The sequence below is a fragment of the Duganella sp. HH101 genome (assembly GCF_001758795.1).
Classification (GTDB): domain Bacteria; phylum Pseudomonadota; class Gammaproteobacteria; order Burkholderiales; family Burkholderiaceae_D; genus Rugamonas; species Rugamonas rivuli.
The window spans coordinates 629,632-687,302 of the sequence record NZ_LRON01000001.1 but is presented as its reverse complement, the minus strand read 5'-3'; the positions used below and the strand labels follow the sequence as shown (position 1 = coordinate 687,302).

Genomic DNA, 57,671 nt, shown 5'->3' with positions numbered 1-57,671 from the left:
AACCGCCCCGACGCAAAGTAGTAGCTGCCGCTGGACGCATATTCTTCCATGCGGTTGTCGGTGTACGGCTGCTTTTCCTGGATGGCCTGCACCCATCCGTTATGCTCGCGCATGTAGGCATAGTTGGTGCTGCCCAGCGTGTGCGGGTGGAAGCCGCGATAGGCCGGAATCGCGCCGTCGCACTCGTTGATCGCGACGAACTGCTTGAAGTGCCGCCAGTCCCAGTAGCAGCTGAAGTCGCAGTAGTTCACCAGCACCGGACGCTCCGGATCGATCAGGTGTCCGACCTGGAGCACCGCGTGCACCGGGCCGAGTTTATGCGGCGCGATAGCGGCGATGCGGCCCTGCGGGCACCAGCGGCGCAGCACTTCCTCCATGCGGTAAGCCGGCTCGCGCAGATGCTCCTCGTTGCAGATGAAGAGGAAGTCCGCGTCCGCATCGAACATCTCGATGACATGGGCGATGATCGGCTTGCCGTCGATCTCGATCAATGGCTTGGGCAATTCGTAGCCGGCGCGGCGAAAGCGCTCGCCGAAGCCGGACATCGGTACGATGATTTGCATGGATCGCATGGTTCAGAGCTGGAACAGGTAATTGAGTTTGATGAAAGCCTTGCGGCCGGTATGCAGCTCCAGCCCGCGCGTGCGTTCCAGCAGTGCCGGATTGCCCACCAGTTGCAGGTTTTCCTGGCGGTCCGTATAGCCGGCGAACAGCGACGTGCCGGGGCTCAGCAGATAGCTGAACAGCAGGTCGGCGGTCAGCTGTTTGCCGCCGGGGAGCGCGGTCAGCTGGCTGTTGGTGCGCAGGTTGGTGTAGTCCAGGATCAGGTGGGCCGACAGGAAGCGGCTGTACTGGTAGTTGAACTTGGTGCGCGACAGCAGCTCGCGGTACACGCCGGTGCCGGCGCCCACGCCCACCATGCCGCTCTTGGTGCGCAGGTCGTTCCAGAACAGCGTCTGCTCCACGCGGAACTGCGGATGCGGCGTGAACTTGATGTTGGCCGAGACGCTGCGGGCGTCGCCGAGGGCGGCCTGCGTGCCGGCCGCCGGCACATAGTTGATCACGTCGTTCTGGCCGACCTTCACCCAGCCGTTCAGCCAGTCGAACCATTCGGTGCTGGCGGCCAGCTGGTAGCCGTTCTTGTGGAAACGCTGGCCGGCGTACAGTTCATGCGCGTCGAGCCTGTGGGCTTCGAAGGTGGTGGCGCGCAGGCCCTTGACGGTGTACCAGGCGTCGCTCGACCAGTCTTGCAGCTGGCCGTCGTGGTCCTTGGTGTAGAGCGCCTTGATGCTCGGCCCCGTGCTGACCAGCCAGGGGGCGTCGGTGAAGTTCCACATATAGCTCGCTTCCTGGCCCAGCTGGCGGATATCGGTGCGCGGGATGAAGGCCAGCTCGCTCTCGAAACGGCGCGACACGTCGAGATAGGTGGCCGCGTAGTTGAAGCTGCGGTCGGTGCGCCGCAGTTCGGCATAGGCCAGGCTGCCGGTGCTGTCCGGCGCGCCGCTGTCGCTGGTGCGGCTGCTGGCCGCCTGGCCGCTGGCCACCCAGTTTTCGTCCAGTTTCCAGCGCAGGTCGGCCCCGGCGACGGTGTTGGCATGGCCGGCGATGCGGCGGTCTGTCACCATCGCGCCCAGGTTCGAATCGGTATCAAAGTCGCGCTGGCCGCGCGCCACGGTGATGCGGGCCTTCTTGCCGTATGCCGGATCGCCCGGCGCCGCCAGCTTGCCTGGCGCCTCGTCGTTCATCAGCAGGCCGCCCAGCGACCAGTTGCCGGTGCGGCCGGTGATGCGCGCGCCCAGTTGCGGGTCGATGATGCGGCGCGAGAAGAACAGCTGCTGCGGCGTGGCGAAGAAGCCGGAATTCTCCAGGAAGAACGGGCGCTTTTCCGGGAACTGCACTTCGTAGCGCTGATCGATGATGACCTGCGGTTCGTCCGATTCGACTTCGCTGAAGTCGGGATTGAAGGTCAGGTCGACCGCGAAGGCGTCGGCCAGCACGAACTTGGCGTCCAGGCCGGCCTGGTTTTTGTTGTCGTGCTGCCAGCCGGGGCGCGTCGGATCGCTCTGGTCGAGCGCGCGGCTGCGGCCCAGGTATGCGTAGGGATTGAGCTGGATGTTGCGGCCGGCCGAGACCGGGGCGGCGATTTCCGCCGCCGCCATCTGCGGCACGAAGGCTTCCTGGCGCTGGGTGATGTAGGGCCAGTATGAGAACTCGTTCAGGCGCGGCACGATGCGGCCCACCGACACGCCCCAGTCCTGCACGTCGGCGCTGCGGAAGCGCAGGCTCTTGAACGGAATCGCCATCATGACGACGTAGCCGTCGGCGGTCAGCTTGCCGTCGGAGGTCCACTGGGTGTCGAAGTTGAAATCGTCGCCCACGCCTTCGGTGTGCTTGGCGTCCATCTGCACGCCGTAGGGATTTGCGTAGAAGCGGAATGAGCGCTGCTTGTCGTGGAAGGTGTCCAGGTCCAGCTGCACGGCGTCGTCGCCGGGCAGGTCTTCGCGGCGGGCGATGCGGGCGCGCACGAGTTTCGGATCGTCCTTGCAGACGAAGACGGCGTAGAAGTTCTGGTCGTCATAGGACAGGTAGGCGCGCGTCTCCAGCGACGCAGGCTGGCCGTCGCCTGGCTGGAACTGGCGGAAGCCCTTGACTTCGACGCCTGCATCGGCCGGGATGCCGGCGACATAATCGGACAGCGCAGGCGCATGCGCGGCGCGCGGGATGCGCAGTTTATCCTCGGCGGCGGCCGAAGCGGTGACGAAGATCAGGGCCGACAACAGGTTGCGGCGCAGGCTGGAAGGAGTAGTCAGTTGCATCATATTGCTTTCATTGGTAGGAATCGGAACGCACCTGGGCCATGGCCGGTGCGGTAGCGGTGGTGGATGCTGTACTGCGGTGATGGGAGGCTCCGGCCCGGTCATGCGCCGCGCCATCGCGTGGGCGCAGCGTGGCCCACAGCCACAGGCCCAGCGCCAGCAGCTGGCTCGCGGTCGACACAGTCAGCAGCAGAGGGAGTTGTGCCGGCGTGGCGAGGCTGAATGGCATGACCAGTGCGAACCCCAGCCAGAGCACGGCCAGTCCGGCGGCGCGCATGGCGTTGAAGGTGATGGAGCCGGCCAGCAGGCACCAGAGCCACAGCGCCGGGAACAGGCCGTAGTCGTCGGGCACGAAGGGGCTGCGCAGCGCCGCCAGTCCTAGCAGGGAAATCCAGACCGTGGCCTGGCGCAGTTGCGATGCGCCTTGCGTGCGCCAGGCTGCGACCGCCGCGATCGCCACCAGCAGCAGCGACCAGACCCACGCGGCGCCGGCCACCATGTGATGATCCATGCCGGACAGGCCAAGCAGGCGCAGTTTGAATACCAGCCCTGGTACCGAGTCGTTGATGGCGGCGACGCCTTCCAGGCCGTCGAGCGCCAGCCAGCTCCACAACTCGCCGCTGGCGATGCGCGGCAGTTCGAAGCCGATGAAATCCTTGAACGGCGCGGTGCCCAGCAGCGCCAGGCCCAGGCCCGCGTAGGCCAGCGACCACGCCACGCTCCAGCCCAGTGCGCGCCAGCGGCGGCCGAACAGCAGGTAGGCGCACAGGATGCCGGGGAAGATCTTGACCATGGCGACACCGAGCAGCGCGCCGCCCGCGAGGTTGCGGCCGCGCTGGAACAGCAGCATGGCCAGCACCGACAAGGCCAGCGCCGGCAGCTGGAAGTTCCCGGTCTGTAGCGTGATCAAGGTCGGCAGCGCGAGCCACGCGGCGGGCAGCAGCAGGGCGGCGCGGCGTCCGGCCTGGCCGCCGATCCAGCCGCACAAGGCCAGCATGGCGCCGGCCAGCAGCGCGGCATCGAGCGCGAACCATACTGCCCGTAGTTGCAGGAAGCCACCGCCAACGGCGCCGACGGCGCGCGGCAGCAGAAGGAACTGCGGCGGATACAGGTAGGCGTCCAGCTTGAAGCGGCCTTCGCTGCCTTCGTACGGGGTCGCTTCGTAGATATTCACGCCACCCGGCTTGGCCAGTTCCGAGGCTTTCCAGTAACCGGACAGGCAGCTGTGGTTGACGTAGAAGGGATCGAACCAGATCGCCGAGGCTTGCGGGCGCTGCGGATCGGCCATGTAGACCCCGAGGCCGGCGGTGCGCGCCAACGCGGTCAGCGCCAGCAGCAGCCACAGGACGGACAGCAGGCGGCGGCCGTTGGAGATGCCGTCGAACTGCGCCGGCAGCCGCCGCGCCAGCCGTGGGCTGAGCAGCAGGGCCGCGGCCAGCGGCAGCAGCGCCAGCAAGGCTTGCGGCGACGACGGCGCGAACAGCACGCTGCAGCCGACGGCGGCGAACATGCCGAACAACGCCGCCAACAGCAGCGCGATCACGCGCCGCTCGATGGAGATGGAAACAGGTCGATTCATGGTTTGACTCCGATGGCGTAGGCAAGTCCGGCGCAGCACAGCGCGGCGATGCCGGCCAGCGCGGTGCGCAGCAGGCGTTCCTGGCGGTGCGAGCGTTCCAGCGCTTCGCCGTAAGGCATGGTGGAATGGGCGATCATGGTGTACAGCGGCAGCCAGCTGCGCGGCCACAAACGGTTCAGCGCCAGGTCTAGCCGTTTGCGGGCGATGAACCACGGCGACTGCACTTTCTGCCGCAGCTCGACGAAGTTGGCCTTCGACAGCTCGGCCAGCACGTCGGTGTGGGGACGGCGCTGCTGTTCGTAGCGGCTGAAGGCTGCAGCCAGGTCCTGCGGGTGGTCCGCCAGCGCCGCCATCAGCACGCAGCAGTCTTCAAAGGCGGAGTTCATGCCCTGGCCGTAGAACGGATAGACGGCGTGGCAGGCGTCGCCCAGCAGCACGGCCCAGTCGCCGAAGCGCCACGGTGCGGTGCGGGTGGTGATCAGGGAGCCGGTCGGATGGCGCTCCCACTGATCCAGCAGCCCTGGCAGCAGCGGCAGCAGGTCGGGGAAGTACTTGGCGAACAGCGCGCTGACCTGTTCCGGCGTGCGCACGGTGGCGAAGCTTTCTTCGCCCTCGAACGGCAGGAACAAGGTCAGCGTGTGCGAACCGTCCAGGTTGGGATGCGAGACGAACAGGCAGTGGCTGCGCGGCCAGACATGGAGCGCGGTCAGCTCGATCACCGAACTGCCGTCCGGACGGGCCGCCAGTGTGAGTTCCTTGTAGCCCCATTCCAGGTACTCCTGATGGTAGTCGGCGCGTTCGCCGTGCTGCAGCTCGCGGCGCATGGCGGAGAAGGCGCCGTCTGCGCCAGCTACCCACTTAGGCTGCACTGTCACACTTCCATCCGGGGTGTCGAATTCCAGCGTGCGGTTGGCCTTGTCCGCGCGTACCAGACGATGCTCGAAGTGCAGCCTGACCTGCGGATGCTGCTGCGCACGGTCCAGCAGCAGGTGATTGAGTTCGTTGCGGTCGATGGAATGGAGTACCTCGCCGGCGTCCTTGCCGTAGGCCTGGTAGCGGGTGCTGCCGTCGGGCGCGTGGATCACGCGGCCGCTCATCACCACCGAGCGGGCCAGCACGTCGTCCAGCAGGCCCACCATGCGCAGGCCCTGCATGCCGCGCTTGGACAGGCCCAGATTGATGGAGCGGCCGGCGCCGGCCGACTGGCGGCGCGGGTCGGGGCGCCGTTCGTACAGGTCAACGCCATGGCCTTGCCGCGCCAGCGCCAGTGCCAGCAGCGAACCGGCCAGTCCACCGCCGACGATGGCGATGCGGGCGCCGTCGGCGTCCTGCGCGGGTTTCATCGCCGTGGTCATGGACGGCCCCCCAGCAAGGTGCCGGCAGCATCGGCCGTTGCGGCGTTGGCGCCGGCGCCTGCAACCGCAGCGCCATCGACGGCGGCAACGGCAGGCAGCAGCGCCAGCCGGATGTCGATGCGTTGTTCGACTTCGGCCTCGATTACGCCGTCCAACGCCTGTTCGAGCTTGGTGCTCGGCAGTGTGCCGGCCATGCGGTACAGGTAGGAGCGCAGGAAGGCGGCGCGCACGCTGGCCGGATAGCCGGCCCTCAGCAGGAAGGGCAGGTCGGAATCGACCATGTGCCGGATGGCGAGCATCGGGATCGGGCTGCGCAGCGGCCGGAACTCGGGGTTGCGCAGGCCTTCGCTCTCGTTCGCCGAGTGGAACTCGCCCAGCATCAGGCCCATGTCGACGAAGTCGCGCTTGAGCCGGTACTGCACTTCGTCGACCACGGCTGCGCCTTCCGTACCCAGGTTGGGAAAGACCACCATGAACGCCTTGTTGATCGCATCGGGTCCGCGGGTCGGCTCGGTGGCCAGGAACAGGTCGCGGTATTGGCTGATGATCGCGCTGATCTTGTCGAGGCTCAGGTCGCGGTCGGTGATTTCCGCCAGCCAGATGCTGTCCTGTAGCAGCGAGACAGGCACGAACGGGCATACCGCGCCCTTGCGGCCCAGGTCCGGATGGGGGCGGGCCAGGAAGGCGCGCACCCAATCCATCACCTGGGCCAGTGGCGTGCCGCCGGGGTATTCGCGGTCGACTTCGGAAACGCGCATCAGGCGTGGAGATGCAGCAGGATGGGCTGCGGTCTCCGCGTGGGCCGCCGCCATCGGGCAGGTCGCCTGCGGCTGCGTGGATTGAGGATCTTTTTGAGTCATCATGTCACCATCGTGAGAAGTTGTTATGCACGGTCGCCGGAGTTAAGCTCATGCCGGCTCGCGATACGTCGTGGTTGGCGGCGTCCGCGCCGTTTCTGTTTGCGCCGGGCCGCTGATCGCGTCCGGCAGTTGTTCGACCTGGCGTATCGCCTTGATGCAGTAGGCCGCCATGGCGACCGTCGCCATCAGCAGACCGAGGACGATGAACATCAGGCCTATTCCGCGACCGGGCCCGGTGCCGATCACCATTCCGACCGAGCCGGCCAGCGCGCCGCCGTGCGCCAGCATCGGTTCGAACAGCTGCTCGGCCAGGGGGCCGGCGAGGCAGTAGCCGAGCGGCATGGCGGCCTCCGACAGCAACCGCTGGATCGCGAAACAGCGGCCCTGCAGTTCGGCCGGCACCTTGCTCTGCCAGATGCTGTCGTTGGAGGCGCTAATGGCAGGCAGCACCGCGAACATCGCGAAGCCGGCCGCTGTCACCAGCACGAACGATGGCGCCAGGCCATGCACGGCGATCGCCAATCCGGCCAGCAGCGAGCAGCCCAGCACTCCATGGATGCGGCGGCGCGGGCCGCCGGTTGCGGTCATCGCCAGCCCGCCCAGCAGCAGGCCGGCGCCGCCTATGCCCATCTGCAGCCCCAGTCGCGCCGGATCGGCGAACGACAGCACCAGCGGCGTGATGGCGATGCTGGCGATCCCGAACAGGAAGTTATTGACGCCGAAGACCGACAGCAGGCCAAGCAGGCCGCCGCGCTGGCGTACGTAGCGGAAGCCGTCGCCGGCCTCGCGCCACAGGCTTTCGCCGCCCTCGCTGCGCTCCGGCCGCGGCACCCTGGCCAGCGCCAACGCGGCGGCTCCGGCCAGGAAGCTGGCGGCGTCGATCATCAGCACGCCGTGCAGGCTGAATGCGGTGACAAGCACGCCGGCCAGCAGCGGTCCGGCCACCTGCGCGACGGCGGCGCCGGTCTGCACCAGGCCATTGACGCGGGTCAGCTGGTCGCGGCTGGCCAGCAGCGGAATGCTGGCCGAGTAGGCCGGGGCCAGGAAGGCATTGGCCACGGCCGTGACGGCGACAGCGGCGTAGATGTGCCATAGCTCCAGGCGGCCGGCGGCCAGCAGCCCCGCCAGCGACAGCATGGTGGCGGCCGACAGCAGCTCGCAACACAGCATGACGCGCCGCCTGTCCCAACGGTCCACCAGCGCGCCGGCCAGCGGCGACACCAGCAGCGCTGGCACCGACATGGCGACGAAGATCAGCGCGAAGCGCGTCGTCGATCCGGTCTCCTGCAAGACCCAGATGCCCAGCGCGAAAGCCGACAGACGCGAGCCGACGCCGGAGATCAGCTGGCCGAACCAGATCAGCAGGAAGTTGCGCAGTCCACGGTCGTGGCTCACAACGCGGCTCATGCTGCGGCCTCGTTCCGGCGCGGCGCAGGCAGGAACCCACGCTGCTGCATGAAGCCGATGTAGGTCTCCAGCAGCGTGCGGTCGGCCGGCGGGCAGACGGTGCCCAGCGGCGCCACCGCGCCCATCGTAGCGCTGCAATCGAAGGCTGGTTCGCGCGGATCGACCTGCTCCGGGAACAGCGGTGCGAAAGTGGCCAGCGCATTGTCGCGTGACTTGGCGGCGGCGTCCTGCAGCGCGGTCCTCCAGGTCCCGTAGTCCGCCTGGTCCAGCGCATAGCCGGCGGCGCGCAGCGTCGCTACCAGTTCTCCGAGCGACATGCGGTGCGGATTGAGGAAGTGGAAATTGCCATTCTGGTCGCCTGCGCCGAGTGCCAACTGGACGATGGCGCGGCTGACGTAGTCCACCGGCGCCATGTCGAAGCCGTCGCCGTCGAGGCGTGGCGCCAGGCCCAGTTGCACGCAACCCTTGATCCAGGAGCTGAAGTAGTCTCCCAGGTTGCAGCCGCCGGTGCGGCTGTCGCCGGTGATGCGGGCAGGCCGGTAGACGGCGACAGGCAGGCCGCGCGCACGCGCCGCCAGCGCCAGCTGTTCGGCCACCCACTTGCTTTGGTTGTAGCCGCCTTGCTGGCCTTCCGCCTTCGGTGGAGCGGAGCGCTCGCGGACGGTAGCTTCTAGCTGGTCTTCGGTGACGTAGACGCCCAGCGTGGAGACCAGGTGCACCGGTTTGATCCGGACGCTGGAAGCCAGCCGCAGTACTGCCAGCGTGCCGCCGGCGTTGGCTGCCGCCAGGCTTTCGTAGGGGGCAAGGAAGTTGACCTGGCCGCCGTTGTGGAAGATCGCATCGACGCGCGCCGCCATCGCGGCAAAGGTGTCGGTGTCCAGCCCCAGGTCCGGGGCGGCGAGATCGCCTTGCAGCGGGACGATGCGCCGTTCGTCGCCGTCCCGCCACAAACCGTAGCTTTGCAGGTTGGCGCGGATGCGTTGCAGGCATTCCGGCAGCGTCGCGGCGCGCACCAGGCAGACGATTTCGGCGTCGGTCGCGTCGAGCAGGTCGCGCAGCAGATAGGCGCCGAGGAAGCCGGTGGCGCCGGTGATCAATACCGACCGTGGCGCGGCGCGCGGCGCGGCCGGCGGCGCGGCGCGGGCGGGCTCGATATCGGCGGGCAAGACGGCTTGCGCCGCCAGGTCCAGCACCGGGGCCGCTACGCCGGCGCGCAGGTCGTCGACCAGTTTGGCCATGGCTTCGATGGTGGGGGCGGAGAACACCGCGCTGAGCGGAACAGTCACGCCGAACGCCTGGCCGATCCGGAATACCAGCGGCAATGTGAGCAGCGAGTCGCCGCCGACGGTGAAGAATTCATCGTCCACGCTCAGTTCCTCGCGCCCCAGCAGCTCGCGCCAGAGCTGCATGATGGCGGCTTCGGTGTCGGTCGCCGCAGGCTTGAGTATGCGCGTCGGCGTTTGCTGCGCCGACGGCGGCGGCAGGGCGCGGCGGTCGATCTTGCCGTTGACGGTCAAGGGCAGTGCGTCGAGGCGATGGTACAGCGACGGCTGCATGGCGTCCGGCAGGCGGGTAGCCAGGTAGCCGCGCAGGTCGGCGACACTCAACTCGGGGCCGGCGACAAAGTAGGCCAGCAGCCTGCGGTCGCCCGGCGCCAGTTCGTGCACGGTCGCCACCGCCGCGCTGACGCCCGGGCATTCGCAGATGGCGCTTTCCACTTCGCCCAGTTCGATGCGGAATCCCCGCAGCTTGACCTGATGATCGCGGCGGCCGATGAAATGCAGCGTGCCGTCGGCGTTCCAGCGCGCCAGGTCGCCGCTGCGGTACAGGCGCGGCGCATCCTGACCGCCGGCATGGGCAGCTACGGCGAACGAGTCGGCGACGAAGCGCGTCTGGTTCATGTCCGGTGCGTTCAGGTAGCCCAGCGCTACGCCGGCGCCGCCGATGCAAAGCTCGCCGATGACGCCGCGCGGCGCCAGCTGGCCATGGCTGTCCAGGATATGCACCTGCACGCCGGGCAGCGGGCGGCCGATCGGCAGTTCTGCGCCGTCGAAGCCGGCGCCGTCACGGGTGCTGAGCATGGCCGCGCAGACGGTCGCCTCGGTCGGGCCATAGTGGTTGGACAAGGTGACGCGTCCGCCGGTCAGGCGCGCGAAGCGGCGCACCTGCGACAACGGCACGGCTTCGCCGCCGAACATCATCATGCGCAGTCCGGGCAGCAGGCCGTCGTCATGCCGCACCTGGGCGTAGCCGTCGGTCCAGCGCCGCCACAGGGCTGCCGGGGCGTCGATGGCGGTGACGGCGTGCTGCTCGCAGTAGTTTTCCAGCTCGTGCGGACCCAGTTCGTTCGGCGACGGATGCAGCACCAGCGCGGCGCCGGACGCCAGCGCCGGGAAGATGTCGCCGACGGAGGCATCGAACTGCAGCGACGGCAGCATCAGCAGGCGCTGGCCGGAAAAATCGTGGCGCTGCAGGAAGGCCTGCGTCAGATTGATGACGTTGGCGTGGCTGACCGCGACGCCTTTCGGCGTGCCTGTGGAGCCGGATGTGTAGATGACGTAGGCCGCATCCTCCGGCGCGACCGCGACAGCCGCGAACTGCTGTCCGGCTGCTTGCGTGGCGGATGCCAAGGGCAGGCCGGCTGACGCGGCCAGCGTACTGGCACGCTGGTGCTGCGCATCGGGCGTCAGCAAGGCCAGCGCCTGCGAATCTTCCAGCATGAAGCGCAGCCGCTCGTCGGGATGCGACGGGTCCAGCGGCACGTAGGCGGCGCCGGTGGCGACGATGGCCAGCAGGCCGACCATCGCGTCGGCGGAGCGGTCTGCCATCAGCGCGATACGCGTGCCGGGCGCCGCGCCCAGCGTCAGCAATCGCTGCGCCACCGCGCCGGCGCGCTGGGTCAATGTGGCGTAGGACAGGCTGCGGCCGTCGGCGACGATGGCCGTAGCTTGCGGGTTACGCGCGGCCTGCGCCGTGATCCAGCCATACAGGTTGCCGCCATCCGGCGGCGCCAGGACCGTCGCGGCGGGGCCGCCGTCGGCCAGTGCCAGCAATTCATCGCGCTGCGCCTGGTCCAGCAGCGGCAGCTGCGACATCGGGCAATCCGGGTTGGCCAGCGCCTGCTCCAGCAGCGCGGCATACTGGTCGCCCAGCCGTGCGATGGTGGCGTCGTCGAACAGCTGGGTGTTGTAGTCGAAAGTCGCCAGCATGCCGTCGTCCTGCGCCGACAGCGATAGCGTCAGCTCGAAGCGCGCCGTGTCGATGCCGGTGCGCAGCGAGGTGGAAGCGAGTCCATGCAGATGCAGCGGCGGCTCCTTGCCCGGCTGCAGAACGAACATGGTCTGGAACAGCGCGCTGCGTCCCGGCACCCGCTCCAGCGCGAGCGCGTCGACGATGCGTTCAAGCGGGGCATCGGCGTTGCTGAAGGCGTCGAGACAGTGGCTGCGCGTACGCGCCAGCAGCTGGCGGAAGGACGGATCGCCTGACAAGTCGCCGCGCAGCGGCAGCGTGTTGGCGAAAAGCCCGATCAATGGTTCGAATTCCTTGACGCCGCGGTTGGCGAACGGCGTGCCGAGCACCACGTCATCCTGCCCGGCATGGCGGCCGAGCAGCGACTGGAATACGGCCAGCAGTGCCATGAACAACGTTGCGTGCTCGGCGCGCGCCATCTGTTCGAGGCGCTCGACCAGGGTTTGCGGCAGCAGCGAAACCCGGGATGCGCCTTGCGTGCCCAGTGTGTCCGGGCGCGGTTTGTCGGTCGGCAGTGCCAGCAGTCCGCTGACGCCTGCCATCGCGTCGCGCCAGAAGTCGACATGGCTCGCCAGCTTTTGCTGTTGCAGCTGGCCGGTTTGCCATTGGACGATGTCCGGATAACGGACAGGCAAGGCAGCCAGCAAGCCGTCCAGCGGTTGGCGGCAGACGCCGGCGTTGTAGCAGGCTTGTAGTTCTTCATGGAGCAGGCCGCAGGACCATGCGTCGCCGACGATGTGGTGCATGACGACCATCAGCACATGGTCGTCTTCGCAGACGCGTACCAGGCCGACGCGCAGCAGCGGTGCCCGCGACAGATCGAAGGGACGCGTGTTCTCCAACGCCAGCAGTTGCGTGATGCGCAGCTCCCGGGCGGCCGGTTCCAGCGTCGACAGGTCGTGACGTTCGATTTCCAGCGCGGCCGACGCATGGACGGTCTGCACCGGCTTGCCGTTTTCCTCGCCTAAGCTTGTGCGCAAGGCCGCATGGCGGGCGACGATCGCCTCCAGGGCGGCGGCCAGCGCCGGTTCGTTCAGCGCGCCGCGCAGGCGATAGTGCTGATACAGGTTGTAGGCGCCGCTGCCAGGTTGCAGCCGTTCGAAGAACCAGATGCGCTGCTGTGCCGGGGCCTGCGCGAAAGGAACGCCGTCCGCCACCGGCGCCTGTTGGCTGACCGCTTCGACGATGCCGGCCGCCGTTGCGGCGGCGGGGGACGCGCCGCTCAGCCGCTGCCGCAGCAGCTCGCGCTGCTGCGGAGTCAAACGCGCAAGGCGCGCATCGAGCGGCGCCGCTGCGCCGCCGCTTGCTTGATCTTGAGTCATGGGGTTTCCAGTGCGCCGCTCAGCAGCGCTTCGATATGTTCATCGGAGAGGCCTTCGAGCTGGTCGAGCATGCCGTTCAATGCGCTGTCATCGATGCCGTCCAACCGTTCGCGCATCAGCAGGTCGGCGAAGGCCGCCACGCTGGGCGCCTCGAACAGCGTGCGCAAGGCCAGTTCCGCGCCCAGGCTTTGCTGGATCCGCATCATCAAGCGCGTGGCAAGCAGGGAGTGGCCGCCCAGCTTGAAGAAGTCGTCGTCGATGCCGACCTGCGGCAGGCCTAGCACCTCCGCCCACAGTCCGCACAGGACTTCCTCTTCGGCGTTGCGCGGCGCGCGATAGCCGGCGGCCGCGCTGGCCGAGGCGTCGGGCTGGGGCAGGGCGCGGCGGTCGATCTTGCCGTTTGGTGTCAGCGGCAGCTGCTCAAGATGCACATAGGCCGAGGGCAGCATGTACTCCGGCAGGTGCGCGGCGCAGTGGTTGCGCAGGTCTGCGGCGGACGGACGTGCCGCGCCATCGCCTGTGCCCACCAGGTAGGCGACCAGGCGCTTGTCGCCGGGACGGTCTTCGCGGCAGATCACCACCGCCTGGGCGATGGCGGCATGCTCCTGCAGCACAGACTCGATCTCGCCCAGTTCGATGCGGTAGCCGCGCAGCTTGACCTGGTTGTCGATCCGGCCCAGTACTTCGATGCGGCCGTCGCGGGTGCGGCGGGCCAGGTCGCCGCTGCGGTACAGCGTGCCGCCCGGGACGAAGGGATCGGCGATGAATTTTTCCGCTGTCAGCTCGGGGCGGTGCAGGTAGCCGCTGGCGACGCCGGCGCCGCCGATCAGCATCTCTCCCGGCACGCCGGCCGGCAGCAGCTGCATATTGGCGTCGACGATATAGATCTGCGTATTGGCGATCGGCTGGCCGATGGTGATCGGTTCCGCGCCCGGCTGGACTTTCTCCAGCGTAGACCATATCGTGGTTTCGGTGGGGCCGTACATATTCCACAGCGCGCCGGTGCACGCCAGCAGGCTGTCGGCCAGGTCGCGCGTCAGCGGTTCGCCGCCGCTCAGCGCGGTCAGGCCGGGGCGGCCGGACCAGCCGGCGCCGAGCAGCATGCGCCAGGTCGCCGGCGTGGCCTGCATGATGGAGGCGTTGGAGCTGTCCAGCAGGCGGGCCAGGGCCGCGCCGTCGGCTGCGGTGGCGGGATCGGCGATCTCTATGCTGGCGCCCAGCGTCAGCGGCAGTAGCAGTTCAAGCACCGCGATGTCGAACGACAGCGTGGTGACGGCGCAGATCCGGTCGGCCGCCGTCATGCCGGGGCGCTGCGCCATCGACACCAGGAAGTTGACCACGGCGCCATGCGGCAGACGCACGCCTTTCGGGCGGCCGGTGGAGCCGGAGGTGTAGATGACGTAGGCGATGGCGTCGGCGTCCTGCGCCACGTCGACAGCAGGTGCGCTGGCCGGCACCTCGTCGATCATCAGCACTTGCTGCGCCGTTTGCGGCAGTTCGGCGCTCAGCGCCCGTTCGGATACGATCAGTTTGGCCGCGCTGTCGTCGAGCATGAAGGCGATGCGGTCGGCGGGATACGCCGGGTCCAGCGGCACGTAGGCCGCGCCGGCCTTCAGGATGCCCAGCAGCGCCACCAGCATTTCCGGCGAACGCCGCATGAACAGGCCGACCAGATCGCCCGCGCCCACGCCGCGCGCCAGCAGCTGGGCAGCCAGCGCGTTGGCACGCCGGTCCAGCTCACCGTAGGACATGCTGCGGCCAAGGTGGCGCAGGGCCTCGGCGTCCGGCGTGCGCGCCGCCTGCACTTCGATCATCGCGTGGACGCTGGAAAAGGCCTTGGTGTCGCAGGCGCTGTCGTTCCAGTCGCGCAGCAGCTGGCGGCGTTCCTGCGGCGCCAGGATCTCCAGCGCGGACAGGCGCTGCTGCGGTGCGTCGACGGCGCTGCGCAGCAGCTGCGCCAGGTGGCCGGCGAAAGCGTCGATGGTCGCGGCTTCGAACAAGTCGGTGGCGTATTCGATGTAGAGCGTCAGGCCGCCGTGTTCCTCGCCGGCGAACAGCGTCAGGTCCGAGCGGCTGGTGCCGGCATCGAGCGCGCCATGCTCGGTCGGATGCAAGGTCAGGCCGGGCAACTGTACTTCCTGTGCGGGGAAGTTCTGGAAGAACAGCATCACCTGGAACAGCGGCGAGTGGCTCATCGAGCGTTCAAGCTCCAGCTCTTCCAGCAGGCGCTCGATCGGCAGATCCTGGTGCGAGTAGGCGCCGAGCGTGCCTTCCTTGACGCGCGCCAGCAGTTCGCGGAAGCTTGGATCGCCAGACAGATCGGTGCGTAGCGCCAGCGTGTTGACGAAGAAGCCGACCAGCGGCTCCAGCTCCTGGCGGCGGCGGTTGGCGACGCCGACGCCGACGATCTGGTCCTGCTGACCGGTGTAGCGGGCCAGCAGTGTCTGGAACGCGGCCGCCACCACCATGAAAGGCGTGGCCCCTTCGTCGCGGCCGAAGCGCTTGATGTCATCGTACTGCTGTGCGGTGATGCGGTGGCAGCGCGCCGCGCCACGCTTGCTTTGCACGGCGGGGCGGGCGCGGTCGCCCGGCAGCTCCAGCACCGGTAACTGGCCGGACAGACGCTCCTGCCAGTAGGCCAGCTGCTTGGCCAGCGCCTCGCTGTCTTCGGCCAGCAGCTCGTTCTGCCACAAGGTGTAGTCGGCATACTGGACCGGCAGTTCCGGCAGCGGCAAAGGCTGGCCGGCCTGGAAGGCTTCATACAGCGCGCACAGTTCTCCGTACAGCACGCCGTTGGACCAGCCGTCAAACGCGATGTGGTGGGCGTTGAGCACAAACAGGTGTTCGGCGTCGTCCAGCCGGATCAGCGTGGCGCGCAGCAGTGGGCCGGCGTCCAGCTTGAACGGGGTGCGCGCTTCTTGCCGCGCAAGGTGAAGCGCTGCGTCGCGCCGTTCCGCCGGCGGCAGCGCGCCGACGTCGTGCAAGGCCAGCGCGAACGGAGCGGCCGGCAGCACCTTCTGATACGGCCCCTGCTCGTCGCGCGCCATCACGGTGCGCAGCACTTCGTGGCGGGCGACGATCTCGCTCAGCGCCCGCTCCAGGATGTGGCGTTCGGTGCGGCCGCGCAGCCACATCGCGCTTGGCACGTTGTAGGCGGGCGAGCCGGGTTCCAGCTGGTCGAGGAACCACAGCCGCTGCTGGGCGAACGACAGCGGCAGCCGTTGCGGCCGCGCCCTGCGGCCGATCGCCTTGCTGACGGCGGGTGCGGCCTGCTTGCTCAGCTGTTGCATCAGCAATGCGCGTTTCTCCGGCGAGAGGCCCGCCAGGCGTTGATTCAGATCGTTCATATGGTTATCCGTGGTGGTTGTGAGAGCGCGTCACTGGCTGGCGGTGCGATGGAGCTGTGCGCTGGCCTGTGCGTCGCTCAGGTTGTCGAGCTGTTGCAGCAGTTGATGCAGGACGTCGGGTTGGCAGTTGGCGCGTTCGATGGCGATGCGTGCCGCCATCTGCCGCAACTGCGGCGCCTCGAACACGGCGCCGAGCGGGAACTCGATGCCGTGCTGCTGTTCGATGCGCGCCACCAGCCGGGCGGCCAGCAGCGAGTGACCGCCAAGGTCGAAGAAGCTGTCCTCGGCGTTGATGTGCGACTGGCGCAGCAGTTCGCGCCAGTGCTCGGCCAGCGCCGCCTCCTCGTCGTTGAGCGGCACCGTTGCATCGTTGGGCGATGCGATGGCCTGCGGCGCCGGCAGCGCGCGGCGGTCCACCTTGCCGTTCGGTGTCAGCGGCAGGCGCTCCAGCGTCAGCAGGGTGGCCGGAACCATGTAGGCCGGCAGCACCGCCTTGACCTGGTCGCGGATGGCGGCCGTGTCGAGCGCCGCGCCCTGGATGGCGGTGAGATAAGCCACCAGGCGTTTGTCGCCGGGGCTGTCCTCGCGCAGCAGCACCAGCGCTTCGCGCACGCCGGCGCAGGCGGCCAGCCTGGATTCGATCTCGCCCAGCTCGATGCGGAAGCCGCGCAGCTTGACCTGCGCGTCGTTGCGGCCGATGAATTCGATATTGCCGTCGGCCCGCCAGCGTCCGATATCGCCGCTGCGATACAGGCGCGCTTCCGTATCGGCGCTGAACGGGTCGCGGACGAAGCGTTCCGCGGTTTGCTCCGGGCGGTTCAGGTAGCCTCGTGCCACGCCGTCGCCGCCGATCCAGATCTCGCCGGCCACGCCGGCCGGTACCGGCTGGCCTTCCTGGTCGAGGATGTAAACGGTGGTGTTGGCGATCGGTTTGCCGATCGGGATGGAGCGCGCTTTGGCTGCAGCCATGCCGATCTCGAAGGTGGTGGCGAAGGTGGTGGTCTCGGTCGGCCCGTAGCCGTTGAGCAGGCGCTTGGGCCGCCGCGCCTTGCCCAATACATGGGCGATGCGCCTGGCGTCAAGCACATCGCCGCCGACCAGCAGGCAGCCCAGCGCGGCGAAGGCTGGTTCCAGGTCGTCGGCGTATTGATTGAACAGGCCGACCGTCAGCCACAGCGCCGTGACGGCACCGTCGAGCAAGGCCTGGTTGAAGGCCTGCGGCCGCAGTACCGTGGCGCTGTCGATCACCACCACGCCCGCGCCGTTGAGCAGGGCGCCCCAGATTTCCCAGGTGGCGGCGTCGAAGGCGGGATTGGCGCAGTGCGCCACACGGTCGTGCGCAGCCAATGGGGCGTAGCCGCTGTTGACGACCAGGCGCAGGATGTTGCGGTGCTCGATCATCACGCCTTTCGGCACGCCGGTGGAGCCGGACGTATACATGACGTAGGCGAGGTTGCGGGCGTGCAGTCCCGTCACGCCGGGATTGTGCGTCGGCCGCGCCGACACGCGGGCTGCGGCGTCCGCGCCGGCCAGCGCCAGTTGCGGCCAGCCTGCGTCCAGGTCTTCCATCGGCCGGGCGCACAGCACCAGCTTCGCTGCGGAGTCGCCGAGGATCTGGGCGATGCGCGGGCGCGGGGTGTCCGCCTCCAGCGGCACGTAGGCGCCGCCGGCCTTCAGCACCGCCAGCATGGCGACGATCAGCAGCGGGCTGCGTTCGAACACCAGCGCCACGCGGTCCTCGGGTTGCAGGCCGCGAGCCAGCAGCTCGTGCGCCAGCTGGTTGGCGCGGCGGTCCAGATCGCCGTAGGCGATGCGCTGCCCCGCGTGCTCGATGGCCAGCGCATCCGGGTCGGCTGCGGCAGCCTGTTCGAACAGTTGATGGACCAGCGCATCGCGCGGATAGGCGGTGGGCGCGGGGTTGAAGGCCTTCAGCAGCTTCTCGCGCGCCGGGACAGACAACAGCGGCAGGCGGCTGAGCGTCTGGGTGTCGTCGGCCGCCATCGCTGCCAGTATCGACTTCAGGCCGTCGCCCAGTTGCTGGACGCTGGCGTGGTTGAACAAATCGCTGGCGTATTCCAGGTTGCCGGCGATACCCGCGCCGTTGTCGGCCACCAGCAGCGACAGGTCGAAGTGCGTGGTGCTCTGTGGCAGGGTGGCCGGTTCCAGGATCAGTCCCGCCAGCGCGCCGCCGTGGTCATTCGCCGTATTGTCGAGAGCAACGACGGTCTGGAACAAGGGGCCGTAGGCCATGCTGCGCGGCGGGTTGAGCGCTTCCACCAGATGATCGAAGGGGAGTTCCTGATGTTCATAGGCGGACAGCGTGCCGCTGCGAACCCCGGCCAGCACCTGGGCGACGGTCGGGTTGTCGTCCAGCTGCACGCGCAGCGCCAGCGTGTTGGCGAAGAAGCCGATCATCGACTCCAGCTCGGGACGCGGACGGTTGGCGACCGGCGTGCCGACGACGATGTCGAATTGGCCGCTCATGCGGGACAGCAGGCAGGACCAGCCGGCCAGCAGCACCATGAACAGCGTGGCGTTGTGGCGCAGGGCCAGGCTGCGCAGCGCGGAGGTGGCGTCCGCGTCGAGCGCGAAGAAGATGCGGCTGCCGCGATAGCTTTGGCGCTCGGGACGCGGACGGTCGGTCGGCAGCTCCAGCAGCGCCGGCGCGCCGTCCAGGTGGCCGCGCCAGTACGCCAGCTGGCGTTGCAGCGCGGCGGCCTGCTCGGGTTGGCGCTGCCAGGCGGCGTAGTCGGCATACTGCAGGGGCAGCGGCGGCAGCGGATCGGCCCGGCCTTCGAGATAGGCCCCGTACAAGGCTGCCAGTTCCGCCTTGATCACGCCCATGGACCAGCCGTCGGAGATGATGTGATGCTGGATCAGCAGCAGTTCGTGGGTCTCGGGCGCGAGGCGCAGCAGCAGCGCGCGGAACAGCGGGCCGGCCGCCAGGTCGAAGGGACGGGCGATTTCGGCTGCGTACAGCGCGCCGCGCGCCGCGGCCTGGTCTTCTGGAGGCAGATAGCTCAGGTCCTGCTCCAGCAAAGGCGCCGCCTGCCCGGGTGCGGCGACGCGCTGCACCGGCACGCCGTCGGCCGCCACAAAGCTGGTGCGCAGGCTGTCGTGGCGCGATACGATGCGCGCCAGCGCGGCCTTCAGCGCGTCTTCGTTCAGCGGCCCGCTCAAGCGGTAGCAGACGGGCATGTGATAGGCCAGGCCCGCGGCCGGATCGAGCTGGTTGAGGAACCACAGGCGCTGCTGGGCGTGCGACAGCGGCGCCGCGCCGCCATGCGCGCCGGCGGTCATCGGCGTCCAGCTGGCTTGGGCCGCGCCGGCCACTTGGCCCGCCATGCCGGCCAGGCTGGCCTGCTCGAACAGCGCGCGCGGCGACAGTTCGACGCCGAGATCCTGCCGCAGCCTTGCCACCAGCCGCAGCACCATCAGCGAATGGCCGCCAAGTTCGAAGAAGTTGTCGTGTCGGCCGACCTGCCGCAGCGCCAGCAATTCCATCCAGATGGTAGCCAGTGCGGTTTCGTGTTCGCCCTGCGGCGCCTCGAAGTCGCCTGCGGCGGCGTCCTCGCGTTCCGGCGCGGGCAGGGCCTTGCGATCGACCTTGCCGTTGACCGTCAGCGGAAAACGCTCCAGCACCACCAGGCTGGCCGGCAGCATGTAGGCCGGCAGTTCGGCCTTGAGGCGTGCGCGCACCGCCTGTTTGTCTATGCCGGCGCCGACCAGGTAGCCGGCCAGGCGTTTGTCGCCGGGGCTGTCCTCGCGCAGCAGCACCAGCGCCTCGCGCACGCCATCGCACGCTGCGAGGCGGGCTTCGATTTCACCTAGCTCGATGCGGAAGCCGCGCAGCTTGACCTGAAAGTCGTTGCGGCCGATGAATTCGACCACGCCGTCGGCACGCCAGCGTCCCAGGTCGCCGCTGCGGTACAGCCGTGCCGCCGGATCATCGCTGAACGGATCGGCGATGAAGCGTTCCGCGCTCAGCTCCGGGCGATTGAGGTAGCCGCGTCCCACGCCGTCGCCGCCGATGTGGATCTCGCCGGTGACGCCCAGCGCCACCGGTTTGCCCTGTTCGTCGAGGATGTGGATCTGGGTGTTGCCGATCGGGCGGCCGATGGGAATGCTGCCCGCCTGCGCCGCCGCCGCGTCGATCGCGAAGGTGGTGGCGAAGGTGGTGGTCTCGGTCGGGCCATAGCCGTTGAGCAGATGGCGCGGGCGTCCCGGCTTGGACAGCACCTGCGCCACCCGGCGCGCATCGAGCACGTCGCCGCCGGCCAGCAGCCAGGTCAGGCCGGCGAAGGCCGGTTCCAGCTCGTCGGCGTATTCGTTGAACAGCCCTGCGGTCATCCACAGCGCCGTGGCGCCGCCGTCGATCAGCGCCTGGCAGAACTCGCGCGGCCGCAGCAGCGTATCCGCAGCGATCACCAGCAGGCGCGCGCCGTTGAGCAGCGCGCCCCAGATTTCCCAGGTGGCTGCGTCGAAGGCGGGGTTGGCGCAGTGCGCCACGCAATCGGCCCCGGTCAGCGGCGCAAAGCCGGCGTTGACGGCCAGCCGCAGCACGTTGCGGTGCTCGATCATCACGCCCTTGGGCATGCCGGTGGAGCCGGAGGTGTACATCACGTACGCCAGGTGGCGCGCGTTCAGTCCCAGCGCGGCGGCGTCGGGATTGTGCGTCGGCAGTTGGGCGAGGTGTTCGGCCTCGCTTCGCAGCGACAGCTGGACCACGGCGGAAGGCTGGCCGGCGACGGCGGCGTCGCACAGGATGGCCGCCGGCGCGGCGTCGGCCAGGATGGCGGCCAGGCGTTCGGCCGGCGTGGCAGGATCGAGCGGCAGGTAGGCGGCGCCGGCTTTCAGCACCGCGAGGGTGGCGATCACCATCTCGGCGCTGCGGTCCAGCACCAGTGCGATGCGCTGGTCCGGCTGCACGCCAAGCGCGATCAGGAGATGGGCCAGCTGGTTGGCGCGGCGGTTGACGTCGTCGTAGCTGAAGGTCCGGCCGGCGCAGTCGATCGCGGTGCGATCCGGCGCCGCCGCAGCGACTTGCTCGAAAACCTGGTGGACCAATCCATCCCGGGGATACAGGCGGGCGGTGGCGTTGAAATCGGAGGGAACCGGCTGAAAAGCGGGGATTTCCAAAGCTGAGTTGCTCAAAACCATGTCGGCACGTCGCAAAAAAAGTTGGGGCGAGATGGGTTGTGACCATCTTTCTTCATAGACATATGATTGATAGTCGATGTCTATTTACCAACGAAAATATAGCACCGTTGTTACACTTTTTTACGCAAGTGCCTTTCCGTCACTTTTATCCAACAGATAATCTTTTCTGTCAATTTGTGGTATACCGCGTACGGTTTATAATCCGTATAAGGCGCGCTTTTGCACGATTTGCTTGCCATATGCAAGTTGTTATAAAAATAATCTAGCTATCAAGTTAAAAGTAAGTGCCTTTTTGATATCAAAGATTTAACAAAAATAGTGCCAAAGAGTAACAAAACTCACAAAATTGTCAAAAAAAGCTGGGATGTTGTCAGCGCGAACGATATTTTTTTTATTGAAAATAAAAAAAGGCGGCCATTGGCCGCCTTTGCGTGACAAATTGGATACAAACCGCTAGCGCTGCAGCCAATAATCCGGCCGTGCGTAGATTTCCTTGAGCATGTCGATGAAGAAACGCACCTTGGCTGGCAGGTGCCGTTGTTGCGGATAGACCGCCATGATGTCGTACTGAGGCAATGCGAAATCGTCCAGCACCGTGATCAGTTCGCCGGACGCCAGCTGCGACTCGATCTCCCATGAAGACCGCCACGCCAGGCCGAGTCCCTCTGTGGCCCAGCGGTGCAGCAGCTCGCCGTCATTGCAGTTCAAATTGCCGTCCGCGCGCACCGTCACCTGCTTGCCCTGATGCTGGAAATACCAGCCGCGCTGCTGCCCGCCCTGCAGGTTGAAGGCCAGGCAGTTGTGGTGGGAGAGATCGTCCAGCGTGCGCGGTATGCCGTGGCGTTCGAAGTACTCCGGCGTGCCGCAGACCACGCGGCGGTTGTTGGCCAGCTTGACGGCGACGAAGCTCGGATCGATCACGCCGCCGATGCGGATGCCGACGTCGTAGCCGTCGCGCACCAGGTCGACGACGCGGTCCGTGAGATTAAAGGAGATCTGCACGTCGGGATGCGCGCGCACAAAGCCCGCCGCATGCGGCGCCACGTGCTTGCGGCCGAACGCCGCCGGCGCCGACACGATCAGGTGGCCGGTGGCGCGGTGCCGTCCTTCGGACACCATGCGGTCCGCATGTCCCAGATCCGCGAGCAATTTGCGGCAATGGTCCAGATAGAGCGTGCCTTGTTCGGTCAGCGTCAGGTGCCGCGTCGTGCGGTGCATCAGCTTTACACCCAGGCGCTTTTCCAGCGCGTCGATACGCCTGCCCAGCATGACGGGCGTGATGTGCTGACCCATCGCGGCGCGTACCAGGCTGCCCTTTTCGGCCACGTCGACGAAGGCCTCGATTTGCGTCAGTTTATCCATAACCCGATTATTCCACACTTATTCCATATTTTGAGTATCGAATAAAGCGAGAGTTTGTCTTCTTATCACAGCCGGTCTTTCCCGCTACGATGATCCCATCAAGTTCAGTACTTAACCATCAGGGGACAATCATGGCACGGATGACAGCAGCGCAGGCAGCAGCAATCGTTTTGGAAAAAGAGGGCGTGAATCAGGTGTTCGGAGTTCCGGGCGCCGCGATCAACCCGTTTTACGCGGCACTGAAGAAGCAGGGCAGCGCCAAGCATATATTGGCGCGCCACGTCGAAGGCGCCTCGCACATGGCCGAGGGCTACACCCGCGCCAAGGCCGGCAACATCGGCGTGTGCATCGGCACCTCCGGCCCGGCCGGCACCGACATGATTACCGGCCTGTATTCGGCCCAGGCAGATTCCATACCTATCCTCTGCATTACCGGCCAGGCGCCGCGCGCCCGCCTGTACAAGGAGGACTTCCAGGCGGTCGATATCGAATCCATCGCCAAGCCCGTGACCAAGTGGGCCGTGACCGTGCGCGAACCTGCGCTGGTGCCGATGGTATTCCAGCAGGCCTTCCACATCATGCGCTCCGGCCGTCCCGGCCCGGTGCTGGTCGATCTGCCGTTCGACGTGCAGATGGCCGAAATCGAATTCGACCCGGACACCTATCAGCCGCTGGAAGCCTACAAGCCGAAAGCCACCCGTGCGCAGATTGAAAAAGCGCTGACGATGTTGAACGACTCCGACCATCCTTTGATTACGGCCGGCGGCGGCGTGATCAACGCCGATGCCTCCGACCTGCTGGTGCAGTTCGCCGAGCTGACCGGCGTGCCGGTGATCCCGACGCTGATGGCGTGGGGTGCGATCCCGGATGACCACAAGCTGATGGTCGGCATGGTCGGACTGCAGACCAGCCACCGCTACGGCAATGCCACGCTGCTGGCGTCGGACTTCGTGTTCGGCATCGGCAACCGCTGGGCCAACCGCCACACCGGCACCATCGAGGTGTACACCAAGGACCGCAAGTTCGTCCACATCGATATCGAACCAACCCAGATCGGCCGCGTGTTCGGCCCGGACTTCGGCATCGTCTCCGACGCCGGCGCCGCGCTGAAGCTGATGATCGAAGTGGCGACCGAGTGGAAGGCCGCCGGCAAGCTGAAAGACCGTTCCGCATGGGTAGCGCAGTGCAATGAACGCAAGCGCACCATGCACCGCAAGACCCACTTCGAACAGGTGCCGGTCAAGCCGCAGCGCGTGTACGAAGAGATGAACAAGGCCTTCGGCCGCGACACCTGCTACGTCAGCACCATCGGCCTGTCGCAGATCGCCGCCGCGCAGTTCCTGCACGTGTATAACGCACGCCACTGGATCAACTGCGGCCAGGCCGGCCCGCTGGGCTGGACCATCTCCGCCGCGTTGGGCGTGGTGGCCGCCGACCCGCAGCGCAAGGTCGTGGCGATCTCCGGCGACTACGACTTCCAGTTCATGATCGAAGAGCTGGCGGTGGGCGCGCAATTCAAGCTGCCTTACCTGCATGTGGTGGTCAACAACTCCTACCTCGGCCTGATCCGCCAGTCGCAGCGTGGCTTCGATATGGACTTCTGCGTACAGCTGTCGTTCGAGAACATCAACGCGCCGGAACTGAACGGCTACGGCGTCGATCACATCGCCGTGGTGGAGGGCCTGGGCTGCAAAGCCATCCGCGTCACCAACGCCGACGATCTGCCGGCCGCCTTCGAGCAGGCCAACAAGTGGATGGAAGAGTTCAAGGTGCCGGTGGTGGTGGAAGTGATACTGGAGCGCGTGACCAACATCGCCATGGGCACCGACATCGACAAGATCAACGAGTTCGAAGAGCTGGCGCTGCGCGGCGCCGACGCACCCACCGCTATCTCCCTGCTGGACTGAGAGGACAACGCCATGACCAAACTTGCAGCCAACCTGACCATGCTGTTCACCGAGGTGCCGTTCATCGACCGCTTCGAAGCGGCGGCCCGCGCCGGTTTCCAGGCGGTGGAATTCCTGTTCCCGTATGCGTACAGCGCCCGCGACTTGTCCGAGCGCCTGAAGGCCAACAAGCTGGAACTGGTGCTCCACAACCTGCCGGCAGGCCATTGGGAAGCGGGCGAGCGTGGCATCGCCTGCCATCCTGACCGCGTGGCCGAGTTCCGCGACGGCGTCTGGACCGCCATCGCCTACGCCAAGGAGCTGGGCGTCAAGCAGCTGAACTGCCTGGTCGGCATCGTGCCGCAAGGCGTGACGCGACAGGACGCGCAGGTAACGCTGGTGGACAACCTGCGCTTCGCCGCCGAGGCGTTGAAGGACGAGGGCATCCGTCTGCTGATCGAACCGATTAACAGCTACGACATCCCCGGCTTCTTCCTCACCAATACGGCGCAGGCGGCGTCGCTGATCGCGGCGGTGGGATCGGAGAACCTGTTCATCCAGTACGACATCTACCACATGCAGCGCATGGAGGGCGAGCTGACGAACACGATCAACAAGCACCTTCAATTGATCGGCCACGTGCAGCTGGCGGACAACCCGGGCCGCAATGAACCGGGCACCGGCGAGATCAACTACCGCTATCTGTTCCAGCAACTGGATGCGGCGGGCTACACCGGCTGGATCGGCTGCGAATACAAGCCGCGCACCACAACGGAAGCAGGCCTGGGCTGGCGTGCCGCCCACGGCGTTTGATTAGACGTTCGAACCACATCTTTACAAGGAAAATATCATGTCTCGAGTTGGATTTATTGGTCTGGGTATCATGGGCGCTCCGATGGCGCAGCACCTGCTCAACGGCGGCCACAAGCTGTACCTGCACGACATCAAGAACCCGCCGTTCCCGCTGATCGAAGCCGGCGCCACGGTCTGCACCTCGGCCGCCGAAGTGGCAGCCCGCGCCGACATCATCATCGTCATGGTGCCGGATACCCCGCACGTCGAAACCGCGCTGTTCGGCGAAGAAGGCGTAGCCAAGGGCCTGCGTCCGAACACCATCGTGGTCGACATGAGCTCGATCTCGCCTATCGAAACCAAGAAGTTCGCCAAGAAGATCAATGCCCTCGGTTGCGAATACCTGGATGCGCCGGTCTCCGGCGGCGAAGTCGGCGCCAAGGCCGGTTCGCTGACCATCATGGTCGGCGGTTCGCAGGAAGCGTTCGATATCGTCAAGCCGCTGTTTGAACTGATGGGCAAGAACATCACCCTGGTCGGCGGTAACGGCGACGGCCAGACCACCAAGGTCGCCAACCAGATCATTGTGGCGCTGAACATCCAGGCCGTGGCCGAAGCGCTGCTGTTCGCCTCCAAGGCCGGCGCGGATCCGGCCAAGGTGCGCGAGGCGCTGATGGGCGGTTTCGCCAACTCGCGCATCCTGGAGGTGCACGGCGAACGCATGGTCAAGCGCACCTTCAACCCGGGCTTCCGCATCGAACTGCACCAGAAGGACTTGAACCTGGCCCTGCAAGGCGCCAAGGCGATGGGCGTGTCGCTGCCGAATACCGCGATGGCGCAGGAACTGATGAACGCCTGCGCGGCCAATGGCCTGGGCGCCATGGACCACTCCGCCCTGTGCCGCGCGGTCGAACTGATGTCCAACCACCAGATCGCCGAGGCATAATGAACACGCTGAATCCACGCCAATTCCTGCTCGATCTGTACGGCAGCGCGGTGGACGCTGTCAGCGCGGAGAAATGCCTGCCGGCGTTCCTGCCGGAGCCGCCGAAGAACGGCCGCACGCTGGTGATCGGCGCAGGCAAGGGCGCGGCCGCCATGGCGCGCGCCGTCGAGCGTCACTGGAAGGGCGATATCTCCGGCCTGGTCGTCACGCGCTACGAGCATGGCGTGGACTGCGAGCGTATCGAAGTGATCGAGGCCGCGCATCCGGTGCCGGACGAAGCCGGCCGTGCCGCAGCGGGCCGCATGATGGAGATGGTCAAGGGCCTGAGCGAGAACGATCTGGTGCTCTGCCTGATCTCCGGCGGCGGCTCCTCGCTGCTGGCGTTGCCGGCTCCCGGCATCACGCTGGAGCAGAAGCAGGCACTGAACAAGGCCTTGCTGAAGAGCGGCGCCGCCATCTCCGAGATGAACTGCGTGCGCAAGCACCTGTCGGCCATCAAGGGCGGCCGGCTGGCGCTGGCCTGCGCACCGGCGCGCGTGGTCACGCTGCTGATCTCCGACGTGCCGGGCGACGACCCTGGCATCATCGCCAGCGGTCCGACGCTGCCCGATCCGACCACCTGCGCCGACGCGCTGGCGGTGCTGCGCAAGTACGATATCGCCATCCCGGACAGCATCCGCGAGCATCTGGAATCCGGCGCCGGCGAAACGCCGAAGCCGGGCGACCCGCGCTTCGCCCGCAACAGCCATCACGTCATCGCCATCGCGCAGGACGCGCTGGAGGCTGCGGCCGCGCATGCAAGCGCGGTCGGCATCACGCCTTACATCCTGTCCGACGGCATCGAGGGAGAATCGCGCGATGTCGCCATCGTCCACGCGGCCATGGCGAAGCAGGTCGCGGCACGCGGCCAGCCGTTCCAGCGGCCCTGCGTCATCATCTCCGGCGGCGAGACCACGGTGACGGTGCGCGGTTCGGGACGGGGCGGACGCAATGCCGAATTTCTGCTCAGCCTTGCGGTGGCGCTGGACGGCCATCCCGGCATCCACGCCGTGGCTTGCGATACCGACGGCATCGATGGCTCCGAGGACAACGCCGGTGCGCTGTACAGCCCCGATTCGCTGGAGCGCGGCCTGACGCAGAAGCTGCGCGCCAAGACTCTGCTGGAAAACAACGACGGCTACGGCTACTTCAGCGCATTGAACGATCTGGTGGTCAGCGGCCCGACCCGCACCAACGTCAACGACTTCCGCGCCGTCTTAATTCTGTAAAAAAGGAACACCCAATGCGACGTCAACGTCAGGCCAAAATCGTGGCCACGCTCGGCCCGGCCAGCAGCAGCAAGGAGGCCATTCAGGCACTGTTCGAAGCGGGCGCCGATGTGTTCCGTTTTAACTTCAGCCACGGCACCCATCAGGATCACCAGGCGCGCTGCAACATCGTGCGCGAGATCGAACGCAGCGTCGGACGGCCGATCGCCATCCTGGCCGACCTGCAGGGCCCCAAGCTGCGCGTGGGCCAGTTCGCCGAGGGCAAGGTAACGCTGGTGGCGGGCCAGGAGTTCGCCCTGGACCGCGACCCGGCGCCCGGCACGGCGCAGCGTGTGTGCCTGCCGCATCCGGAGCTGTTCGAAGTGATAGGCGCCGGCCAGTCGCTGTTGCTGGACGACGGCAAGCTGCGGTTGGCGGTGCTGGGCAACGAAGGCCGCGTGATCCGCACCCGCGTCGTCAACGGCGGCGTGCTGTCCGACCGCAAAGGCGTCAATGTGCCGGATGTGGTTCTGCCCATCCCCGCGCTGACGGAAAAGGACTTGCGCGACCTGGATTTCGCCTTGGAGATGGGCGCGGACTGGATCGCGTTGTCGTTTGTGCAGCGGCCGGAGGATCTGGTTCAGGCCCGGGCCATCGTCGGCAACCGCGCGGCCTTGCTGGCCAAGCTGGAAAAGCCGGCGGCGCTGGATGCGCTGGACGCCATCGTCGCCGTATCCGACGCCATCATGGTGGCCCGTGGCGACCTGGGCGTGGAAGTGCCGCCGGAGCGCGTCCCCGGCGTGCAGAAGCGCATCCTGCGCGCCTGCCGCCTGCAAGGCAAGCCGATTGTGATCGCCACGCAGATGCTGGAGTCGATGATATCGGCGCCGGTGCCGACGCGGGCGGAAGCCTCCGACGTCGCCAGCGCCATCTACGACGGCGCCGATGCGGTGATGCTGTCGGCGGAATCGGCCAGTGGCGCATATCCGACGGAAGCGGTATCCATCATGAACCGCATTATCTGCGAGGTGGAGAAGGACCCGCTGTACCGCCAGATGATCGATGCCCAGAACCAGGCGCCGATGCCCAACAGCGGAGATGCAATCTGCTCGGCGCTGCGTGAAGTGACGCAGATCGTCGGCGCGGTGGCGACGGTGACTTACACCAGCTCCGGCCACACCAGCCTGCGGGCGGCGCGCGAACGGCCGATGGCGCCCATCCTGAGCATCACGCCGAATCTGTCGACCGCGCGCCGCCTGGCGCTGGCGTGGGGCGTGCATTCGACGGTCAGCCCGGACGTGCGCAATGTGGACCGCATGGTGGCTGCGGCTTGCCAGGCAGCGCTGCGGGAGGGCTTCGGCCGGCCGGGCGACCAGATCGCGATCACTGCGGGCGTGCCGTTCGGCCAGCCGGGCAGCACCAACTTGCTGCGTATCGCGCAGATCTGGCCGACCGACGAACCGGCAGCGGCATGATCCTGTCGTCGGCTCCTCGCGTTGCAGTGCCCTTGGTGCTGCAACGCCAGTTGACGGCGATCGGGCAGATCTACTTCCAGGACTCGCCGATATTCGGCACCGTGCTGCTGCTTTGCCTGTATCTGAGCGGGCCGGTGCTGGCGTTGGGTTGTGTGCTCGGCGCAGGCAGCGCTACGCTGGCGGCATGGGCGTCGAAGCTTCCCGCAGAGCGCCGCGACAACGGTTTATACAGTTACAACGGCGCGCTGTCCGGCATCGGCTTATGCGCCAGCTATCAGTTCTGCGGAGCGCTGCTGCTATGGATCGCGGCGGCGGGCGCGCTGACGGCCGCGTTGACCTGGGCAGCTGAACGCGCCCGCATTCCGCCGTTGACATTGCCGTTTGTATTGATGATGTGGTTCGCCGCTGCCTGCGCCGGTGCGGTAGGCGTGGATAGCGGGCTGCAAGACGTAGCGCTGCCGGCCGGTGCTTGCGGCGCGAGCGCTGTCAGCTACCTGTTTTGCTCGGTGGGGCAGGCCGCCTTCATCGGCGTCGCTCCGCTGGGCATGCTGTTGTGGGCCGCCATGGCACGCCGTCGCTGGCATATGGCGATGTGGGGACTATCCGGCGCTGCATTGTCCTGGTTGTCGATTGCGCTGGCAGGCCGGCTTTGGCCGGGGAGCGGCATCGAGGCGCATGTCGCCGGCGCCGGCATCAACAGTACGTTGTGCATGCTGGCCTTGAGCACTGGTTCAAGCCGCTGGCCGCTGCGCCTTGCGGCGACATGGCTCAGCATCGCGCTGTCCGTGGCCCTGGGAGACGCCGGTCTTGCATACTATACGCTGCCATTCATCCTGGCGACCTGGCTTGCGCGGTGTCGTTGAATCGGCTATTCTCGCGACACCATTCTCAATTCCCTTCACTTTGAACACTTCACGGACGACGTGGCACAAACTGCGAGGCGGTATCGACCTGTGTCTGCTGGAGTATGCTCTGGAGGACTTCAGCGTCGAAGCATTCCGTCAAGCCGGTTTGCTGTTGCCCCCTTCTATCTCGCATAGCGTGCCTAAACGGCAGGCCGAGTACTTCCACGGGCGGCTGGCCGCGCGTATTGCCCTGCGTGCGGCTGGCTCCATCGATGCCGACGTCTTGACCGGAACGCAGCGCGAGCCGGTGTGGCCGGCCGGTATGACAGGTTCCATCACCCACCAGGGCCCGTACGCAGGCGCGGCGGTCATGCCCGCCAGCGCGGTCAACGGAATCGGTATCGACATCGAAGCCCCAATTCCGGACGACGCAAGAGAAGCAGTGGAGCAGCTGGCCGTGACAGCAAGTGAGCTTGACGCTCTGCGCAGACTAAGTCCGCTGTCCGATCCGGTCCTGCTGGCGCTCGCGTTCTCGGGGAAGGAGTCCTTTTACAAAGCACTCTTCTATCGGGTCGGCCGATTTTTTGGTTTCGAGGCAGTCCAGCTGACTGGCCTGGACATGGCGTGCGGTGAACTGCACTTCGTTTGCCAAGCCGCGTTGACCCCTGAATGGCAACCGGGCAGCAAGGGCGCTATCGCTTTCGAGTTCCTGCCGGATGGCTCGGTATTGACCAGCTTTGTCTGGTGACACGCAGTCTAATTGGCATATTCGGTGAGCCCTTCGGCCAGGGCGGCAAAGGTGGTGGCGCAGGCCGGGTTGCTGCGCAGGTTTTCGTGCATGGCCAGCCAGGTGTCCATCGGGATGGTCAACAGGTCGGGTATGACGCGCACCAGCCGCGCATCGCGCTCGGCCAGCTTGACCTGGCAGATGCCTATTCCCAGCCCTGCGCGGATTGACGCCAGGTGTACCAGGTCGCTGTCGCTGCGCAGCGCGAAGGAGGCGTTTTGCAGGCCGCCCATCATATGCTGAAGCTTGCGCGTGAACGCCGTCTCGCGGTCGATGCCGATCAGGGCATGCTCCGCCATCTGCTCCCAGGTTTGCGGCGTGCCGCGCCGTTTCAGGTAATCCTTCCTTGCGTGGAAACCCAGTTCGATAGTGCCGATGCGGCGCGCCACCAGCACATCCTGCTCCGGGCGCTGCATGCGCACGGCGATGTCGGCATCGCGCCGCAGCAGGTTCTCGATGCGGTTGGACGTCGCCAGCTCGATGGTGATGCCGGGATGCGCGCGCGTCAGCCGCGCCAGGATGGGCGGCAGCACTTCGACGCTGACCACTTCGCTCGCCGTGATCCTGACGGTTCCCTTGATCTCCCCGTGACCCAGGCCTGAAGCCGCCCGCAGCAGGGCCGAAGAGGTGGCGGCCAGCGTCTCGGCATAGGATTGGAGCGCATAAGCGGCGTCGGTCGGGATAAACCCGGACTGCGAGCGCGTGAACAACGATAGCGACAGCGATTGCTCCAGCGCGTCGATATGACGGCCGACCGTCGGCTGGGTCAAACCCAGCGCGCGGGCTGCGCCCGACAGCGAACCCTCCGTCAGTACAGACAGAAAGGATCGGTACAGGTCCCAGTTCGGTTCATTCATAGCCATACGAAATTGTATAGCGACTATGCTGTTTTGGCTAATTTTCTTTTAGCTCCGTTTAGGCGACACTGACTCCATCAACTCACCAAACGGAGAAAAAAATGGGAAAAACAGCACTGGTACTGGGAGCAACGGGCGGCATCGGCGGCGAAGTGGCTCGTCTTCTGGTGGCGCGTGGCTGGAATGTGAAGGCGCTGCACCGCGAGCCGCAACGCGCCGCCAAACCTGGCGACGGCATGCAATGGCTGGCCGGCGACGCCATGAACCGGGCCGACGTGGTCAATGTGGCGCAAGGTACGCAACTGATCGTCCACGCCGTCAATCCTCCCGGCTACCGCAACTGGGGTGAGCTGGTGGTGCCGATGATCGACAACAGCATCGCCGCCGCCCGCGCCAGCGGCGCCCGCATCCTGTTGCCGGGCACCGTCTACAACTACGGCCCGGATGCGTTCCCGATCATCGACGAGGAATCGCCGCAGCGTCCCGTCACCCGCAAAGGCGCGATCCGCGTCGAACTGGAGGCCCGTCTGCAAGCCGCCGCTGCCGATGGCGTGCGCACGTTGATCGTGCGGGCAGGGGACTTCTTCGGCCCCAAGGTCGGCAATAGCTGGTTCGCCCAGGGGCTGGTCAAGCCGGGCAAGCCGCTGACGTCCATCAGCTATCCAGGCAGCGCGGGCGTCGGCCACCAATGGGCCTATCTGCCGGATGTCGCCGAGACCATGGTGCGTTTGATCGAGAACGAGGACAAGCTGGAGACCTTCGCCCGCTTCCAGATGGAAGGGCACTGGGACGCCGACGGTACGCGGATGGTTGCCGCGATCGCCAACGCGGCCGGCAAGCCTGAACTGAAGGCCAGCGCATTTCCATGGTGGCTGCTGGCGTTGGCCTCGCCATTCGTGGCCGTATTCCGCGAACTGCGCGAGATGCGCTACCTGTGGCAGCAGCCGGTGCTGATGTCGAACAAGCGCCTGGTGCAGGTGCTCGGCGCCGAGCCGCGCACGCCGCTCGACGTGGCCGTGAAGCGCACCTTGGCGGGCCTGGGTAATCTCTAAGCGAGCTTGTACCTGGCCAGGATGCGCCGCGATGTGCCGTCAGCATCCATGGCGGCCTTCGCTCGCTGGAACTGCTGGACGGTGGCGTCGTCGAAATCCAGCGAGCCTGCCAGCCAGGCGGTGGTGGAGCGCACCGGCGGACTGAGTCGGAAGTCTTTTTGCGCGGAGCGGCTGCTCAAGGAGCTTAGGATGATATTGCGCTCCCCGAATGCGGCATCGGCCATCCCGCCTGTCAGGTAGCGGTGGACTTCCTCGATGGAGTTGGCTTCGATGATATTGCGGTAGCCCAGTTCCTGCAGAATCGCGGCCTGGGCGGCGCCGCGCATCAGCGCGATGCGGCGGCCCTTCATGTCTCCGGGATGTTCGATGTCGAACTTGCTGTTATGCGCCGCCAGGAACAGGTAGTGCTCTTCATAGAGGGGCGCCAGCCAGCGGAACGTGGCTTCGCGCTCCGGCAGGCGGGTGACGGGGAAGATCGCGGTGGCCGGCATGGACGTGGCGAGGAACAGCGCGCGTTTCCAGGGAACGAACTCCAGCTTCAAGGCCATCTGCACCCGGTTGCATAGTTCGTCCACCAGTTCGCGCAGCGCGCCTGGACGATTGCCGCCGTTCTCGATGACCAGCGGCGGCAGGTGCGCGGTGACGACGCGCAGTTGTGCGACGGGAGCAGCGCGCGTCAGACCCGCGCTGCATCCAAGCGCCATCGCCGCGCCCAATAGAGTTCTTCGTTCCATATTACGTTCAACAGATCAGCGCCGACTGCGCCGACCGTATCGTAACCTATTTCCGCCGCCGGCTCAGTTCTGCCGCTGGTGCACTACCTTGCCGGCGGCGTAGGTGGCGGAGATGGAACGGTCGTCGCCCAGCATGGCGATGGCGAACAGCAGCTCTTCTACCGAGTCGGTGCGTTCCGTGCGGCGGGCCAGCAAGGGTGTGGCTTTCGGATCGAGGATGATGAAGTCCGCCTCGGCGCCCGGTACGAAGTTGCCAATGGTGCCTTCCAGCTGCATGGCGCGCGCGCCGCCCAGCGTGGCGAGGTAGAACATGCGCATCGCTTGCAGGTAGGTGCCACCCATGCGCGCCACCTTGTAGGCTTCGTTCATCGTCTGCAGCATCGAGAACGAGGTGCCGCCGCCCACGTCGGTCGCCAGCGACAGCGGGACTTTCTGCGCATCGGCGCGTTCGAAGTCGAACAGGCCGCTGCCGAGGAACAGATTCGAGGTAGGGCAGATCGAGATGGCAGATTGCGTTTCGCCCATGCGTGCGCGGTCGGCGTCGTCCAGCCAGATGCAGTGCGCGTACATCGAACGCGGACGCATCATGCCGAAATGGTCGTACACGTCCATGTAGCTGCGGGCGTTCGGGAACAGCGACTTGACCCAAGCCACTTCGTCGGTATTCTCGGCTACGTGGGTTTGCAGATAGGTGTCCGGATAGGCTTTCGCCAGCGCGCCGGCCAGCTCCAGCTGCGCTTCGGTGGACGTTGGCGCGAAGCGCGGCGTGATCGCGTACAGCTGCCGGCCACGCTTGTGCCACTTCTTGATCAGCGCTTCGCTTTCGCGCGCGCCGCTTTCTGCGGTGTCTTGCAGGAAGTCGGGACAGTTACGGTCCATCAGCACCTTGCCGGCGACCATGCGCAGGTTGCGCTTTTCGCTTTCGGTGAAGAAGGCGTCCACTGATTGCGGATGCACGGTGCAGTAGACCATGGCGGTGGTGGTGCCGCAGCGGGTCAGCTCGTCGAGGAAGAAGCTGGCGACGTTGGCCGCGTGCTCCGGATCGGCGAATTTGCGCTCGGTCGGGAAGGTGTACTTCTCCAGCCACGGCAACAGGCCGGGCGCCGGCGATGCGATCATGTCTGTCTGCGGGTAGTGTACGTGGGTGTCGATAAAGCCGGGCATGATGATCTTGCCGCGATAGTCATGCAGCGGCGTACCTTGCGGCAGGAAGGCGATCAGTTGGCTGAAGTCGCCGGCCAGGTGGACCTTGCCGTCGTTGACGATCAACAGGCCGTCTTCGTGCCACCAGCAGGCGTTGGCGGCGAAGGCCGGGTCGTCGCTGAAGTGCAGCAGGCTGGCGCGGTAAGCCTGGAAGGTGCCGGTCGGAGTGATGATGCTTGCCATGATATTGATTCCTTGTTCCGTGGTGCGGACGCCAGTTGACACGCGCGGCGATGCGGCGCGACTGACATGGTCGTCGGCGATGAAGGCGGGCGCGCGGCGCCACACCGGTTCTATGCGTGTTGGGGTATTGCTAGCGCGTTGGCTAGACTAATGAGAGGCGATGGCGCGCTCCCGCCCCGGCGCTGCCGGAGAGTGAAGGCGCCTGGCGTGCAGGCAGTTGGAAGGACATCAATTGGTGCATATTGTTTGCGTTTCCGATAATACGGCAGGTGCGGATGCGCTCATTTTAGCACCGATTTCCACCGGCGCGGCGAGTGCGGCCGCTTCCCACACCTGCATCAGTTGCGCCGCCACCGATACGGCGATCACCGCCGGCGCCTTGTCGCGGATGCCTGGCATGCCGATCGGGCAGGTCATGTCCGCCATCCGCGCGGCCGGAATGCCGCGTTCCTGCAGGCGGCGTTCGAAGGAGACGCGCTTGGTCGCGGAGCCGATCAGGCCAAACCAGGTGAAGTCGGTGCGGCGCAGGATGTGCTCGGACAGCTGCTGGTCCAGCGCATGGCTGTGCGTCAGCACCAGGAAGGAGGCGCCTGCCGGTGCTTCCTCGACCACCGCTTCCGGCGTGTCGGTCGCTTCGACGCGCACATTGGCCGGCAGGACCGAAGGGAACATGTCGTCGCGCTCGTCCACCCACACCACCTGGCATGGCAGCTCGGCCAGCGCGCGCACGATAGCCGCGCCCACGTGGCCAGCGCCGAACAGGTACAGGCGCGGACGGTAGGGCAGGCAGGAGTCGATCAGCCAGCGCTTGCCATGGTCGTCGATGCGCACCTTGCAGTCGATGCCGGGACCGGGGCGGGCCAGCATCGCCGGACCGGGGCCGCTCAGGTGCAGGCCTGCGGCGTCGTAGATGGCGGCTGGTTCGGCGCAGTCCAGCGGCACCAGGCGCCAGCTGTCCTGGCCCTCGCGCCAGCGGCGTGCCAGCGCACCGAAATGTTCGCCCGCTTCCGGCATGATGCGTTCGAAAGCCAGGTGCACCACGCCGCCGCAGCATTGGCCCAGGCTGGGGCCGAGCGGGAAGCGTTCCAGCCGGCGCTCGGCGCGCAGTTCGCCGGTCGGCATGGCCAGCATTTCGCGGGCGATGTCGGTGGCGACCATTTCAAGATGGCCGCCGCCGATGGTGTCGAAAGCGTGATACTGGGTGATCAGCATCTTGGCGCCGGGTTCACGCGGCGCGGAGCCGGCGACCTGCGCCACCGTCACCAGCACGCGCGGCACGGCTTTGCTGGCGGCCGCCGTCAGGGCGGTGAGATTGAAAGGAGTGGACATGGTCAGTTCGCCGCTTCCGCCGCATCTTGTACCGCAGCGCGTTCCTGTACCGCACCGATGGCGTCGAGGATAGCCTCGCTGGTGGCTGGAGCGCGCAGCGGTGGATTGAAGCGGTGGCCGCCGACGCTGGAGCAGGCGTCGCGGATCGCCAGGAACACCGAGAACGGCAGCAGCAACGGCGGTTCGCCGACCGCCTTGGAGCGGTGGATGCTGTCCATGACGTTGCGGTTCTTGAACAGGCGCACGTTGAAGTTCTCCGGGCAGTCCGACACGCCAGGAATCTTGTAGGTGGACGGCGCGTGCGTCATCAGCTTGCCGGCCGGGTTCCACCACAGTTCCTCGGTGGTCAGCCAGCCCATGCCCTGTATGAAAGCGCCTTCTACCTGGCCGACGTCGATGGCAGGGTTCAGCGAATTGCCGGCATCGTACAGCGCGTCGGCCTGCAGCAGCTTCCATTCGCCGGTCAGCGTATCGACCACCACTTCCGACACCGAAGCGCCGTAGGCATAGTAGGAGAAAGGATTGCCGCTCATGGTTTTCGGATCCCAATGCAGGCCGGGCGTGGCGTAGAAGCCGTCGGACCACAGCTGGATGCGCGCCATGTAGGCCTTCTGCACCAGCTCCGCGAACGGAATCGCATGTTCGCCGACGTGGACGAAGTTGGCCTCGAAGCGTACCGTGGCCGGATCGCCGTCGTGGCGCTTTGCGGCGAATTCGGCCAGGCGCTTGCGGATGGTGTTGGCCGCATCCTGCGCCGCCTTGCCGTTCAAGTCCGCGCCGGTGGATGCCGCGGTGGCCGAGGTGTTGGCGACCTTGCTGGTGTCGGTGGCGGTGGCGCGCACCATGGCCAGGTCGATGCCCAGTTCATGCGCTACAACCTGGCATACCTTGGTGTTGATGCCCTGGCCCATTTCGGTGCCACCGTGGTTGACCAGCACCGAGCCGTCCGTGTAGATGTGCACCAGCGCGCCGGCCTGGTTGAAGTGCGTGACGTTGAAGGCGATGCCGAATTTGACAGGCGTCAGCGCCAGGCCGCGCTTCAGTACTCTGCTCCTTGCGTTGAAAGCGTTGATCTCTTCGCGGCGTTTGCGGTAGCTGCTTTCTTCCTCCAGTTGCGCGACCAGGTCGTGAATGACGTTGTCGACCACCTTCTGGTTGTACTGGGTGACGTTACGGCCTTCCTCGTCGTTGCGGCCGTAGAAGTTGATCTTGCGGACGTCCAGCGCATCCATGCCCAGGTTGCGGGCGATTTCATCGACGATGTATTCGATGGCGATCGCGCCCTGTGGGCCGCCGAAGCCACGGAAGGCGGTGTTCGATTGCGTGTTGGTCTTGCCGGCCATGGCGCGGATATCGACATCGCCCAGGTAGTAGGCATTGTCGAAGTGGCAGACCGCGCGCGTGGCGACCGGCGCCGACAGGTCGGCCGAGAAACCTGCGCGCGACACCATCTCCACCTTGGCGGCGATGATGCGGCCGTCGTCGCCGTAGCCCATTTCGTACTCGTAGTAGAAGCAGTGGCGTTTGCCCGTGACCATCATGTCGTCGTCGCGGTCGGCGCGCAGCTTGACGGGACGGCGCAGGTGCGCGGCCGAGATGGCGGCGCAAGCGGCCCACAGCGCCGATTGCGATTCCTTGCCGCCAAAGCCACCGCCCATGCGGCGGCACTCGACCACGATGTCGTGCGAGTGGCGGTGCAGGGCGTGCGCCACCACGTGCTGCATCTCGGTCGGGTGCTGGGTCGAGCAGTAGATCAGCATGCCTTTGCCTTCCTTGGGGATGGCATACGAGATCTGGCCTTCCAGGTAGAACTGTTCCTGGCCGCCGACATGCAACGAGCCTTTCAGCTTGTGCGGAGAGCGTTCGAATGCCGCCTGCGCATCGCCACGCGCCAGGTGCATCGGCGGGACCACGAAGGATTTGGCGTCGCGCGCGGCCTGCGGCGTAAGGATGGCTGGCAGCTCTTCGTACTCGATGACCGCATTCTTGACGGCGCGGCGGGCGTTGTCGTGCGACGTCGCCACCACGATGAAGATCGGCTGGCCGACATATTCGACCAGGCCTTCCGACAGGATCGGATCGTCGTGGATGATGGGGCCGCAGTCGTTGGTGCCGGGGATGTCCTTGTGGGTGTACACGGCCACCACGCCCGGCATGGCTTTGACGGCGTCGAAATTCATCGACAGGATGTTGGCGTGCGCCTTGGCCGAGATGCCCAGCGCGGCGTGCAGCGTGCCGGCGGCTTCGGGGATGTCGTCTGTGTAGGTGGCCTCGCCAAGGACGTGCAGCACCGCCGATTCGTGCGGGTGCGACTGGCCGACTTCGGCCCACGCCATCGGGACTGCGGGCGTGGCGGGCTGCGTCAGGAATGCTTCGGTTTTGCTGTTCATGCTGCGACGGCTCCCTCTGCGTAGTGATAGGCGTTGATCGATTGCAGCGGCTGGGCGGAGTCCGGGTTGGTCTCCAGCCAATAGCGATGCAGCAGGTTTTGCGCGGTCTTCATGCGGTAGGCGGCGGTGGCGCGCATATCGCTCAGCGGCGTGTAGTCCTTCGCCAGCTCGGCCATCGCCAGCTTCAGCGTGGCTTCGTCCCAGCGCTTGCCATTGACGGCGGCTTCGGCCAGCGGTGCGCGGCGCGAGGTCGCGGCCATGCCGCCGTAGGCGATGTGGGCGTCGCTGACGATGCCGTCCTTCAGCGTGAAGGCGAAGGCGGCGCAGACGGCTGAAATGTCCTGGTCGTAGCGCTTGGCCAGCTTGTAGGTGCGGAAGTGGATGTCCTTGCGTGGCAGCGGAATGCGCACGGCTTCGACGAATTCGCCCGGCTGCCAGTCCTTCTTCATGTAATCGAGGTAGAACTTCTCCAGCAGCATGGAGCGTTGGCCCTTATCGCTGCGGATGACGATCTCCGCGCCCAGCGCGATCATCCATGGCGCCGAGTCGCCGATCGGCGAGCCGTTGGCGACGCTGCCGCCCAAGGTGCCGGTGTTGCGGATCGGTTGCGATGCAAAGCGCTGCCACATCTCATGCAGCTCGTCCTTGTAGTGCTTGCAGACTGCCTCGTAGGCGTCGTTGAGGGAGACTGCGGCGCCGATGTAGAGCATGCCGTCTTCCTCTTCCATGCGGTGCAGCTCCTGGACCAGGCGCACGTAGATCATGTCGCCCAGATTGCGCATCTGCTTAGTGACCCACAGGCCAACGTCGGTGGAACCGGCGACGATGGTGGCGGTGGGTTTTTCCGCCCGCAGCGCGGCCAGTTCGGCCAGCGTGCGCGGTGCGTAGAAGGTCTGGCCGTCGTGGGTATAGCTGTACATTTCGGTTCGCTGGATGGATTGCAGCGAGGCTTTCAGCGCCTCGCGGTCGAAGCCGACGTGCGGCAGCTCGCCCATGCGGCGCGCGGCGTCGATGATGGGACGGTAGCCGGTGCAGCGGCACAGATTGCCGGACAGGGTTTCGTCGACGGTCTTGCGGCATGGCGGCGTGGCCTGGCCTTCCTGTTTCAGGTAAAGGCTCCACAGCGACATGGCGAAGCCCGGCGTGCAGAAGCCGCATTGCGAGCCGTGGCATTCGACCAGCGCTTCCTGCACCGGATGCATTTTGCCGTCGGCCTGCTTGAGGTCTTCGATGGTGAACACGGCCTTGCCGTCCAACGTGGGCACGAACTGGATGCAGGAGTTGACCGATTTCATGGCCACTTCGCCGTCCGGCTGCAATTCCGCTACGACCACGGTGCAGGCGCCGCAATCGCCTTCGGCACAGCCTTCCTTGGTGCCGGTGCAGTGCAGGTCTTCGCGCAGGTGCTGGAGCAGGGTGCGGGTTGGGGCGCCACTTTCAACGGAGCGGACTTCGCCGCGATAGAAGAATCGAATTGGTTCAGACATGATTGCTCCGCTTACTTGGTTTGGAACTGGCGCAGGAAGTCCAGGAAGATCTGTGCCGATATTTCGGCGTCGTCAGCCGTCATGGTTTCCAGCGGGTTGTGGCTGATGCCGGCGTTGCCGCAACGGGTGAACAGCATGGCGACGTCGGTCATGCGCGCCAGCGCCATGGCGTCGTGGCCGGCGCCCGAGGGCAGTTCGAATACTTCGACGCCGGCGCGCTCGGTGGCGGCGGCAAACTGCTTGACCAGCCATGGCGCGCAAGGCGCTGCGGGAGCCTGCATGATCTTGGTGATCTTGAGGCCGATCTGGCGGCGCGCGCACACGGCTTCCGCCTGATTGAGGATGTCGGTGACGGCGGCGTCGCGCGTGGCGTCGTCGGCGGCGCGGATATCCAGCGACAGTTTGCATGCGCCGGGGATCACGTTGACCGAACCATCCGGCACGTGCAGCTGGCCGACGGTGCCGACCAGCGAACGTTCGCGGCCGCAGCGGTCTTCCACGTACAGCACGATTTCGGCTGCGGCAGCGGCGGCGTCCTTACGCATGATCATCGGCGTGGTACCTGCGTGGCTGGCCAGGCCGGTCAGTTCGACCTGGTAGCGGCAGCTGCCGGCGATGGAGGTAACGACGCCGGTCGGCAGGCCTTTGCCCAGCAATACCGGGCCTTGTTCGATATGGACTTCGACGAAGGCCAGCACGTCTTCCGGCTTGCGGGCGACCGAGGCGATCTTGCTGACGTCATGCCCGGCTGCGGTCAATGCGTCGCGCATGGTGATGCCTTGGGCGTCGGCCTTGTCCAGCAGCGCCATATCGAACTGGCCGATGACGGCGTTGGAACCGAGGAAGGTGCTTTGATAGCGCACGCCTTCTTCTTCCGAGAAGCCGATGATTTCCAGGTCGAAGGGCAGGCGCTCGCCGCGTTCGTGCAGATGCTTGACCACGGCGATGGGCAGCAGGATGCCTTCGCGGCCGTCGTACTTGCCGCCGTTGCGGACGGTGTCGTAGTGGGAGCCGGTCAGCAGGGCCTTGGCGCCCGGCTTGTCCGACTTGTAGCGGCCGACGACGTTGCCGACCGGGTCGATGGCCACTTCCATGCCGGCTTCCTTCATCCACGTCGCCAACTGGGCGGCGGTTTTGCGGTGGGCCTCGGTCATGTAGGCGCAGGTGAGGTTGTCGGCGTCGTCGCTCCAGGCGCCGATGGTTTCCGCCCATTGCATGATGGTGGCGCCGAATTGCAGTTCCACTTGCAGCAGCACGTTCAGGCGCATCTCGGCGATGCGGCCGATCTGGCGCAGGCACTCGGCCAGTTCGTCGTCGCGTTGCGAACGCAGGCGGCGGCTGAAGGCTGCGATGATCTCCTGGCGCGATAGGCCGTTGCCGGTCGGGCCTTTGACGGCGAGGATGAAGGGGAAGCCGAACTTGGTGTTGTAGTCGGCGTTGAGCTTGTGCAGCGTCGCCAGTTCGTCGGCGGTGCAGTGGGTCAGGCCGGCCTGCGCCTGCTCTCCGGTCGATTCGGCCGTCAGCTGGCCGGCCAGTGCTGCCTTGCCGGCCAGCTCCGGGTGGGCGCGCACCAGGTCCAGTTGTTCTTCTTCGGTGGCCGCGCGGACTACGCCTTGCAAGGCCTGCTTCAGCGCGGAGATGGTGGCGAATGGGCGCTGCGCGGCGGCGCGCTGCGGTATCCATGGCGAGTGTTCGTAGAGGCCGTGCAGCAGGGCGGTGAATTCTTCGGCGGTGCTGCGGTTCAGGTGATCTAGTGTGATTGTCATTGTTGTGCAGGCGTAGCCAGTCTCCTCTTGATATAAGGGGAATGATATATGGCGGGGGAGGCTGTTATATACGCTCGCGGCCATAACCGCATTCAGCGCGGGCTTATGGAGAGTGTTGTGGGCGTGCCACGGGTTTACCCCGCACACCGGCAGCAGGGGTCTGACCCCGTGGGGTCAGACCCCATCGGTTTGGGGTTACTTCGCGGTGAGGGCCTGGGCGGCTTGCGTGACCTGGTCGCGCAGCCACTTGTGTTCGGGCGCGTGGTGCACGCGTTCGTGCCACAGCTGGTAGAAGCGCATCGTGGGGAAGCGCACCGGCACGGTGAAGGTCTTGATCGGCAGGTTGCGCTCGTAGAAGCGCAGGTACTGCCTCCCCGTGGTGAGCACCATATCGGTCTGCGTCAGCATGTACGGAATCAGGCTGAAATATGCCGATTCGACCACCACGTTGCGCTGGTAGCCCTGCTGCGCGAGGAAGGTGTCGATCACGCCATGGAAGCCGGGCAGCGTGGGCGAAGGCGCCACGTGGGGCAGGCTCAGATAATCGTCCAGCGTCATGTCGTTGGCGCCGGTGCGCTTGGCATAGGGCGCGTCTGCGCGCATGGCGCAGATGATCGGGTCTTCGAATAGCCGCGACAGGTGCAGGTGCTCGGGCGGCTGCTCCCAATTACCGATCAGCAGATCGAGCTCGCCGTCGGACAGCATGCGGATCGCGTCCACTTCCGCCCCCAGGCTGTGGATGATGACGCGGCTTTTGGGCGATTCGCGTCGCAAGCGCGCCACAACGTTGGGCAGGAATTGAATGTCGAGGTAGTCCGGTGCGCCGATGCGGAAGGTGCGGCCTTCCTCCTTGGATGCGAAGGGCGTCTTGTGCAGGAATAGCTGTCCCACCTCGTCGAGGATGCGTTTGGCGGGCTCCTTCAGGCTCTCGCCGTGCTGGGTGGGCACCATGCCGCGGCCGCCGCGCACCAGCAGCGGATCGCCTGTGAGCTCGCGCAGTTTTTGCAGCGAGGCCGAGATGGAGGGCTGCGTTTGATCCAGTTTCATCGCGACGCGCGAAACGTTTTTCTCGCAGAGGAGCATGTACAGAATACGAATGAGATGCAGGTCTAGGTGGTCGGGTAGTTGTGCCATGTTGGTCTATCTATAACGGTGAGCCTATTTTTAATATACGGCTACTGCCATAAGAAAAGCCAGAATTAGTTTTATCGTTCGTTCCACACCATGCGTGATCTGCGCGTGGTTTTCAATCGGTCGCAGCGGAGCTTTCAACAGTTCGCGGCCAAAAGGGAAATCATCCCAATCGTCTGGAGCGCCCGCGGTGGCAGACGAGCTTAAATCCAATCATGGGGACAACATGGAATTGCTCGCTTACGGCGTGGACTGGCTCAATCTATTGGTGCGCTGGCTGCATCTCATCACGGGGATAGCGTGGATCGGCGCATCCTTTTATTTCGTTTGGCTGGACAACAGCATACGCCCGCCCAAGCCCGGCTCCGACCTGGCGAAGAAGGGCGTGTCCGGCGAACTGTGGGCCGTGCACGGCGGCGGCTTCTACAACCCGCAGAAGTACCTGGTGTCGCCGGCCGAGCTGCCGTCGGACCTGCACTGGTTTAAATGGGAAGCCTATGCCACCTGGATCTCGGGCTTCTCGCTGCTGTTCATCGTTTACTACTTCAACGCCCAGGCGATGATGATCGATAAGTCGGTCGCGGACCTGACGCAGTTCCAGGCGATCGGCGTGGGCCTTGGCTCGCTGCTGGTGGGCTGGATCTTCTACGACGCGCTGTGCCGCTCGCCGCTGGGCCAGAAGGATGGCCTGCTGGGTATCATCATGTTCGTGTTCATCGTCGCCATGGCTTATGTGCTGACCAAGTTCCTGAGCGGCCGTGCTGCCTACATCCACGTTGGCGCCATGATCGGCACCATGATGGTCGGGAATGTGCTGATGCTGATTATCCCGGGCCAGCGCAAGCTGGTGGAGGCTATGGAGCAGGGCAAGTCGCCCGATCCTATCCACGGCAAGAAGGCCAAGCAGCGCTCTGTCCACAACAACTACTTCACGCTGCCGGTGCTGCTCATCATGATCAGCAACCACTATGCGATGACTTACAGCCATGCATACAGCTGGGCGCTGTTGGGCGCGATCATCGCGGCCGGTGTGCTGATTCGCCACTTCTTCAACCTGCGCCATCACGGCCGCACCGCATGGCAGTTCCCTGCTGCCGGTGTGGCGATCCTGGCAGCGGTGGCGGTGGTGATTGCGCCGCGCCCTGCGGCGGCCCCTGCGCCTGCCGTGGCGGGCGATGCTGCCGGTGCGGCCCACGCCAGCGTGTCGGCGCCAGACTTCAACCGAGTGCAGGCCATCGTCAACCAGCGTTGCGTCAGCTGTCACGCTGCGCAGCCTACGCAGCCCGGATTTGCGACTGCGCCGGCCGGCATCATGCTGCACACGCCGGAGCTGATCCACCAGAACGCGGCCAAGATCAACCAGCAGGCCGTGGTGCTGAAGGCTATGCCGATCGGGAATATGACCAACATCACGCCTGAAGAACGCTCCGAACTCGGTGCGTGGTTCGCCGCCGGCGCCAACTGACAAGAAGACAGATCATGACTACTACCACCATCAATGGTTTCAACCTGACCGCCGCCCAAGTGGTCGCCGTCGCCCGCGACCACGCTATCGAAGTGAACCTGGCCGCATCCTCGCGCGCCGCGCTGAAGGAAAGCCGCGACTACATCGAATCCACCTGGATGCACGACGAAGCGCCGATGATGTACAGCTTTAACACCGGCGTCGGCATGCTGAAGGACACCCGCGTCAAGGTGCAGGACATCGTCCTGTTCCAGACGCAGCTGATCAAGGCCCACGCCTGCGGCATGGGCGAGCCGTTCTCCGAAGAAGTCAGCCGCGCCACCATGCTGTTGCGCGCCAACGCCTTCGCCAGCAACTACTCCGCGCCGCGGGTGGAGGTGGTCGACCGCCTGCTGGCCTTCGTCAACGCCGGCATCCATCCGATCATGCCGCAGAAGGGTTCCGTCGGCGCGTCCGGCGACCTGGCGCCGCTGGCTTACCTGGCGGCCGCCATCGCCGGCTTCGACGAGGCGGAAGTGATGTACAAGGGCCGCCGCATGTCGGCACCCGACGCGATCCGCGAATCCAAGGTCGGCCCGGTCGTCTTCGAACTGAAGGCCAAGGATGCCTCGGCGCTGATCAACGGCTGCACCGTCTCGCTGGCGGTGGCGCTGCTGGCCGCCGCCGATGCGCGCAATATGCTGTCCGACGCCTGCCTGTCGCTGGGCCTGACGCTGGAAGCGATGCGCGCCGAGATGTCGGCCTTCGATCCGCGCATCCACGAGGCGCGCCCGCACGCGGGCCAGATCAAGACCGCCGCCATCATCCGCGACCTGCTGGACGGTTCCACCCGCACCACCCACGAAGCGCGCGCCGTGCAGTTCCCGGAAGAGCTGCGCCGCACCGACATCCCGTACACCGCCCGCATCCAGGACGTGTACTCGCTGCGCTGCGCGCCGCAGGTCTACGGCCCGGTGTTCGATGCGCTGGACTATATCGACACCATCCTCGACAAGGAAGTGAACTCCGCCACCGACAACCCGCTCATCTTCGGCAAGGACGGCGGCGGCTTCGAGATCATCTCGGGCGGTAACTTCCACGGCCAGTACCTGGCGCAGGCGATGGACCTGCTGGCGATGGCCGTGGCGGACCTGGGCAGCATCGTCGAGCGCCGCGTCGCGCGGCTGATCGACCCGACGCTGTCGTGGGGCCTGCCGCGCAACCTGATGTCCGGCGTGCGCGGCGTGAACACCGGCTACCCGGTGATGCAATGTTCGCTCAGCTCCCTGGTGATGGAGAACCGCACGCTGTGCATGCCGGGCAGCGTGGACTCGATTCCGGCCAAGGGCAACAGCGAAGACCACGTCTCCAACTCCACCTGGTGTGCGCGCAAGGCCGCAACTGTGGTATCGAACACACAGTACATTGTCGGCGTAGAAATGTTATTGGCCTCCCAGGCGCTGACCATGACAGAAAACCTGTTGCCCGGTTTTGTGCTCGGCAAAGGCACGCAGGCGGCCTACGAATCGGTGCGCAGCCAGATCCCGGCCTGCCTGGACGGCGACCGCTGGCTGCACAACGACCTTGAAGTGGCGCGCTCCTTCATTGTGAGCGGATCGGTGCGCAAGGCCGTGGTATCGAAAATCGGCGAATTCGTTTAAACCGGCGGCACACAGCACAGGGGAGGATCTACAAGGGGCTACGCCGTCATGCGAGACGGCGCGTCCCGACTGTTATAGGCCATAACAGATAGCAGGTATGCCACCAGACTAATTTCACGCAGTGGCCCCTGAGATAAGGTCGATGCCGATTGTTCCCATGTTTAATCGGCGGATGACACACATAAGCAGTTAAAAATAGAACACGGAGACGTTATGTTAATTCTAGAGAAGTACTTCAAGCTGAAAGAGAATGGGACCGATGTGCGCACCGAATTGGTCGCAGGTCTGACCACCTTCCTGACGATGGCTTACATCATCTTCGTCAACCCCTCCATCCTCGGCGACGCCGGCATGCCCAAGGGCGCCGTGTTTGTCGCCACCTGTATCGCGGCCGCATTGGGCTGCCTGATTATGGGCCTGTACGCAAACTATCCGATTGCTATGGCGCCGGGCATGGGGTTGAACGCTTACTTCGCGTATGTGGTGGTCAAGGGCATGGGCATGCCTTGGGAGATGGCGCTGGGCGCGGTCTTCATCTCGGGCTGCCTGTTCCTGTTTGTCAGCGTGTTCAAGCTGCGGGAGATGATCGTCAACGGCATCCCGCATTCGATACGCACCTCGATCACCGTCGGCATCGGCCTGTTCCTGGGCTTGATCTCGCTGAAGAGCGCGGGCATCGTCGTCAGCAGCCCGGAGACGCTGGTCAAGGTCGGCGACCTGCATTCGGCGCCGACGCTGCTGGCCATCGTGGGCTTCTTCATCATCGTCGCGCTGGACCGCCTGAAGGTCAAGGGCGCGATCCTGATCGGCATCCTGGCCGTGACGGTGTTGAGCTTCTTCGTCGCCGGTAACAAGTTCAATGGCGTGGTCGACATGCCGCCTTCGCTGGCGCCGACGCTGTTCAAGCTGGATCTGATGGGCGCGATCTCGGTCGGCCTGCTGAACGTGGTGCTGGTGTTCTTCCTGGTGGAGCTGTTCGACGCCACCGGCACGCTGATGGGCGTGGCCAACCGCGCCGGCCTGCTGGTCAACGGCAAGATGGAGCGCCTGAACAAGGCGCTGATGGCTGACAGTACCGCCATCCTCACCGGTTCGCTGCTCGGTACTTCGAGCACCACGGCCTATATCGAAAGCGCCGCCGGCGTGCAAGCGGGCGGCCGCACCGGCCTGACCGCCGTGGCTGTCGGCGTGCTGTTCCTGGCCTGCCTGTTCATCTCGCCGCTGGCCGGCGTGGTGCCGAGCTACGCCACGGCGCCTGCGCTGCTGTACGTCTCCTGCCTGATGCTGCGCGAACTGGTCGACATCGACTGGTCCGACACCACCGAAAGCGTGCCAGCCGCCATCGCGGCGCTGACCATGCCGTTCACGTACTCGATCGCGCTCGGCGTGGCGTTCGGCTTCATCTCCTACGCGGTGCTGAAGCTGTTGACCGGCCGTGTGCGCGAAGTGCGTCCAGTGATCTGGGCGATCGCTTGCGTGTTCACCTTCAAGTTCGTCTACCTCGGCGCAGGCTGAGGCTTTATCCCTAACGGCTGATACCTGCCGGCGCCTTCCACGGCGCCGGTGGGGACAGTCACGTCCGCATACTTTGGAAAAAAACTACAATGAAAACGAGACAAATTCCGCAACTGTTCTGCATCGCCTTCATGAGCCTGGCCGGCTCGGTCCACGCCGCCGACTGGAGCGACACTTCGGTCAGCTGGCGCTACGGCAGCGATTACCGCGAGCCGTTCAACCCGAACGACATCGCCAAGAACATCGTGGCGCTGACCCACGTCAGCGGCTACAAGTACGGCACCAATTACTTCAACGCCGACTTCCTGATGTCCGATAAAAACGATCCGGCCTCGCTGACGCAGAAGTCCGGCGCCAACGAAGCCTACCTCCTGTACCGCAACACGGTGGACCTGAGCAAGGTGACGGGCAGCGAATACAAGTTCGGCCCGGTGCGCGGACTGGGCATCACGGGCGGCTTCGACGTCAACACCAAGAACGACGTGGGCTACAACTCGCGCAAGCGCATGTTCGTGCTGGGGCCGACTTTTATGTGGGACGTGCCGGCCGGTCACTTCAACACCAGCCTGTTCCTGCTCAACGAGAGCAACGCGCCGAGCGGCGCCTTCCCGCCGATCTCCACCGTCACTGGGCGCTATACCTACAAGACGCATGCGATGCTGTCGTCGGAATGGGGCATCCCGGTGGGTTCGCTGTGGGCCTTCGAGGGCTATGCGAACTTTATCGCGGCCAAGGGCAAGGACGAAGTGGGCAACGATACCGGCGCCGAGACCAATATCGACATGCAGCTGATGTTCGACGCGGGCGCGGCGATGGGCAAGGCGAAGAACACCTTCCGCATCGGCGTTGAGTACCAGTACTGGCGCAACAAGTTCGGCAACACCTCGGCCACCACCGGCGGCCAGGGCTATGTCGCCAAGACGCCGATGATACGGGCCGAGTACCACTTTTAAGCGGCCCCCGCTGAAGTCGGCAGGGCAGCGGGGCGCTGGTGCGTCAGGCCGCCAATGTCCTGCTGCTTCTTTGGCCGACATAGGGCAGCAGGCTGGCCAGTGCCAGCACGGCCAATCCCACGCCGGCCCACAGCGGTGCGCGCAGGCCATATCCGGCCGCGATGCCGGCGCCGCCGATCCACGATCCGGCGGCCAGGCCGATGTTGATCACGGACGTGTGGACGGTGTTGACCAGCGGACCAGGATGCACGGTACGCATCACGCGGGCGATGATGGCGGGGTTCATCGACATGCCGACCAGGCCCGTCACGACGAGCAAGCCGATGCTGATCGCTTGCTCTTGCGCAAAGACGGCGAACAGCGCCAGGCTGATACCCAGCACAATCATGCCCCAGACCATGATCGGTATGGTATATCGGTCCGCATAGCGGCCGACCACGCCGTTGCCCACCACGTTCGCGATGCCATAGATCCCCAGCAGCCATGGAATCGAGGATGCGGGGAAACCGCTGACTTGCGTCAGGATCGGCGTGAAGTAGCTGAACCCGCAGAACACCGCGCCGATGATCAGGGCGCTGCTGGCGTACGCCATCCACAGATGGGGATTCCGGAATTCGGACAGCTCCTTGTCGAGGCTGGCGATCGTGGAGGCCTGGGCGCGGGGCGCCAGCGATGCGACCAGGGCCAACGACAGCGCCGCCAGCACCACCACCAGCCAGAAGCTGGCGCGCCAGCCCAGATGCTGGTCGATCAGCGTGGCGATCGGCACCCCGAGCACGGAAGCGAGCATCAGGCCGCCGATGACGACGGCGGCGGCGCGTCCGCGCGCGGCGGCGCTGACCACATCGGCACAGATCGCCAGCGAGATGCCCATGCACCCGGCCGCCGCCACGCCGCCGGCGATCCGCGCCGCCGCCATGAGGTCGTAGCCGGTCGCCGACGCGGCGGCCGCTTGGGCCGCGATGTACAGGGCCAGCAGGCCCAGCAGCCCGTTCTTGTTACTCACGCGCAGCTTGAGCAGGACGATGGTGGCCAGCGGGCCGCCGATCACCATGCCCATGGCGTACAGGGAGATCAGGTAGCCGATGCGGTCGACCGGCACTTGCATGGCCGAGGCCAGCGACGGCATCAGGCCGGCCACCATGAATTCGGAGGTCGTCAATGAGAAGATGGTCAATCCCAGGATGTAGACTATTAACGGCATACAGGCTTTCTTCGAGAATGGGGGAGTCAGGTGACTGATGGAGCTTGCGGGGAGAGCCAACGGCCCCAGCGGGCTGGGGCCGTTGGCTGCCGTCACGCCAGCGCGGCTTCGGCTGCCGCCGCCATGAACACGCTGTCGGAAATGGCGCCGGTCGCGAAGTTCGGAAAGTCGCGTACCGACTGATGCAGCGGGTCGTTGCCCGTGACCATGCGCAGCAGGCGGTTGCTGCCTGCCTGCAGGTAGAACACCGACGCCGCCTTGCCCGGCGGCGCCACCACCCAGGCGTCGGCCGGCTGGCCCAGCACGGTGTGCCGGCCGTCATGACGGGCGCCACCGTCCAGCAAGATCGCCTGCGGCAGGAATAGCTGATGGAACGGCGTCACCTCGTCGGCGAGCGCCGTTGCCTGCAGCTGCGATTCCTGCGTGGCATATGCCACCTTCTGCTTGCGGCTTTGCTCGCGCCGCACGTCGCCGATTTCCGACATCCACAGCCGGTGTCCCTTCTCTTTTTCCGGCCAGGGATTGAACAGGCCGTCGATACGGCAGATGTTGCGCGCATAGTCGAACCAGCAGTAGCCGGAGGTCAGCTGGTCTTCGTCCCGCATCGGCGACCAATAGGAGATGTAGGCGCTATTCCATTGCATCGGCAGCAGCGGCGGCTGGGCGTAGATGGGCATGGCGGCTCCCTAGCGTCCGAGGGCGTAGCCGAGGGTGGCCATCAGCGCGTCTTGCAGAGGCGGCAAGTCCTTGCGGCGGGCGTCGAAACTGGCGGTCAGCTCCTCATTGCTCAAGCCGATGCGCTCGCCGACGCTTTCGAACCAGAGGCGGCTGCTGTCGGCGTGGTCCTTGAACAGCCGCACCAGCGGCACGGCGCGCGCATTGAAGCTGTCCAGGCCGGCGGCGATGCCGGTTTCGGCGCCGAGCGTCTTCGCCAGCAGCAGGGCAGTCACCACCGCCATCGTGGTGCCATGGCCGATCGAGAAGTGGCCGGACTGCAGCGCATCGCCGATCGCCACGAACTTGCCGTCGCGGGCCGCCTCGCGGCTGACGGTCATGAAGTTGCGCCATCCCTGGCCCGGCTGGCTGATCAGCTCATGCCCGTCCAGTTCCGGCTGGAAGACACGGGCCAGATAGGCGGCCGCTTCGCGCTCGGTGCGGCTGGCCAGTTCGGCCCTGGCGTAGGCCTGCTCGCTGCACTCGACGATAAAGGTGCTCATCGTGGACGAGTATTTGTAGGCGTGGCCCATGAAGATGCCGTGGTCGTTGCGGCGGAACACCAGGTTCATCTGATCGAACGGCTGGGTGGTGCCGTACCACATGTATTTGTTGAGGCCGAACTCGGTCTGCGGCGCCAGCGCCTGCGGCAGCTCCAGCGACTTGTGATTGACGCCGTTGGCGAGCACCACCAGATCGTAGTCCGCTTCCAGTTGCGCCTTGCTTTCCGGCGCCACCTGGTAACGCACCGGAATGCCGTCCGCCACGCACCGGGCGCGCAGCGCCTGCACCAGCGCGCGCCGTTCGACGCCGCACAGGGTGATGCCGGTGCTCATCAAGTTGGGCTGGTCGTTGTGCACCAGCTTGAATTCTTCCAGGTATTGCGGGTCGAGCCGTTCGGGCTGCTCCAGGTAGGACAGCGGGTTGGCGGGATGGCGCGGCGGCCGGCCCGGCAGCACCACACCCCAGCCAGCGACTTCTTCCGGCGTGTTTTTTTCAGCGATGCTGATATCCCAGCCGGGCTGAAATTGTTTCAGTTGACTGGCAAAAATGAGGCCTGCCGGCCCGGCGCCGATGACGAGAATTTTCATTAATTTACCCTTCCAAGTTTGTACCAAACGTTTTGTTTTTGCTGGATTTGTTTCAACTCATCGTAAGGAACCGATGTGAAGTACAGTTTCTCCGCCATGTCGGGCGGATAAACACGGGGGAATTTCTTGTGCATGTAGCGGGTGTACCGGGTCTGCAGGAAGAAAATCAGATTCGGGTTGCTCAGCGCTTCGTAGTTGGCGATCGCCATGTCCTGCATGGCGTCGGCCTGCACCTTGCGCTGGCGGGTGAATTCGGCCAGCACCTGGGCCGGCGTCTCGCCATGCCGGTCCAGCAGGGTGACGAAGACGTACACGTCCTCCAGCGCCATGTTCATGCCCTGGCCGAGGAAGGGCGCGGTGGCGTGCGCCGAATCGCCGAGCAGCAGCACATTGCCCTTGTAGTGGAAGGTATTGGAGCGAACGTTGATCAGATCGTTGCTGGGCAGGGCCATGAACTGGTCCACCAGCGACTGCCGGCTGGCCTCGGGCAGGCTGCCGAAGTAGCGCGCGAAGAACTCGCCCATGGCCTCGCGGTTCAGCGTGGCCAGGCTCGGCGTGCCGGTGTAGGGCAGGCAGATGGCAAAGCTGATGCTGCCGTCCGGGATGGTGGCGGCGCGGCCGGCAAACAGCCCCTTGGAATCCATGCCGAAGAAGTACAGCAGATCCTTCCTGAAGCCCAGTTCCGCGGCGTTGGGCAGCACCAGGGTCTTGTAGCCGTGGCGGAAAAAACTCTGGCGGAATTCGAAGCGCCGCATGCCGGCCTGCATGGCGCGCCGCACCGCCGAATGCGCGCCGTCGGCGCCGATGATCAGGTCGCCCTGCAGCTGTTGCACGGCGCCGTCCGGTCCCTGGACCAGCACGGTCTTCCGGTCCAGGTCGACGTCCAGGCATTTGTGCTCGAACGAGTACCTCACCTGATGCAAGGCTGCGTGCTTGTTGAGCAGCCGCTGGAACGCCGTGCGGTCCAGCGACAGGGGGAACAAGCCTTCGAGCGGGGTCAGTTCGCGCACCTTGTAGCTGCCGCGCACGGAAAACGCCATGCCCACGATGGGCTCGCCGCACTGGTCCAGCTCCTGCTTGCTGATGCCGGCTGCCAGCACGGCCTTGATGCCGCGCACCGTCATGCTGACGCCGATGGCGCGCGAGGCCACCGGATCGGCGTTGGCCGCCGGCGGTGCCAGCGGGTCGCCGCGTTTTTCGATCACGTGGACCTGGTGCCCGCGCTGCGCCAGATAGATGGCGGCCAGGCTGCCCGCCAGCCCGCCACCGACGATAATGATTTTATACATTTCAAGCCTCCCTAGACATCTTTCCCCGAGATAAATCGGTCAATTGTTGATTGAAGAATTCCAACATTTCGATCTGCGCCGTGCCGACCACGCCGGCCTCCAGGCCGCGCGCATACTGCGCCCATGTCAGGCATTGCTGCGCGAGCTCGGCACATCCCCGCTGGTAATCGCCGCTGACGGCGGTGGCCGGAGGCGTCGGCACCGGCGGTCCGGCGTTGCGGCCGGGCACGCCGGACGGCATGTTGACCAGGGCGGTCGACAGCGGCCGCAGCAGGCCGGTCATGATGTCGATGGCGGCGTTCATCAGGCGCGAGCGGCGCAGGCTGCCCAGCGGCTGCTGGGCGAAATGGTGCGCCATCATGGCGAAGGTCAACTCGTAGCAGCCCTGGTACAGCTGCATCAGCGAACGCGCCTGCGGATCGGTGACAACGGTGCAGTCGGCGCGCGCGGCCAGCACGGGATTTTTCAGCGCCGGCAACGCCGGTTCGAACGGCTTGCCGCGCGTCGAGAAGCGGCCGGCCAGCGCGCGCAGCCGGTGGAAGTGGGACGAATCGAAATGCGGCGAATCGACCGCCACGCCTTCGCCTTGCTCGGTGACGAAGTCGATCGCGAACAGTGCGCTGTCGCGGTCGCTCACTTCCAGCTGGTAGGCGGGATACTCGCGGTTGGTGAGCTCCTTGAGGAACAGATGGTGTTCGCCGCCGCGCTTGCCGGCGCCGCCTTCGAACAGGTCCGGTAGGGCGCCCAGCGCCTGGCGGATGGCGGTATAGAAGGTCGCGATCGATTTTCCCGGCGTCGGGATATAGTCCGGCCATTCGAAGCGCACGAACCTGGCCAGCACGTGTTCGGAAAACGGTTCATACGCAAACTCCGTGTCCAGCCCGAAGCGTTCGCGGGCCCGCTCGCCCAGCAACGGGGTGCCGCCATAGAACGGCTGGCCGAGCGCCATCAGCACGTTGTTGATCAACAGATAGTGAATCATTTCCTCGTGGGCGATTTCCAGCAGCGCGCCGCGGGCACCGCTGTTGCGGCGCCGGTCCTCGGTGCCGCAAGCCAGTTCCAGCTCGTCCGCCAGCCAGCGGCCGGCGTCGACCAGGCGCGCGCCCTGTTCGAAGTTGGGAATGGAATACGCGGCGTACAGGTATTGCAGCATCAGCGACAGTTCCAGGTCGACCGCTTTTTTCAGCTCTTCGATCAGCGCCGCCTTGCAGCCGATGGCGGGCGCCGCCGCGGCCGGTTGCGGCGGCGCGGTCCTGGCGGCCGCTTCGATATTGCTCAGGTATTTCAGGAACAGCCGCGACTTCGGCAACGACAGTTCGCGCGTGCTGGGCATGTAATAGCTTTTGTCGCGGTTCTGCGGATCGCACATTTGCCACATCAGGCGCGCGTAGGTTTCGCACTTGCACTGGTCCGCCAGGCTGAACACCTTGTCCGACATGAAGGGATACAGCAGTTCGTAGTAGCTCATCACGTGGCGGTAGAGGAAGGCGTAATCGACCTGCGCGGCCGGGACGTCGTCCAGCTGCCAGTCGTCGGGCAGTACGCGGACGCCGATGAACTGGCGCTCGCCGCCTTCGCCCAGCACGATGCGGGTGGCGCCGGCCCGCAGGCCGGTGACGGTCAGGTCGGCGTAGCCGCTGCCCAGCGCGGATTCCTGCAGCCGTACATCCAGCAGCCTGCCGTCCTCCGCGCCGACCGCCGGCGCCGGATGCGCCTGCAGCTGGCCGCGGAAGCGGCTCTGGATGGCGATCGTCTGCGGAAAGTCCTGCTGCCTCTGCAGGTGGGGCGATTCGAGATACAGCTGGTTGTGGTCGGACTGCAGCACCCAGTCGGCCTCGCGCCATTGCGCCAGGGCGCTGCCCAGGCTTAGCGAACCGGCGGCGGCCTCGGCGTGCCGCAGCGGCACATCGAAGATGCCATGGTGGCGCCAGTGGTCCAGGTACAGTTGCTCGGGGATGCGGGCCAGCAGCGCACCGCCTTCGCCATGCAGCAGCAGATCGCCCAGGGCCTGCTTGGCGCCCAGCGCATGGGTCGGATGCTGTTCGGACACGGGGCGGTCGGCGCGCGTGGTGAACGGCACCGCGGTCGGCATGTTGATGGCAATCCGGTCCGCGTGGACCTTGACCAGCACCGGCCCCAGACTGCCCTGGCCCGGCAGGAGCAGGCGGCCGGCGGGGTAGGTGGCCAGCTCGTCGCGGCGCCACAGGCCGATGCTGCCGGCCAGGTCGTAGAACACCGGCATGTCGGGCTGGCGCGGTGTCGACATATTGAACAGGGCATACTGCACCGTCAGTCCCAGCACATCGTCGTCGGCCAGCGCCTGCTGCAGGGCGCGCAGGCTGGCCGGCAGCGGCGTGTCGCCGAGGAAGGCAAAATGCGGGTCGTGCTTCGACACGGAGAACTGGAACAGCCGGGAACGGCCGAACTCGTCGTCGAGGAAATGTCCGCTGCGTTCAGTGATGTGGCCGTTGCCCAGCCAGCGCACCGTATGCGCTTGGGGTATATCCGCAGAGAACAGGTTGGGGGTGTTCGGGCTGGCGTCCTTGCCGCTCAGCGTGAACTGGCCGGCGTAGATCACCGTGGTGTCCGGCTGGCCGGGGTTGTTGTCGACCCATCTGGCGCGGTTGAACGTGGTGCGCAGATAGTCGTTGTAATGTCCCCATAGGCCCAGCCTGGCGCCCACCAGCGCGTCTTCGGTATCGACTTCGTCCTGGCGCAATTGCACGCCGGTGATCCTGGCGTTCTCCCATGAAAAATGATTGTTGCCGCAAAAATTGTAGCCCGCAGCCTGGCTGAAGATGCCTTGCGGATCCTGCTGGCCCTCGGCGTTGAAGCGCGGGGCCAGCGCTCTCAGGTGCTGATGGAATTCGGCTGGCGGCCGGCTCAAATCGAATGGCCGCCCCGCCATCGACACCGTATTGGTGGCGATATCGATGTGACCGTGCGTGTTGCGATTGGCGGTGGGCACATTGGCGCGGGCGTAGCCACGAAAGTGAAAGCGGGGAAAATCGAGCAGGCTCATACGCGCTCGGCGGTCGGGGTGGCGAGCGACTCGTCGTCGTTCGAGGCGTCGGCCAGCTGGTGCAGCCGCTCCAGCAGCAGGTCGCTGGCTTGCCGGGAGCTGATCAGGCTGCCTTCCATCCACCCGCAGTGCGGGGTGTAGGCGTCCGAGCAGGCGATGATGCCGTCCCGGTGCAGCAGCGCGGTGGGGTGTTCGGTTGCCGTCTCCAGGCAAAATTCCACACCGTGCGGCCAATGCTTGTAAAAGTGCTCCTTGATCGGCGGCAGCGGCTGTCCATTGAGCGGCAATACTTCCTGCAAATGACGGCGGACATGTTCCAGGTAGACATCCTCGCCTTGTTCCAGACAGTCCCGCCAATACGTGGCGCTTTGGCTATCGTTGTAGAACAACAGGTATTTGTCGCCCTTGAAGTAGACCTTGCGCAGAGGATTGTCGGCCATCAGCACTTTATCGGTCAGCCCCAGCGCCTGCCACCACGGCTGGTCGAATATCAGGAAGCCCTTGAACAAGGGCAGCGAATCGTATTGATACGGACTCCAGCCGGAGCGCAGGTCCAGGTTCAGCCGCGCCATCGCGGTGGGCGGGATGGCCATGATCAGATGGCGCGCCCGGTGCACCTGCGTGTCGCCCATATGGTTGAAGGCAAGCAGGTAGTCGGCGCCGGACTTGTCGACCGACAGCAGGCGATGCTTGAAGCGGAACTCCACCCCGCCTGCCTGTGCCTTGCCCTGTTGCTGGGCCAGCAATTGGCTGTAGCCTTCGGTGGCATACAGCCAGTCGTTGGCGGCGTTCTCTGTCAGGCTTTGGGTTTCCGGATGCTTTTTGATGATGTCGTAGGCCATGGCCGCCGACACCGCGGGCAGGCGCAAGGCGTCGTAGCCGGTGGCCTGGACGATGCGGGCCGCCTCGGCAGGACCGAGGTAATGGCCGAGAAAGTCCAGGAACGATTCGTCCGGATGTTCGCGCAGCATAGGCAGCAGGCCGTGCAGGGTGGCTTTCAGTTTTTCTTCCATGCGGTCGTTGAATACCGCCTCGGTGAACGGGTAGACCGCATGCGGCAGCCCGCTGCCTTGCATCAGCTGCTGGAAGTTCGGATGGAGTTGCGGCGAGTAGCGCGCGGCGCCCAGTTCGGCGATCTCCTCGCGGTCGATCTCGCGCGACTGGATACGGCCGCCCACCGAGGCATTCAGGTCGAATACCCGGATGCGTAAATGCTTGGCGATGGAGGCGGCGATCAGGCGGGTGGCGCATGTCAGGCCGCCGATACCGGCGCCGACTATGCAAATGTCAGAATAATTTGTCATCCAGATTTCCCTTAAGTGAATCAAGAACCGTCTCCCCACGTGCGCTCCTGGCGGCTTGTAATTCGCGAAGAGCAATGCCCCGATTTTTGGCGTGACTGGTGGGTTGAAGGAATGGTCGATTGGGTAGTTTCTGTCTCGCGTTCCGTTGCCTACATGACGATTGGGTTACGGAAAACTAAGTGCTGTTTGCACATTCACCAGTCAACAAATTGCGTATTGGTAAACGTTGATCAAAGAATATCCCCGAGTAATTGCCCGTGATTTGATAAATATCAAGCTGAGTTCGCTTAATGCGGAGCGGCTTGCGTGACGGAATGGACGGCGGAGGGGGCGGCGGAGGTGTTGCTGCTGGGCGCCGGCCTCCCTGGTTTGCTGGCGCAAACCGGCGTCGCCGTTGAGCCGGGCACGAGCGGTTGGTGCTGCAAGCCGATAGCGCCTGTCCCGGCGATTAACTGGTGTGGCGCGCCAGCACGGCGCTGAATGCCGCAAAGGTGAAGGGCTTGGTCAGGTAGTCGTCGGCGCCGGCTTCCAGGCAGCGCTCGCGGTCGCCGTCGATGGCGCTGGCAGTCAGCGCGATGACCGGCGTGCGCGCCAGGCCCAGCGCCGCCTCGCGCGCGCGCATGCGGCGGCATGCCTCGTAGCCGTCCATCACCGGCATCATGCAGTCCATGAGCACCAGGTCGTACACGGCGCCGTCGAGTGCGTCCAGCGCCTGCTGGCCATTGTGGGCCTCGTCGGCTTCCCAGCCCAGCTTGTGCAGGAGGATGCGCGCCAGCTGACGGTTCATCTCGGTATCCTCGACCAGCAACACGCGCCTGCCTGCGCCCTGCGGCGCGGCCACCGCCACCGGGGCGGCCGCCGCCGGCGCCTCATCAAGCAGGCGCGCGGGCAATTCGAAGGTGAAGGT

Annotated in this window: 37 protein-coding genes (2 of these 37 only partly in view); 12 read left to right on the top strand and 25 right to left on the bottom strand. The window is 65.7% G+C overall.

The features are described 5' to 3' along the window. From DUGA2_RS02585 to DUGA2_RS02540, 10 genes are all read right to left on the bottom strand, one after another. Nucleotides 1–563: the 5' end (the start) of a sugar phosphate nucleotidyltransferase gene (locus DUGA2_RS02585; RefSeq protein ID WP_070267032.1), read on the bottom strand. 1,123 nt of this gene lie to the left of the window's left edge; 563 of the gene's 1,686 nt are visible here — the first part of the coding sequence; its start codon is at nt 561–563; its stop codon lies beyond the left edge, outside the window. Nucleotides 564–575: 12 nt separating this feature from the next. Then, on the bottom strand, nt 576–2,819 hold the full coding sequence (locus DUGA2_RS02580; protein WP_070267031.1) for a carbohydrate binding family 9 domain-containing protein: 2,244 nt from the start codon (nt 2,817–2,819) through the stop codon (nt 576–578). A gap of 7 nt (nt 2,820–2,826) precedes the next feature. Continuing rightward, nucleotides 2,827–4,395, bottom strand: a complete 1,569-nt coding sequence (locus DUGA2_RS02575; protein ID WP_070267030.1) for a glycosyltransferase family 87 protein — start codon at nt 4,393–4,395, stop codon at nt 2,827–2,829. Then, complete coding sequence (locus tag DUGA2_RS02570; RefSeq protein ID WP_141758496.1) at nt 4,392–5,750, bottom strand: NAD(P)/FAD-dependent oxidoreductase; 1,359 nt, start codon at nt 5,748–5,750, stop codon at nt 4,392–4,394. Before DUGA2_RS02570 ends, DUGA2_RS02575 begins: the two co-directional genes overlap by 4 nt. Further along, complete coding sequence (locus tag DUGA2_RS33970) at nt 5,747–6,613, bottom strand: DUF6875 domain-containing protein (protein ID WP_168167749.1); 867 nt, start codon at nt 6,611–6,613, stop codon at nt 5,747–5,749. The genes DUGA2_RS02570 and DUGA2_RS33970 overlap by 4 nt, the downstream gene beginning before the upstream one ends. Nucleotides 6,614–6,658: 45 nt before the next feature. Beyond that, nucleotides 6,659–8,017 (bottom strand): MFS transporter, encoded by a 1,359-nt coding sequence (locus tag DUGA2_RS02560; protein ID WP_070267028.1) that lies wholly within the window; start codon nt 8,015–8,017, stop codon nt 6,659–6,661. Next, a complete protein-coding gene (locus DUGA2_RS02555) occupies nt 8,014–12,588 on the bottom strand; it encodes a non-ribosomal peptide synthetase (protein WP_083296179.1) in 4,575 nt (1,524 codons plus the stop codon). Before DUGA2_RS02555 ends, DUGA2_RS02560 begins: the two co-directional genes overlap by 4 nt. Continuing rightward, entirely contained in the window at nt 12,585–15,935 is a 3,351-nt protein-coding gene (locus DUGA2_RS02550) for a non-ribosomal peptide synthetase (RefSeq protein ID WP_070267027.1), read from the bottom strand. The genes DUGA2_RS02555 and DUGA2_RS02550 overlap by 4 nt, the downstream gene beginning before the upstream one ends. A gap of 30 nt (nt 15,936–15,965) precedes the next feature. Continuing rightward, nucleotides 15,966–21,074, bottom strand: coding sequence for a non-ribosomal peptide synthetase (locus DUGA2_RS02545; protein WP_168167748.1), 5,109 nt, complete (start codon nt 21,072–21,074; stop codon nt 15,966–15,968). Between the two features lie 474 nt (nt 21,075–21,548). Continuing rightward, nucleotides 21,549–22,457 carry a LysR family transcriptional regulator gene (locus DUGA2_RS02540; protein WP_008448839.1) on the bottom strand — a complete coding sequence of 303 codons (909 nt, stop codon included), beginning with the start codon at nt 22,455–22,457 and terminating at the stop codon, nt 21,549–21,551. Nucleotides 22,458–22,588: 131 nt separating this feature from the next. On the opposite strand from DUGA2_RS02540, the gene gcl reads away from it, so the two are divergent. From gcl to DUGA2_RS02505, 7 genes are read left to right on the top strand one after another with little or no spacing between them, the layout of a single operon-like run. Further along, the gene (gene gcl / locus DUGA2_RS02535) at nt 22,589–24,364 is read left to right on the top strand and encodes a glyoxylate carboligase (RefSeq protein WP_070267025.1); all 1,776 of its coding nucleotides are present in this window, start codon (nt 22,589–22,591) and stop codon (nt 24,362–24,364) included. A 12-nt stretch (nt 24,365–24,376) separates the two neighbouring features. After that, entirely contained in the window at nt 24,377–25,156 is a 780-nt protein-coding gene (gene hyi / locus DUGA2_RS02530; protein WP_070267024.1) for a hydroxypyruvate isomerase, read from the top strand. 37 nt (nt 25,157–25,193) lie between these two features. Next, nucleotides 25,194–26,081, top strand: coding sequence for a 2-hydroxy-3-oxopropionate reductase (locus DUGA2_RS02525; protein ID WP_070267023.1), 888 nt, complete (start codon nt 25,194–25,196; stop codon nt 26,079–26,081). Next, nucleotides 26,081–27,349, top strand: a complete 1,269-nt coding sequence (locus DUGA2_RS02520; RefSeq protein WP_070267022.1) for a glycerate kinase — start codon at nt 26,081–26,083, stop codon at nt 27,347–27,349. The genes DUGA2_RS02525 and DUGA2_RS02520 overlap by 1 nt, the downstream gene beginning before the upstream one ends. 14 nt (nt 27,350–27,363) lie before the next feature. Beyond that, on the top strand, nt 27,364–28,803 hold the full coding sequence (pyk, locus tag DUGA2_RS02515) for a pyruvate kinase (RefSeq protein WP_070267021.1): 1,440 nt from the start codon (nt 27,364–27,366) through the stop codon (nt 28,801–28,803). Further along, nucleotides 28,800–29,666 carry an urea transporter gene (locus DUGA2_RS02510; protein ID WP_070267020.1) on the top strand — a complete coding sequence of 289 codons (867 nt, stop codon included), beginning with the start codon at nt 28,800–28,802 and terminating at the stop codon, nt 29,664–29,666. Before pyk ends, DUGA2_RS02510 begins: the two co-directional genes overlap by 4 nt. After that, nucleotides 29,650–30,396, top strand: coding sequence for a 4'-phosphopantetheinyl transferase (locus tag DUGA2_RS02505; RefSeq protein ID WP_070267019.1), 747 nt, complete (start codon nt 29,650–29,652; stop codon nt 30,394–30,396). Before DUGA2_RS02510 ends, DUGA2_RS02505 begins: the two co-directional genes overlap by 17 nt. A gap of 8 nt (nt 30,397–30,404) precedes the next feature. Here DUGA2_RS02505 and DUGA2_RS02500 read toward each other — a convergent pair whose 3' ends face one another. Further along, entirely contained in the window at nt 30,405–31,298 is an 894-nt protein-coding gene (locus DUGA2_RS02500) for a LysR family transcriptional regulator (RefSeq protein ID WP_070267018.1), read from the bottom strand. Between the two features lie 95 nt (nt 31,299–31,393). Between DUGA2_RS02500 and DUGA2_RS02495 the strand changes: the two genes are divergently transcribed. Further along, nucleotides 31,394–32,344 (top strand): NAD-dependent epimerase/dehydratase family protein, encoded by a 951-nt coding sequence (locus DUGA2_RS02495; protein ID WP_070267017.1) that lies wholly within the window; start codon nt 31,394–31,396, stop codon nt 32,342–32,344. On the opposite strand, the gene DUGA2_RS02490 is transcribed toward DUGA2_RS02495, so the two are convergent. The 7 genes from DUGA2_RS02490 to DUGA2_RS02460 form a co-directional block, all read right to left on the bottom strand. Beyond that, nucleotides 32,341–33,078, bottom strand: a complete 738-nt coding sequence (locus DUGA2_RS02490) for an ABC transporter substrate-binding protein (protein WP_229214568.1) — start codon at nt 33,076–33,078, stop codon at nt 32,341–32,343. The two genes, DUGA2_RS02495 and DUGA2_RS02490, sit on opposite strands and share 4 nt — an antisense overlap. Nucleotides 33,079–33,141: 63 nt before the next feature. Then, nucleotides 33,142–34,464 (bottom strand): guanine deaminase, encoded by a 1,323-nt coding sequence (guaD, locus tag DUGA2_RS02485; protein WP_070267102.1) that lies wholly within the window; start codon nt 34,462–34,464, stop codon nt 33,142–33,144. A 228-nt stretch (nt 34,465–34,692) separates the two neighbouring features. Beyond that, nucleotides 34,693–35,793, bottom strand: a complete 1,101-nt coding sequence (gene xdhC / locus DUGA2_RS02480; protein WP_070267016.1) for a xanthine dehydrogenase accessory protein XdhC — start codon at nt 35,791–35,793, stop codon at nt 34,693–34,695. Between the two features lie 2 nt (nt 35,794–35,795). Then, nucleotides 35,796–38,183, bottom strand: coding sequence for a xanthine dehydrogenase molybdopterin binding subunit (gene xdhB / locus DUGA2_RS02475; protein ID WP_070267015.1), 2,388 nt, complete (start codon nt 38,181–38,183; stop codon nt 35,796–35,798). Then, complete coding sequence (xdhA, locus tag DUGA2_RS02470) at nt 38,180–39,670, bottom strand: xanthine dehydrogenase small subunit (RefSeq protein ID WP_070267014.1); 1,491 nt, start codon at nt 39,668–39,670, stop codon at nt 38,180–38,182. The genes xdhB and xdhA overlap by 4 nt, the downstream gene beginning before the upstream one ends. An 11-nt stretch (nt 39,671–39,681) precedes the next feature. After that, nucleotides 39,682–41,436: an allantoate amidohydrolase gene (locus DUGA2_RS02465; protein ID WP_070267013.1), complete on the bottom strand. Its 1,755-nt coding sequence runs from the start codon at nt 41,434–41,436 to the stop codon at nt 39,682–39,684. Nucleotides 41,437–41,631: 195 nt separating this feature from the next. Then, nucleotides 41,632–42,570 carry a LysR family transcriptional regulator gene (locus tag DUGA2_RS02460; protein ID WP_070267012.1) on the bottom strand — a complete coding sequence of 313 codons (939 nt, stop codon included), beginning with the start codon at nt 42,568–42,570 and terminating at the stop codon, nt 41,632–41,634. 223 nt (nt 42,571–42,793) lie between these two features. Here DUGA2_RS02460 and DUGA2_RS02455 point away from each other — a divergent pair, with 223 nt between their 5' ends. The 4 genes from DUGA2_RS02455 to DUGA2_RS02440 all read left to right on the top strand — a co-directional run bounded on the left by DUGA2_RS02455 (nt 42,794) and on the right by DUGA2_RS02440 (nt 48,140). Beyond that, nucleotides 42,794–44,032, top strand: a complete 1,239-nt coding sequence (locus DUGA2_RS02455; RefSeq protein ID WP_070267011.1) for a urate hydroxylase PuuD — start codon at nt 42,794–42,796, stop codon at nt 44,030–44,032. 14 nt (nt 44,033–44,046) lie between these two features. After that, nucleotides 44,047–45,672 carry a histidine ammonia-lyase gene (hutH, locus tag DUGA2_RS02450; RefSeq protein WP_070267010.1) on the top strand — a complete coding sequence of 542 codons (1,626 nt, stop codon included), beginning with the start codon at nt 44,047–44,049 and terminating at the stop codon, nt 45,670–45,672. A gap of 213 nt (nt 45,673–45,885) precedes the next feature. Continuing rightward, entirely contained in the window at nt 45,886–47,187 is a 1,302-nt protein-coding gene (locus tag DUGA2_RS02445; protein ID WP_008448804.1) for an NCS2 family permease, read from the top strand. Between the two features lie 89 nt (nt 47,188–47,276). Further along, the gene (locus DUGA2_RS02440; protein WP_070267009.1) at nt 47,277–48,140 is read left to right on the top strand and encodes an outer envelope protein; all 864 of its coding nucleotides are present in this window, start codon (nt 47,277–47,279) and stop codon (nt 48,138–48,140) included. 43 nt (nt 48,141–48,183) lie between these two features. On the opposite strand, the gene DUGA2_RS02435 is transcribed toward DUGA2_RS02440, so the two are convergent. The 7 genes from DUGA2_RS02435 to DUGA2_RS02405 form a co-directional block, all read right to left on the bottom strand. Further along, a complete protein-coding gene (locus DUGA2_RS02435) occupies nt 48,184–49,344 on the bottom strand; it encodes an MFS transporter (RefSeq protein WP_070267008.1) in 1,161 nt (386 codons plus the stop codon). Between the two features lie 92 nt (nt 49,345–49,436). Then, on the bottom strand, nt 49,437–50,021 hold the full coding sequence (gene vioE, locus DUGA2_RS02430) for a violacein biosynthesis enzyme VioE (protein ID WP_070267007.1): 585 nt from the start codon (nt 50,019–50,021) through the stop codon (nt 49,437–49,439). A gap of 9 nt (nt 50,022–50,030) precedes the next feature. Further along, the gene (locus DUGA2_RS02425) at nt 50,031–51,149 is read right to left on the bottom strand and encodes a tryptophan hydroxylase (RefSeq protein WP_070267006.1); all 1,119 of its coding nucleotides are present in this window, start codon (nt 51,147–51,149) and stop codon (nt 50,031–50,033) included. Next, nucleotides 51,149–52,438 carry an NAD(P)/FAD-dependent oxidoreductase gene (locus DUGA2_RS02420; RefSeq protein ID WP_070267005.1) on the bottom strand — a complete coding sequence of 430 codons (1,290 nt, stop codon included), beginning with the start codon at nt 52,436–52,438 and terminating at the stop codon, nt 51,149–51,151. Before DUGA2_RS02420 ends, DUGA2_RS02425 begins: the two co-directional genes overlap by 1 nt. Nucleotide 52,439: 1 nt before the next feature. Continuing rightward, nucleotides 52,440–55,460 (bottom strand): iminophenyl-pyruvate dimer synthase VioB, encoded by a 3,021-nt coding sequence (gene vioB, locus DUGA2_RS02415; protein ID WP_070267004.1) that lies wholly within the window; start codon nt 55,458–55,460, stop codon nt 52,440–52,442. Next, entirely contained in the window at nt 55,457–56,764 is a 1,308-nt protein-coding gene (locus DUGA2_RS02410; RefSeq protein WP_168167398.1) for an FAD-dependent oxidoreductase, read from the bottom strand. Before DUGA2_RS02410 ends, vioB begins: the two co-directional genes overlap by 4 nt. 448 nt (nt 56,765–57,212) lie before the next feature. Next, a protein-coding gene (locus tag DUGA2_RS02405; protein WP_070267002.1) for a hybrid sensor histidine kinase/response regulator crosses the window boundary here: on the bottom strand, nt 57,213–57,671 show its end. The gene runs 1,725 nt beyond the window's last position; only the last 459 of its 2,184 coding nucleotides appear in the window; its start codon lies beyond the right edge, outside the window — the gene reads right to left on this strand; it ends in the stop codon at nt 57,213–57,215.

Bases quoted from the DNA above. Each gene is read 5' to 3' on its own strand.
- DUGA2_RS02580 (WP_070267031.1), bottom strand. From the start codon at position 2,819: ATGATGCAACTGACTACTCCTTCCAGCCTGCGCCGCAACCTGTTGTCG.
- DUGA2_RS02575 (WP_070267030.1), bottom strand. From the start codon at position 4,395: ATGAATCGACCTGTTTCCATCTCCATCGAGCGGCGCGTGATCGCGCTG.
- DUGA2_RS02570 (WP_141758496.1), bottom strand. From the start codon at position 5,750: ATGACCACGGCGATGAAACCCGCGCAGGACGCCGACGGCGCCCGCATC.
- DUGA2_RS33970 (WP_168167749.1), bottom strand. From the start codon at position 6,613: ATGATGACTCAAAAAGATCCTCAATCCACGCAGCCGCAGGCGACCTGC.
- DUGA2_RS02560 (WP_070267028.1), bottom strand. From the start codon at position 8,017: ATGAGCCGCGTTGTGAGCCACGACCGTGGACTGCGCAACTTCCTGCTG.
- DUGA2_RS02555 (WP_083296179.1), bottom strand. From the start codon at position 12,588: ATGACTCAAGATCAAGCAAGCGGCGGCGCAGCGGCGCCGCTCGATGCG.
- DUGA2_RS02550 (WP_070267027.1), bottom strand. From the start codon at position 15,935: ATGAACGATCTGAATCAACGCCTGGCGGGCCTCTCGCCGGAGAAACGC.
- DUGA2_RS02540 (WP_008448839.1), bottom strand. From the start codon at position 22,457: ATGGATAAACTGACGCAAATCGAGGCCTTCGTCGACGTGGCCGAAAAG.
- gcl (WP_070267025.1), top strand. From the start codon at position 22,589: ATGGCACGGATGACAGCAGCGCAGGCAGCAGCAATCGTTTTGGAAAAA.
- hyi (WP_070267024.1), top strand. From the start codon at position 24,377: ATGACCAAACTTGCAGCCAACCTGACCATGCTGTTCACCGAGGTGCCG.
- DUGA2_RS02525 (WP_070267023.1), top strand. From the start codon at position 25,194: ATGTCTCGAGTTGGATTTATTGGTCTGGGTATCATGGGCGCTCCGATG.
- DUGA2_RS02520 (WP_070267022.1), top strand. From the start codon at position 26,081: ATGAACACGCTGAATCCACGCCAATTCCTGCTCGATCTGTACGGCAGC.
- pyk (WP_070267021.1), top strand. From the start codon at position 27,364: ATGCGACGTCAACGTCAGGCCAAAATCGTGGCCACGCTCGGCCCGGCC.
- DUGA2_RS02510 (WP_070267020.1), top strand. From the start codon at position 28,800: ATGATCCTGTCGTCGGCTCCTCGCGTTGCAGTGCCCTTGGTGCTGCAA.
- DUGA2_RS02500 (WP_070267018.1), bottom strand. From the start codon at position 31,298: ATGGCTATGAATGAACCGAACTGGGACCTGTACCGATCCTTTCTGTCT.
- DUGA2_RS02495 (WP_070267017.1), top strand. From the start codon at position 31,394: ATGGGAAAAACAGCACTGGTACTGGGAGCAACGGGCGGCATCGGCGGC.
- DUGA2_RS02490 (WP_229214568.1), bottom strand. From the start codon at position 33,078: ATGGAACGAAGAACTCTATTGGGCGCGGCGATGGCGCTTGGATGCAGC.
- guaD (WP_070267102.1), bottom strand. From the start codon at position 34,464: ATGGCAAGCATCATCACTCCGACCGGCACCTTCCAGGCTTACCGCGCC.
- xdhC (WP_070267016.1), bottom strand. From the start codon at position 35,793: ATGTCCACTCCTTTCAATCTCACCGCCCTGACGGCGGCCGCCAGCAAA.
- xdhB (WP_070267015.1), bottom strand. From the start codon at position 38,183: ATGAACAGCAAAACCGAAGCATTCCTGACGCAGCCCGCCACGCCCGCA.
- xdhA (WP_070267014.1), bottom strand. From the start codon at position 39,670: ATGTCTGAACCAATTCGATTCTTCTATCGCGGCGAAGTCCGCTCCGTT.
- DUGA2_RS02465 (WP_070267013.1), bottom strand. From the start codon at position 41,436: ATGACAATCACACTAGATCACCTGAACCGCAGCACCGCCGAAGAATTC.
- DUGA2_RS02460 (WP_070267012.1), bottom strand. From the start codon at position 42,570: ATGGCACAACTACCCGACCACCTAGACCTGCATCTCATTCGTATTCTG.
- DUGA2_RS02455 (WP_070267011.1), top strand. From the start codon at position 42,794: ATGGAATTGCTCGCTTACGGCGTGGACTGGCTCAATCTATTGGTGCGC.
- hutH (WP_070267010.1), top strand. From the start codon at position 44,047: ATGACTACTACCACCATCAATGGTTTCAACCTGACCGCCGCCCAAGTG.
- DUGA2_RS02445 (WP_008448804.1), top strand. From the start codon at position 45,886: ATGTTAATTCTAGAGAAGTACTTCAAGCTGAAAGAGAATGGGACCGAT.
- DUGA2_RS02440 (WP_070267009.1), top strand. From the start codon at position 47,277: ATGAAAACGAGACAAATTCCGCAACTGTTCTGCATCGCCTTCATGAGC.
- DUGA2_RS02435 (WP_070267008.1), bottom strand. From the start codon at position 49,344: ATGCCGTTAATAGTCTACATCCTGGGATTGACCATCTTCTCATTGACG.
- vioE (WP_070267007.1), bottom strand. From the start codon at position 50,021: ATGCCCATCTACGCCCAGCCGCCGCTGCTGCCGATGCAATGGAATAGC.
- DUGA2_RS02425 (WP_070267006.1), bottom strand. From the start codon at position 51,149: ATGAAAATTCTCGTCATCGGCGCCGGGCCGGCAGGCCTCATTTTTGCC.
- DUGA2_RS02420 (WP_070267005.1), bottom strand. From the start codon at position 52,438: ATGTATAAAATCATTATCGTCGGTGGCGGGCTGGCGGGCAGCCTGGCC.
- vioB (WP_070267004.1), bottom strand. From the start codon at position 55,460: ATGAGCCTGCTCGATTTTCCCCGCTTTCACTTTCGTGGCTACGCCCGC.
- DUGA2_RS02410 (WP_168167398.1), bottom strand. From the start codon at position 56,764: ATGACAAATTATTCTGACATTTGCATAGTCGGCGCCGGTATCGGCGGC.